Source organism: Vibrio gallicus (assembly GCF_024346875.1).
Lineage (GTDB): Bacteria > Pseudomonadota > Gammaproteobacteria > Enterobacterales > Vibrionaceae > Vibrio > Vibrio gallicus.
This window is the reverse complement of the sequence record NZ_AP024872.1, coordinates 804,886-862,556: the sequence shown is the minus strand read 5'-3', so window position 1 is coordinate 862,556 and position 57,671 is coordinate 804,886. Positions and strand designations below refer to the sequence as shown.

Here is a 57,671-nt window from a genome sequence, read left to right as displayed (position 1 = left end):
CTGTGCTTTTTAATACGGGCGAATAAGTTAGCTGGGGTGGGGCTAGGGTTAGATCTTACCAAACGCGAATGCCAGTCCAAGCTAAAAGCCAAGGGATTACCGTGGGAAAGAGCTAAAGCCTTTGATGGCTCGGCACTTTTTTCAGAGTTTGTAGAATTCGATGACCTCAATGAACTTAGTCTAGAGCTTTATATCAACGGTAAGCTTACCCAACAAGGTGGTGTGTCCTTGATGATGTATCCGCCGTTAACGATACTCAGTGAGCTATCTCAATTTACCAGTTTATGTGATGGAGACATCGTAATGACAGGTACGCCAAAAGGGGTCGGTGTCGTTAATTGTGCTGACCAATTTCTGGGTAAGGTGTTACTTAGAGGGAAGTCGATTGTTGAGGTTAAGTGGTTGGCATCTTAAGTCGAAAATCTAAGGGCAATATGCTGCCCTTAGATTCAGTGTCATTGGCGCTATAGGACTTTAGATAGAAAGTCTTTAGTACGCTCATTTTTAGGATTATCAAATACTTCGCAAGGTTTGCCTTCCTCGATAATCTTACCATCGGCCATGAATACTACGCGGTCACATACTTCACGAGCAAAACCCATTTCGTGGGTAACAACAACCATAGTCATGCCGTGTGCATTGGCAAGATCTTGCATTACTTGCAGTACTTCACCCACCATTTCTGGGTCGAGTGCAGAGGTAGGCTCATCAAATAATAATACGCCAGGGTTCATCGCTAGAGCACGCGCAATTGCAATACGCTGCTTTTGACCACCAGAAAGGCTTTTAGGATAGGCTGAAGCTTTGTCTCTTAGACCTACTTTATCTAGTAAGTCATAAGCTGTTTTTTCAGCTTGCTCTTTGTTCGCTTTCTTTAGCGTCAGCGGCGCGAGGGTAATATTTTCAAGCACAGTAAGGTGTGGGAACAGGTTGAATGATTGGAATACCATTCCTACATGTTCACGGAACTTATTGATATTGAGATCTTTGTCAGCAAGGTCTTCACCATTAATGATGATATGCCCACCATTTAGCTCTTCTAGCCCGTTTAAGCAGCGAAGTAGTGTTGATTTACCAGAGCCTGATGGCCCAATAAGAGAAACCACTTCATTTTCACCAACATTAAAATCGATACCGTTTAAAACAACGTTATCACCATAGCTTTTTACTAATTCAGATACTTTAATCATTGCTTAATCGTGCCTCAATTTGTCTAAAGATAGTGGTTAAAATAAAGATAAGAGAAAAATACAAGATGCCTACCATTGTCCAAACCTCAAACGAACGATAAGTTGAAGATATAATAATCTGACCTGATTGAGTCAATTCGTTTACGCCGATAACGGTAAGAATTGAGGTGTCTTTCAATGAAATAATGAACTGGTTTAGGATCGCTGGGATCATATGGCGAAATGCCTGTGGAAGAACCACTTTGATCATTGATTGAGTGTATGAAAGGCCAAGGCTACGTGCCGCTTCCATTTGACCAACATCAATTGCCTTAATACCACCACGGAATATCTCGGCCATATAAGCGCCGGCGTTAATACTGATTACAATGGTACCTGCAACTTCAGCTGTCATGTGGAAACCAAGGTAACCAGTCATGCCGAAGTATAGGAAAAAGGCCTGAACAATAAGAGGAGTACCACGAACAATATCGATATATACCTTAGCGATAACACGCAAGAAGGTATTGTTGCCAATATTAATTAGGCCAAGCACTAGGCCAATGATAGTTGCTAAGAATAACGAACATACCGTGATGATGAGCGTTATTTGCATCCCATCAAGAAAGGCAGGTAGGCTATCCATAAATAGCTCAAACATATGAGTTTCCTTTTAACACTATACAACCTCAGCTAGAGATAACTCTGACCGTATTTGGAGGGCTATATTGTTGAGGTTACTGAGAAAAAAAAGAAGGAGTCTATTAAATAAACTCCTCCTGAGTGAAATCATACTTAGATTAAAGTATTGATATTATTGGTATTGGCTAAGAATTTTCTCGTAAGTACCGTTTGCTTTGATTTTAGCTAGGCCTTCGTTGAACATCTTAAGAAGCTCTGCGTTCTGACCTTTCTTAACACCAAAGCCAAATTTAGCTGAGTTAAGTTTTTCACCAACAAGTTTTAGAGTTGGTGTTTTGTCTAGAGAAATCTTATAAGCGATTACTGGGTAGTCTTCAAATGCTACATCAGCATTGCCGTTAAGAACTTCTTGGAACATAGAAGCTGAGTCATCGAAGTAACGAACGCTTGAGTTTAGAGCTTTACGGTTTGAGTTAGCCCAATCAGCAGACGTTGTGCCTTTCTTAACTGCAAAGCGCTTGTCTTTTAGATCTGCTTTAGAAGCAATTTTGCTATCTACTTTAACAACTGGGATAACACCAGATTCATAGTAACCATCAGAGAAATCTAAAACTTGAGCGCGTTTCTCAGTGATTGTCATACCCGCAATCGCGCCATCAAGTTGACCTGATACTACGCCAGGGATGATGCCATTGAAGTTCATTGGAGTTAGTTGGTATTCAAAGCCTTCGGTTTTTGCGATAGCGTCAAGTACTTCTACATCGATACCTGTATATGCGCCGTCTTTCTTGAAAGAGAAAGGTGCAAACGCGGCATCGGTTGCGATCTTATATACTTGGCCTTTTGCAAAGGCTACTGAACTAGTTGCGGTTGCTGCAATAAGCATCGCAAACATGATTGAAATCTTTTTCATTTTGCTTGTTTCCTTAAATTTAAGCCTCGGTTAAAAGGCGAAAGCAAGCACCGAAAGTAATGCCTAGTGGATAAAAAATCAAGTGATCTGAGAGATAAGATAAGATTGCATATGTCTCAATGTGCATTGTATCGCTCGATTTTGTAGCGATTAATGGGTGGGCTGCCTCTCTATTAATATTCACCTACACGCATAGCGATGCAGGGTTGCTCTTGAGTGTATGGTCGACCTTTTATCAATGAAAACTGAACGTTATCAAGGGTTGAGGCGTTGAAGGGTTATTGAGCAATCTGAGCTTCCACTATTCATATGACGATTAATTAAGAGGTATGATATTTATCTCGCCGAATTTGTAGGCGTTTCTTGCACTGCAAGTGCGTGTGGTTGAGTATCGCGTAGTGATTTCGAGTAAATAGATGGGGAATGAGATGACGGAATTAGTCGCTATTGAGCAGATCTGTTGGCAACAAACTATAGGGCTTCGCCATCATGTATTGTGGCCTCATAAATCACCAGAGTTTTGTCATGTTCCTGAAGATGAACAAGGGATGCATTTTGGGGTATTTATCGATGCGCGTTTGGTGTGTGTTGCGTCTTTATTTTGGGATGGACGTGCTATTCGATTGCGCAAGTTTGCTACTGACTCCGACTATCAAGGGCAAGGTATCGGCAGCCAATTATTGAACCATATGCTGAAGTTTGCATCCGAAAATGGCGCCAAATCATTTTGGTGTGATGGGAGAGAAAGCGCACTGAGTTTTTATAGCCGATTCGGGTTACAGCCCGAAGGTGAACGATTTTATAAATCTGACGTCGCCTATTTCAAATTGTCGAAACTGCTCTAATTTGGTTCACCTTACCATGAGTTGGTGAGGTATAGGTTGATATTACATCAACACTAATGAACGTCAGAATAAAGAAGCCACTATATATGTTCTCTTTTCGCGTGGTAATGATTTACCTAATCTGCTTGTGTGTGGGTGTATTGTTGGATTCATTACACCTACCTGCTGCAACCCTGCTGGGGCCGATGTTGGCCGCTATATTCTTTAGCTTTAACAAATGGCGTGTTAAAACCCCTAAATCCTCTATTTATCTAGTGCAGTCAGTTATTGGAATAATGGCGGGTAAAGTGCTGAATCTGACGATCCTATTACCCTATCTATCAAAATGGTGGGTGTTTGTGGGAGTGGCACTATTGGTGTTGATAGCATGCCAAGGTATGGGGTATGGCTTAGCTCGACTGCGTATACTGCCTGGTAGCACTGCTATTTGGGGATGCGCTCCAGGAGGCGCATCGGCAATGGTGCTTATGGCCGAATCCTATGGAAACGATCCAAGCCTTGTGGCTTTTATGCAATACCTTAGGGTAGTGATGGTAAGTTTACTGGCAGCAGCAGTTGCGCATTTCTTATCTTTAGCACCGAACATTGATCAAACTACCCACCTTCAACATTGGCTTGATAACTACTCCTTACTGAGTGTAGTGGAAACCTTGTTCGTTATAGGCATAGCCACATTTATTGGTGTAAAATCTCGTCTACCGGCGGGGTGTTTTTTGGTTTCAATATTTGTGAGCGCATTGTGTGTTAACACTGGGTCTCTGGTGCTACAGATCCCAACTTGGTTACTAGATATTTGTTATCTGGTGCTTGGTGTCAGCATAGGCATGAGGTTTGATAAAGTTATCGTTAAGCAAGCCTTATTCGCTCTGCCTAAAATACTATTGTCGATATCAGCCTTAATCGTGTTGTGTGGTGCTGTTGCTGCAATACTCGTGTTTTGGTTTCATGTAACACCCCTTACCGCTTATCTTGCGACAACTCCGGGTGGGCTAAACGTGGTTACGGCAATCGCACTGGCTAGTCGTGGTGAGGTGAATCTAGGGTTTGTGATGAGTATGCAGATCGTTAGATTGCTGTTGGTTGTCATATTAGCACCTCAAATGGCAAGCTTTGCGTCAGATCGTTTTAGTCGTCATCACGAAGCGTAAGATGTGACATAGCATCTACAAATGAGTTGGGTATAATAAGGCCTTACATTGTATTGAGTTAGGAACGTTCAGATGCCAAAGGCAAGTGAAATCAAAAAAAGTGCTGCGATTGAGCACAACGGCAAAGTCTATTTTGTAAAAGAAATTAATAAGCTAACACCAAGTGGTCGTGCTGGAGCAAGTCTATACCGTATGCGTATGTATGATGTAGCAACTGGTGCTAAAGCAGACGAAAGCTTTAAAGCGGATGAGATGATTAGCCTAGCTGATTTCAGTCGTCACCCTTCAATGTTCTCTTATATTGACGGTGATGAGTATGTGTTCATGGATAACGAAGACTACACACCGTACAACTTCAACAAAGAAGCAATTGAAGAAGAGTTGCAGTTCATCAATGAAGATACCCAAGGTCTGTTGGTACTTTGTGTTGACGGAAACCCAGTTGCTCTAGAGCTACCAGCAGTGGTTGAGCTTGAGATAGTAGAGACTGACCCTTCAATCAAAGGTGCTTCTGCAAGTGCGCGCACTAAGCCTGCAACCTTAACCACAGGTCTTACAGTTCAAGTACCAGAATACATTGCTGGTGGCGAGAAAATTCGCATCAACACTACTGATAAGTCTTTCATGGGACGCGCTGACAAGTAATTTTATTACTGTTCGGTATTTTAAAAAATGCACGCTATTTAGCGTGCATTTTTTTTGGGAAGAAGGGGGAATTAAGGCCCTAGGTACTCGGAACTAGAAGCGTTCTTGCCGTCACCCCGGTAGTGTTTTAAGCCGGGGTCTTTAGTTACTCGGAGTTTAAAGATGATGGAGGGGGAATCGGTGAATCGACGGGATAGCACCCAGAACCCAGCACTCAGCCTTTGGTTACATGTTTGTTACAAATAAGCTGGAGAAAACCACTCGATAACAGGTATATTAGGCATAGGTAATGGATTTACCGACTAAACTTATATGATAGTTGTTACGTAAAAGTAATAATTTCATGCGATCAGTTTGCTTTCAAAGGAGTGGGGTATGCCTAGAGCACTGTCCGTAATATCTTGTCTAATAGGCTGTTTAGCCAGTGGTGGCGCTGTGGCTAATTCGGGTGGTAATTCAACCTATATAGTCAATGGTATCAACGTTTCGATTGAAGACTTCCCTTCATTTTCTAGCCTCTATTTTGATCAGCTTGATACCAGTGGCCTGTATCAGAATTATTGTGGTGCTACGATTTTAGATGCTTACCATGTGTTGACTGCGGCCCATTGTGTTGAGGGTGATAGCTATTACTATACCTACACATCTGTCGCCCCTCAGGTACAAAACGAGCGGCAAGTATTACAGGAAGGCGCAGAGCTGGTTCGAGCCAGTGAGTTCTACTATCCGGATGGGTTTGTAGATAGTGAGGCGTTAAGTTGGCCTGATGATATTGCGATTATTAAACTGGAACAGCCATTATCAGTGCCCCCTAGTGCGCATGTTACTTTAGCAACTCCTTCAGATATCATCTCATACAATGTTGCTGGCATTGAGATGTTTACCATTGGACATGGCTTTACTACAGATAGCTCGGATACCACCAATACCTTGCAAGGTGTGATACAGACTCTATTATCCAATAGCAGTTGCCGCTCGGCTGATATCGGGAGTCGTCAATTATGTTTACAAGGTGAAGTCGATTTTCAATCATCATTGCGTAATTCCACCTGTGGTGGTGACTCGGGTGGCCCTTTATATTGGAATCGCGGTGGTGAATATATCCAAGTAGGAATCACCAGCTTTGGACCCTCGTTATGTGGCGACCCTAATGCTGACTATTCATCGGCTTATACTGAAGTCGCTGAATACTCTACTTGGATAAACCGTGTCCTTACCGGTCAAGAACTTCCTAAAATAGTGGTCACTCAAAGCAACCGAGATAACTTTGTCCCAAGTGATGAAGACAATGGGATCTCTGATGACGATACTGGTGGTGCAGTTGGATTGTTTAGCCTATTCGGATTTGGAGTACTGGTGTGGTTGCGCAGACGCAGCACGTGATTTGGGAGTGCATTGAATCCGTGTTACTTTTAGTGGTATAGAAAGGCAGTAATAGATAGAAAAGCGAAAATGACAGGAATTACAATTCGTCGCGTACAAGCAAAAGACGCACAAGGTATTGCGGATATTTTTTCCGGAGAGAATGCCTATTCTGGCACCTTGCAACTTCCAAACCCTCCGCTGGAACTTTGGCAAAAACGTGTTTCTGATATCCCTGATAATTTCTATATTTATGTTGCAGAAATTGATGGTGAAATTGTAGGTAATCTTGGGATGGAGGTGTGCACTAACCCAAGAAGAAGGCATGTCGCTTGGTTTGGAATGGCAGTAAAAGATGCGTTCTTAGGTCAAGGGGTGGGAAGTGCATTACTACGAACCATGATAGACCTTGCGGATAATTGGCTCAATCTGTTGAGATTGGAAATGACGGTGTTTGTAGATAATAAACCTGCGCTAGGTCTGTACAGTAAGTTTGGATTTGAGATTGAAGGCGAATCTGAGGCGTATGCGTTTAGAGATGGTGAGTTTGTGAGTGTTTACCATATGGCAAGGATTAAAACCAATCAGTAGCCGCGCTAATACAAAGGCTACGCTCACCATAGGCGTAGCCTTATATACCAATCTTGTTGCAAGTCACCTAGTGCAAGGGGCTACAACCCCCTTGCATTTATCTCATTTTACCACTGCTATTTGTATGAAACAGATAAAACGAATATGCAGATGGTATCAATACAGAGAATACTAAGAATATAATCACAGCATTAACGCTAGGGTGGATAGCGGTTGCTATTATTAATGTGCCACCCAGAAGTAGGTTTACATTGTTAGCCAATTTATGAGTTGAACGCCAATTATCGGCATCTGCTAGCGTCCACGGTAGTCTGTAGCCAACCATGAAATTAGGACCTATATTCTTCATAGAGTGTCCGATTATCATAATGAACAATGCTAGTGAATAGGAGATGATAGCGAGGTTTGAGCCGCTATTCTCATAGTTAACCAAACGGCAGTAATGAAAAGCTAGCATCAATATACCCGCTGCAATAATGACCTCTTTTATCGCATTAGTACTATTTTTTATTTCAAATTGTTTTGGTGATTTCTTATGGAAAAACAAAGTGATTAGTATTACTACTGCATAAATTGCTGGGTAATATAATACAGCGATATTTTTATTAAGGAATTGATAGCCTATGCCATCCATTGAGTATTGCATCGCTATTGAGTCAGGAATAATGTTGTATGCGTATGCACTTATCGCCAACATAACAACAAGTATAAATAAGCAGCTTATATTTCTAATCATGATATGTCCCTTTATCACATAAGTTATGTGAACAGAAAATCGTAACGGATGATTAATTTTTAAAAAGTACGTTGGCTCTCAAAATTAAATTAATAACCCATGCATTTCATCAAACATACTTTCCATTTTTGGAGGCTATTGTGGTGTTGTTAATATCTAATTTAATTATTCCCCATTACAGTGCGATATATATCCATCGCAGTGCAAAAAAATAATAAATCATACTGTTAACCTAGGTGAATCGCTTATATATGGCGGTTTTAAAGTTGGCATAAGTTTTGCTTTGTACTTTTCATTCAAAAAAAGGAATAAGCAATGAATCAAAAAATAATCACAGGGATCGTATTTTCATCACTTTTAATTTCAGGGTGTAATACTAAAGACAATCCTATCGATGAAACAAAAAATGAGCCTAAAACAAGTGAAGTTTCATCAGATATAAGCACGCCTCAATCATTAACTACTATAGCTAACCTTGTAGGAACAACCTGTAATAATGACCAATATAGCCCCCATTTGCATCCTACTGAAGAGGGGGTATTAGTTCAGGAACCGAGTAATTATTGCGGCAAGCTATATCGTAACTTTGCACAATTTAAAGATCAGCTAGCCGATTATGATGATTCGCAATACCAACTAGATAAACCGTTGATTATTGGGAAAAGCATTCCACAGTTGCAAGAGTTAATGAACAACAAGCAACTGTCCTCTGTAGAGTTGGTGAAGTTTTACCTATATAGAGCAGGTAAGTATGATGTAGATGGCCTCAACTCTATTATTGAGTTTAATCCAGATATTATCTCAGATGCGATTGCCAGTGATAAGCTACGTGCTGAGCAAGGACAGGGGGATTTAAGCTTACTCGGTATACCCGTTGGTCTTAAAGACAATATTGCAACCCATGATAAAATGCATACCGCAACCGGCGCTGCTGCAATGCTTGCATGGCATCCTTCAAGAGATGCGTTTTTGGTACAACGATTGCGAGAAAAAGGTGCCATTGTTCTTGGGAAGTTAAACCAGGGTGAGTGGGCGAACTTTACTGATACACGCGCGGCTAATGGTTTTTCAAATAATGGTGGGCAAACTCATAACCCATACGGCTTATTTACTACTATGGGCTCAAGTGCCGGGTCAGCTGTGGCAACCTCAGCTGACTTAGTTGGCTTTGCTATTGGCTCGGAAACTTCGGGGTCAGTAATTGCACCATCAGAAGTTAATGGCGTGATTGGTTTAAAAACCACACGCGGTTTGATTAGCCGAGACTACGTGATCCCCCTTGATGCAGCGCAAGATTCTATGGGGATTATGACTCATACCATTAATGATCTCGCCACAACCTTAGATGTTATGGCTAAGATAGACCCAACCGACACCTATGCAGATGAAAACCAAGCAGCGATTGGACGTGATTATTTTGATGCGCTAAGTGAGACTTATCGCCATGAGGTCATCGTTGGGGTGGAATCCAGAATGGGCTTAAATAATAACACTCAGTTTGATCCAACATCGGACCAACAAGCGTTATATCAACAATTAAAAGCAGGTGGTGTGCAGGTTAAATATGTCTCTTATCTATCCAATAATCTAAGTGATGATTATGGAACCTGGTCTCGAATAAAAGAACCTTATAACTTTGCAACTGTGCTTACCTGTGGGTTTAGAGATTCAGTTAATGATTTCTTAACCAGCTTAGGCAGCGATGCACCATTTCCTGATTTAGATGCAATTATTGCGTATAACAATGAAAATCCGACCGCAAGGATTGCCTATGGTCAAGATTGGTTGATCAAGTCAGTACATAGCCCGCTATCTCGTAACGAATGTCAAAAAGGCCATCAATATCGTCAAGCGACAGCCCGTAAAAATATGCTCAACTTCTACCATAAAAACAATATTGATGTATTAGCAACTAGCTACGGTTCATATGATGGTGTTTATGCTCCTGCTGGTTACCCAGCATTAACTATTCCATATGGTGAATATAATAGCAGACCAATTAGTATTAAATTTATTGGTTTGCATTTAGCCGAGCCGCAGTTATTAGCGGCGGCAAAATCATTGGAGGTTGGTATTAATCACGATTCAAACTATATACTAGATAAACCAGATTTAGAGCATGCAATGACTTTGTTTAAACCTGATTCGAAGTAATTAAAGGTGAACTAAATCTTATTGGTAGATGTTATACCATAATAAAAACGAGCTAATATTAGCTCGTTTTTTAAATGCATTATCTATAAATAATATCAGCCCAACGCGCTAAGCCTGCGGTTACTGAGCCAAAGTAGTTACCGCTGACAACTTCTATGTTGGGCAGTTCGGATTGTACCGCGCTTCTTAGAACTTGTGAGCGTGCCGAGCCGCCAGTCATAAATATTACATCGGGTTTAATACCCGATTGAGTCACCGCTTCTGCAACTAATTTCTGGATTTTCTCACGTGGCACCTTGATAGCTTGCTCCATATCTTGTTTTGATACCGGAATGGCTAAGGTCTCATCAATAAGGTTGAGTTGCGCTATGTACTGTTGATTGGCTTCTAGATCGATCTTTGCCCGCTCTGCTTGCGCTACGATGCCGTAACCCAGCGCATCTTGATGAAGCTTTATTAAGCGCGAGACCTTCTCTTTCTCGACTGCATCTCTAACGAGTAGCTTAAGTAGTGCTAAGTTCTCTCGAGAGTAGAATTCTCTTTGTGCTGGCACGTTGTTGATCAAAATAGGGTGCCAATATTGGCTTATTGGCATTTCCAGTCCGCTGATTTTGCGGCTACCTTTGCCAAACTCAGTCATAAAGTTTTGAAATGCGATATGAATATCGAGGTCATTGCCACCTATCATCTGTCCACTATGCGCAAGTAGGCTGGCATCTCGCTGCGCACTACCGCGCCATTGGGGCCCCATCTGGATCATCGAGCAATCGGTGGTACCGCCGCCAATATCTACTACCAATACATTCTGGTTGCGAGTGAGGGCATTCTCATACTCAAGACCTGCGGCTACGGGCTCGTATTGAAAGGAAACCTCCTTAAATCCTGCACGGTTGGCAGCACGCTCTAAAATACCTACCGCTTGTTGATTAGAGGTCTCACCACCACGCCCCAAAAAGTTGACGGGACGACCAATTACGGTATGCGTTAGGTCTTGTTGTAAGCTCTGTTCGGCCTTGATTTTGATGTTGGTCATCATGGCACATACAAGGTCTTCAAAATAAGCCAGTTGCATATCACGAAGCCCGCTAGCCCCAAGAAAAGATTTAGGGGACTTAATGTAATAGATATCCTTTGGGTCTTGTAGATAGAGATCCAAGGCAGGCTTGCCGAACAAGACTTCCTCTTCTAATACATTGATGCCTTGCTCATAGTTTTCTGCCATTGCACGCTTAAGAATCGCTTCACCGGCAGAGGTTGTAGGGTGAATACCATGTTTTTTAAACAGGTATTCTGAAATCGTCTCAGATGTGGGCGCGCACAGAGTTGAGGGGATATACTTTTCGCCATCCAATGACACATGCTTTACCACGTCATCAGTAGCTTGTGCCACAGAACAGTTTGCGGTTCCATAATCAAAACCAATAATCATTTCTATCACCTCAATCGATAAAAGGGAGCGCATAATATAGCCCCTGATAACAAAATTCTAGGCTCGATTGCTTTTTTGTGGTGATTTGTTGTTTTTGTTGCAATTATCAGGCTAGTAACTTGAGCTTCTGCAAGTATAACCCTATGATTTTATTTAATTAACAGACTATTGAATTAGACTTTTGTTCTAGTTTTATATAAATCACTGTGGCGGAATACTGATAATGGATCTCAATCTTTTTTCAACCTTTTTAGCTGTCTATCGTTGTCGTTCAATCACAGTGGCAGCTGAACAGCTTGACCTGACGCAGCCTGCGGTAAGCGCGGCCGTAAAGCGATTAGAAGCTAGCCTAAATCAAACCTTATTCGTCCGCGAAGGGAGAGGGATTGCGCCAACGGGTGCCGCTGTCTCTTTGGCGACTCGAATTGAAGACCCATTAGCAACGCTTGAGGTGATATCGGAAAGCCAAAGAGAACTGAAGGTATATTGTAACGAGTCTATGCTGCATATGGTTGCCCAGCTAGATGAAATGGCCTATATCGAGTCTCCCTTAGAAGAGGATAAGCTCTATGATGACCTGATCACACAAAAGGTAGATCTCATCATTGATGTGTTAGAGACCAAGAGGCAGGGGCTGATTGTTGAGCATTTAACCGAGGAGGATGTGGTGTGCTTAACCCACAAGCAGCATCCGCTGGTCGAGGAGTCAATGACTCTTGATAGCTACTTTGCACAGGAACATATAGCACTGAAGATCCGCCGTGGTGAACAAAATACAATCGACTATCTATCGGATAACCCACTACCTAGTCGCCGGGTCAAGATTGAAACCAAGTCAATTTCAAGCATGTTAATGCTTGCCTCTACCACGGATTACGTGGCAAGTTCGAATCGTTCTTTAGCGGAGAAATGGGCTCCACCTTTAGGCCTTGTTATCCACGAATTTCCGTTTCCACTGCGTAATCTTCGCTACAATATGATCTTTCATCGTCGCTATATCAAGGACCCATTCCACAAGAAAAAGCGTGAACAGATTCAGAGAATATTCGCCAACATATAAATTAAATTTATGTTTAAAGCAAAGTTGAGCGTATTTATCCCAACTTAACCTTACTTGATAATCTCCCGTGTCCTGAGCTAAGTGCTCATCACTGTTTCTAAACGGGAGATCATAATGCAAAAACTTAAATATTTAGCGGCTTCAATTGGCATGGTATTCGCAACTACCGCTACGGTGGCAACTGCGGCGCCAGTTGAGGTGTATTTGGAGCAAAATGTCGCCTCTAATGCGGCTGATAATGGCGTATATTCCACCGAGGCGGGCGCTACTATTGAAACCTCTGAAGATGGCTATGTTTATATCGGCTTTGATGATCAAGGCTGGTTGGCGGCAGGTTACGGCTACAACTTTGGTTTATCTGAACAGCTTGAGCTAAATGTTTATGGTGAGTTAGGTAAATGGGAAACCGGTGAAGAGCTACTGGTTGAGGCTATCTTGCAATATAACATCACCGACAATTTTAATATCTTCGGCGGCTATGGCTACAATCGCTCGGGCGATATATTTGAAAACATCACCGATACCGCCATCAATACCAACCAATTTATTGCGGGAACGTCGATGACGTTTGGCATGTTTAGCTTAGATTATACCTATACCCATGAAAATAGTGATGGCTCGAGTGGGTATATTCATCAAGGCAACACGGGTTATTTTGCTCAAGACCGCTATCGCACCAATGAGCATGAAGTCGTGTTGTCGGCTCAGATTGACGACTGGACACCGTATGTGAAGTATACCTACTTCAACACTGGAGAAATGGAGCTATACCAAAACAACGTACCGGTTGAAAACGATAGCATCTGGACTCTAGGTGTCGCCTATCAATTCTAATCTATCGCCGTTGGCGAAAGAATAACCCGTGCAGATGGACTTGCCTATACAACTAAATATCTGACTACTGAGCAGCTGTTTAGATAGGTGAAGCAGTGAGATTGAGTAGAAAACAAGTTTTAATATATTTGGCAATTGTTGTTGGTCTGTTGATGACATCGACTTTGCCAACTGCAATGGCTCAACATGGCGCAATGTATGAGCCACTGCTTGAACAAGATCTGTTAAGGATTCAGAGCTTGATTGAAGAGTAATATGTTTGTTCATTTTGTTGTATTTGCCCAAGCTTTTTAGCTTGGGCTTTTTTTATGTTGTTGAATATTATCTGAATTGTGATTGATGTCAGAGAGGGAATCGTCAAGAATAGGGTTGATGTAGGGCGAAGGCTCACTATCTATGATTCGGGTCGATTTTCAGAGGAAAGCAGGTTATGACATATAGATTAGAGGTAGATTTACATACACATACACTGGCTAGTGACCACGCATACAGCACCATTCATGATTATGTACGCCAAGCGCCAAAACAGGGTATTCGATTATTTGCAAATACCGACCATGGTCCTGATATGGAAGATGCACCCCATGTATGGCATTTTGTAAACAGCTTAACCTTTCCTCGTATGGCTGATGGCGTTGGGATCTTGCGTGGTATTGAGAGTAATATTAAAGATCTTGACGGCAATATTGATATTGAAGAGTCCGTCCGTAGCACCTTAGATATTATCCTTACCGGATTCCATCCCCCTGTATTTGCCCCGCGTGATATCGATGCCAATACCTTAGCAATGAAGAACGTAATCAAAAGTGGCAAGGTGCACGTTGTGACTCACCCTGGCAATGTAAGGTTTCCGATTCATATCGAAGAGATAGTAAAGACTGCCGCTCAAGAAAATGTTGCTCTGGAGATAAACAACAGCTCCTTTTTATTCTCGCGCAAGGGGTGCTATTCGAATTGCTTGAAGATTGCACAGCTTGCTAAGAAATATGATGCGCCACTTAGCATCGGCTCTGATGCACATAATGCTTGGGATCTTGGACGCTTTGATAAAGCCATAGAGCTGATTACTGAGGTTGATTATCCTGCCGAGCGCATTATTAATAATACGGTTGAGTCACTGTTTGCTTATTTGGCAACCAAGGGAATAGATATCGCAGATGAGTTTGATTTTTAAGGGGAGATGAAGCGTATTATGAACTCATTTGTTCGCTTTTTATCAAAAACGTATATCCTTTTTTTGACCGTGGTGGTTGGTTTTTCTCTGTTTGCCGGAGCGGTAGTTGCACCCGTTATCTTTAATTCGGCCCTATTTTTGAGTGAGCCGTTGCTGAGCAGGTTTCAAGAAGGCTTGCTGATGACTGAGGTGTTTGTGCGTCTATCTTACCCCTTGGCACTATTGTGCGTTTTGTCATTGGTGTATGAGGTATACCAATTTGTAACGGTCAAGACCGATTGGTGGGCCTTGTTGAGCATGTTCGTTATGGTTACTACTGGTCTTCTATTCTGTTTTTATTTTGTACCGCAGATCGTTGAGTTGCAGTCGCAAGGCGCGCTAGTGACTCAGAGCGGCGGCTTTGCAACGCTTCATAAAATCTCAGAGGTCAGCTTTAAAATAACGGTATTGTCAGGGATTATCCTGATTTACAGAAGGTTAAAATAACCTGATTACATGAGCGCATCCCAGATATTTGCTTTGCAGGTTCTGGGATGATCAGTGATCTGGATCACGCTAGGTTGAAAACATAGTTTGTTTTGGCTGAGGCGTATCAAAGTGCATACTTACCCTTAATTACTTAACTTTGCGCATGGCGTGGGGTTGGCAGCGTATTTAATTAGGTAGGGAGCGTTTAAATGACTCAAGCAAAGAAAGGGCTAACGCTCGCGGTATTAGTGGCGTTTTCGTTAAGTGGATGTGCTAATGCAGGTGGTAAAAGTGATACACAAGCCCTCACCCCTAGCCAAGAAAAAGCCAGTTTACGTAAATTAGGTTTAGATGAGGCCGATATAAACTATGTGATGGCCCACGCGCCTCAAGATGCAATGGCTGTTGCAACTCATAAACACAACCTTCTTCAAGATACCCACCTTACCTTTGATAGCAGCTCGAAGGAGCTGAAAGCCTCGAAAATCCCAAATATTCAATTAGATAAGTGGAATAAAAAATACAAGCAGCAAGTAGCGAAAATCTGGGGACGGGTTGCGTTTGTGGTTAACTCCCCTCGATTCGTAAAGCAGTTTAATCAAGAGACCGCAGATTTAGATGTTCGAACCTTTAAAGGTGGAATCGATGAGGCGGTAAACGTACCATCCAATTACGACGACTTTGCTAAAGTTGCATTAAATCGTCAAGGTTTGGCGCATAATACCTACAAACTAGAGGCTTTTTCTAACAAGATTGGAGCCGATGGTAAAGAGATGAGTTCGGGTGGCAATGCATGGGGTGAAATGGGGCATCCAGAGGTGTTCTTAAATCCTGGTGAAATAAGCTCCGCGCGCTTGAATAAGAACGCACCATTATTGCTACACGAGCTAACCCACACCTTTGGCTATGCCCACGATAACAACCCGAAAGCCAATAACGGCAAGGCAATACAAGTTGTTTATGTGCCTAACAACGTACCTTATTATGTACAGATGATAACCAGTTCAGGTGGCACTAATGATAAGGATTTCGATAGCTTGCAACAGCTGTCCAAGCAGATCCATAGTAAAAACCCAATGTTGTTACCGGTTAACTCAGGTTTAAATACTGATTTGTTTACTCAGTATTTTGGGCAATAGAATAGGTTAACTGACAAAAAAGCCGACTGTATATTGCAGTCGGCTTGATCTCATTTTTTACTTATTGTTTCTTCTAAGGTGTCGCATAGAGAAACCACTTAGAATTAACATCAGAAGTATCAGGTCTAAACTACCACCTGCAGATTCAGACTCTTGCCCATCTTGGGATTCATTTTCACCCTCATTTCCGTGGTCATTCTCAGGTTCATTCCCATCGACATTTTCATCATCGATATCATTGCTATTGAACTTGAACACGACGATAGCAGGGTCATGATCAGATGAACGATATGGGTCAGTATATTTAGTCAGCTCGCCACTGTATTGAGTCGAATATTCAAACAGAGTTGATTCCACCGCGTTGATTGGCCAAACCTGTGCATCAACGACATATTGAGTTAGGTCTGTATCTACTAGCACGTAGTCCAAGGTTCCAACCGTATCATTGAAAGAGTAGCTATAGGTATGCGGCTTCATTGCTTCAACAATATCTAGATAGCCAAATGATTGTTCAATGATAGCCCCTTCATCGCCATGTAGCAGCGTGCCTGTATCTTGATTTCCGCCAATATAGGTATTGCGAGCCGCCCAGATTTGATAGTCCTGTGGCGCCTGTTCGCGCTCTGTTAGAACCAGCATCGGATCCTCCAATCCATAGCTATTTAGGTCGCCCATCAATACCTTGTAGCCATCAATTTTCTCCAATTCGTTAGCCAGGTGGTATGCAGCGGATACGCGGAAATTCTCACAACTACCCTGCATATTGACATCATTTTGTTGATGGTCTGACTGTTCATCTTCCCAACATGTTGAGCCTTTTGATTTAAAGTGGTTAGTGGAGATCACGAGTTGTTCATCAGCATTTTCGATTTTAAAAGATGCGGTGAAAGCATCACGCTGGTAGGCACTTTTGTAACTGCCAGAATCAAGAGCGACATGCTGTTGAGGCATCTCAATAATATGTATGTCGTTCAGCTCTACAACGCTTGGGCGATAAATGATCTTGTTGGTAATCGCATCTGTACCGACATAACCTTCGCCTTCAATCTGCGCTGGCATTGCGATTTGATACTGGTCTTCGCTTTCTAGATGACGGTTGATTTCCTCAACCAGAGTATAGATCGCAGATTGTTCATCAAAGCCGTTATTTTCAATCTCGATAAGACCATATATATCAGCATTAATTGCGATCAGAGCGGATACTATTTTGTTCAATTGAGTGTTGTAGTCATCAAGACTCTCTGCACCACGATTTTGATTTAGTGGGTTATTTCGTCCACCAAATGGTGAGGTGAAAAAGTTCTCTACGTTAAAGCTAGAGACCACTAACTCGCCTGCTTTTAAGGTAGGGGTAGTTGGGCGAGTGTTTTCAACAAAGGTGGCACTGTTTGCTTCACTAATTACATATAGGCGGTATTCAGAATAAGAATAGCCAAGTAAGCCCGTTAAGCCTTGTTCGTTTAGCTCTGCACCAACGCGGATGTAGTCGTCGGTTGTCCCTGTGCCGTTGTCTTGGGCGAAATCTGGGTACCAAGGAATGACCCCATTGGCAGCTTTTGATGGTGATTCAACAAATAAGCGGCGATCAGCGTTGCTAGCATCTACCTGTTGAGCACCTTGTGATAGGGGAGTGTTGAATTGGTTTGGATGGTAGTTTACAGATTGGTGACTTAGCACCATGTTGTTGCGATATGCGCTGTAATCAAAGCCAAAGGTGCGAGCAACATGCATGTCGGTTGCATTGTTAACCCGCACCAACATTCCTTCATAGCGCTCAAGGGTTTGTTCAAAGCTCTGGTCGCTAGCGATTGGCACGATAGTTGTTGCTGGCAGCACAATCCCTTGAGTGCCGGTTTTTTCAACCCGAGCGGCATTTATCTGTGTCCATGAATAGTGCTCTAGCACTTTACCTGTCACAACTACTTCATCACCGATAGCAAGCCCTAAAGGGCTGCCATTGACAAATATGCCATCAGAAGTTGCTGCGTTATTGTCACCATGCTGGTCTTGAATAAAGAAGCCGGTTAATAGGTCGTTGTCGAGATTGGAGCTCTGGATGTGGGTGACTACTCCAGTGACTTCAAATATTTCTTCTGACTCATATTGACCGTTACTTGGGTCAGTATAGGGTGACCACATGCCTTCACCTTGAAGGTTCATGATAGTTGTGGTTATTCCATCAGGCACTTCAGGGGGAGTAGATGCATCACAGGTCTGTGAGATTGTGCCAAGTGTCTCCCAGCTGTCTTTAGGAAGTGTTATCCAATCAGAGAGATCCCAAACGGGTGACGCCATATAATTACAACGAACAAGGGTGATGTCTTTATTAAAGTCTCCACTTCCCACATTAGGGCCAAACATATCGACTACTTCATCATTTAATAGTAGGCGCAGTGGGTCATCACCATTGAAGTTGGTAATGGTGCTATTTGTGACATCAAATTTGGCTTTGAGCTGTTCATCAACGCTGGAGTTGGCATGGCCGATAACATAGGTTTGAAAAGGAGCAAGAGTGATATCGCCTAATAGATAATCACTTTGCCAATCACCGTTAAAGTTAGTTTCTTTTTGCAGCATATAACCCGCAAGGCTTACTGTCTGATTACCAATGTTGGCTATTTCAATGGCTTTGTTATATCCAGAACCTTCAACAACCTTAGAGATAATAATGTCTGCGCTAACATGACCTGATAGTAATATGCAAGGTAATGTCAAAGCTGCTTTGAACTTATTCATGAGTTTCCTTTGATTAGGTTTGTGTTATTTTCGGTGTGGAGTTTAATTACCAATAATTACAGTTCAACTCTATGATATTACATGACGGATATTCTATATTTTAATTGTCATTAAAATTAAATATTCTCTATTAATCAGTATATTATGTTTATTTTACTGTGATGCAGATCTCGTTTTATAGGGGGTTTATAGGTAGAGTGTAATTATAATTAAATGAAAGGTTAATATCTGAAGCAAATAAAGTTGGCGCTAAGGTTGTGTTTGTTCTGTGATATTAAAAAATAAACATAACTGTAGCATTAGGTTCATTTTTAATGATTAGCATGCGTTTTCATATTGATTCCCTATCGTCGCAATAAAAAATGGAAACCTAAGATGAAAATTAAATTTTTAACAGCAGCTATTGTTGTTGGTTTGGCTGGATGTAATTCTTCTAGTTCAGATAATGCAGCCCAAGAAAGAGAATCCCTTAACCTTCGTATCCTTCATATTAATGACCATCACTCAAAGATTGATGCTACAGGCCCAGTAAGCCTGAATCTAGGTGGTGTGGACACTAAAGTTGAAATTGGCGGCTTTCCGCGCTTAGTCACCAAGTTTAATGAGTTGCAAAATGACAACACTCTTAGGTTACATGCTGGTGATGCGATTACTGGCACTATGTATTACAGCTTGTTCCGTGATGAGTTACCTGATGCATTAATGATGAATCAAGTGTGCTTTGATGCGTTTGCCCTTGGCAACCATGAGTTCGATGATGGAAACGAGCAGTTAGCAAAATTGATAGATGCGATTAAAAACGGTGAAGACGCCTGTGGTACTGAAGTACTAGCGGCCAATATCGAAGTGCCTTCGACCAACCCAATTTACGGTATGTACGAACCGTACCAGATCTTCGATGTTGCAGGTCAACAGGTTGGTGTAATTGGTATCGACATATCGAGTAAGACTCAAGCGTCTTCATCACCATCGGCGGATACCAAGTTTTTGGATGAAGTTGAAACATCACAACGTTATATCGATATCCTGAAAGCAAAAGGGGTCGATAAAGTGGTATTGCTGACCCATTATATGTATAGCAATGATATTGCGATGGCCAAGCAACTAAATGGTGTCGATGTCATTGTAGGTGGAGACAGCCATACCTTACTTGGTGATAACAGCTTGCATACTGAAATTGGATTTGGCACCGCGCAAGGAGAATACCCGACGGTTGTTGAAAATGCAGATGGCAATGATGTTTGTATTGTTCAGGCTTGGGAAAATGCCCTTATCTTAGGAGAGCTCAACGTTAGCTTTGATCCCCTTGGCAACGTAACCCAATGTGCCGGAACGCCACACTTATTGTTAGGAGATGAGTTTATCCACCCTGATTTTGATTCAGACGATACACCTGATGCTGTGCATACTGCCCAAGAGCTTGCCACTATTTCGCAGTATATCGCACAAAAGAATGAATTAAGTTCAGTGATAAAAGATCAATCAACCTCAGATAAACTGGCCTTCTATAGCGACCAAGTAGATGAAAAGATGCAAGAAAACATCGGCCACAGTGACTCTCTACTGTGTAATGAACGCACCCCTGGCTCAAACCATTCATCAGGGGCTTTATGCGTAGAAGGAAGCCCAGAGCGTGAATTTATGAATCAACACGGTAGCATTATGGCAAACGTAGTATCTGAAGCGTTTGTAGATATGTCGATTCGTTCAGATATTGGAATTCAAAATAGTGGTGGTGTACGCACGACTATTGTTCAAGGAGATGTTTCAGTAGGCCATGTATTCAATGTATTGCCGTTTACCAACTTTTTAGTGAATCTTGATATGACTGGGCAAGAGATCATAAATACCGTAGAAGATGCGTTAGATAACGTGGTCGCTAATAATTCTAGTGGTGCTTTTCCTGCTGCGGCTAACTTACGCTTCGATGTTGATATGAACGAAGTAAAAGGGCAGCGCATCTCTAACGTTGAAGCGCGTCGTAAGAATGACGACGGCTCATTTACTGAGTGGCACTCAATTGAACTAGATGGCACATATGTCGTCGTTACCAATGACTTTATTGCTCAAGGTGGCGACCATTATGATTCATTTGTTCCTGTATATGAAGATCAAACTCGTCGCGAAGATACTGGACTTCTTTATACCGATTCACTCATTAATTATGTGAAGAAGCTAGAGGCTCGCGGTGAAAGTTTAGATACCCCAGACGTCACTGAAATGGCAGTTCAAAGCTTCACTCCCCTGCACTAATCCTCCTATAGCACCAAGCCATAGATGACAAATCAAGCTGACCTAAATGGTCAGCTTTTTTGATCAATAAATGTCCGAAAGTGATTGAATTTTAACTTATATGGATCTACTTCCTACTGTTTCAATTCTCGTTGCGCCATTAAAGGCATGATTTTTAGTAGGCACCTTGTGTCGGACTGTCCTATTATCGTTTCAAACATGGAAATTTGGTTTCTTACTATTGCTTACGCAATCGTTTAGCTGTATGTTTCTGCCCCTAAATTTCCCCATCATTTTGATGTGATTTAGCGTCCATAAGTACCATTGTGACGTGACTTTTTATTATTTTGTCGTCAAATACCGTGTAGGTGTGTCGATAAATGTACATTTTACTCAGTGGTCTTTACCAAATTAGATAAAGGAACAAACATGTCCGACAATACCTCAACTCAGCCAAGTGGCTGGTTAGATAAATACTTTATGATTTCAGAGCGTGGCAGTAATGTTCGCCGTGAGATTATTGCCGGCTTAACTACCTTCTTAGCTATGGTTTATTCCGTAATCGTTGTTCCAAGCATGTTGGGAACAGCAGGCTTTGATCAGGGTGCAATCTTTATCTCAACCTGTTTGGTGGCCGCGTTTGGTTCGCTACTTATGGGCTTTTGGGCTAAATTGCCAATGGCAATTGGTTGTGCGATTTCATTAACCGCATTTACTGCATTCAGTCTTGTTCTTGGTCAAGGTGTATCGATTCCGGTAGCGTTAGGTGCTGTATTCCTTATGGGTGTGGTGTTCACCGCGATTACAGTTACTGGTGTTCGCCAATGGATTTTAACCAACCTGCCTTCAGGCATTGCGCATGGTACTGGTATTGGTATTGGTCTATTCCTATTGCTTATTGCAGCAAGTGGTGTCGGTCTGGTTATTAAAAACCCAGTGGCAGGCCTTCCTGTTACCCTTGGTGAATTCACTTCATTCCCTGTGTTGATGTCAGTTCTTGGCCTTGCTGCAATCTTCGGATTAGAAAAGCGTGGCGTACCAGGCGGCATTCTGCTGGTTATTGTTGCTATCTCTATCTTTGGTTTGATCTTTGATCCTAGCGTGACCTATCAAGGTGTGTTTGCATTACCGAGCTTTGGTGGTGAGCATTCACTTATCGGTGCAATGGATGTGATGGGGGCATTAAACCCAATCGTATTGCCGAGTGTGCTTGCGTTAGTTATGACTGCGATTTTTGATGCAACCGGTACTATCCGTGCGGTAGCGGGTCAAGCAAACCTTCTGGATAAAAAGGGTAATATCATCGATGGTGGTAAGGCTTTAACTTCAGATTCAATCAGTAGCATCGTTTCGGGTGCTGTTGGTGGCGCGCCAGCGGCGGTTTATATTGAATCAGCTGCCGGTACTGCGGCAGGTGGTAAAACTGGTTTAACAGCGGCGGTTGTGGGTTTCTTATTCCTACTACTATTGTTCGTAGCACCTATTAGCTACCTTGTTCCTGCTTACGCAACCGCTCCTGCGCTTATGTATGTTGGTCTGCTGATGCTTGGTAATGTTCGCAAACTCGACTTTGATGATTCTATCGATGCACTATCTGGTCTTGTATGTGCGGTATTTATTGTACTGACGGGTAACATAGTGACTGGCATCATGCTTGGTTTCATGTGCCTACTGGTTGGCCGCATTGTTGCTGGCGAGTGGAAGAAACTTAACACTGGTGTGATACTGATTACTATCGCATTAGTTGCTTTCTATGCTGGTGGTTGGGCTATCTAACCCAAAGAACGACACCGCAAACATTAAATACCCAGCCAATTGGCTGGGTATTTTTTTGGTTTAGTCTTTGCCTAGCATTCGAGTTAGAGTGTTATCTTTATCGATTAGGTGATGCTTTAGCACCGCGAGTAAATGCAGCGCTAGAATTGCGTATATTAGATACGGTGCGTTGACATGTAGGCTATGTGCAACGCTCTGTAGGCCTTCCATTTTATCACCCTTAGCAATCAGATTAACGCTGAAAAAATCCAATCCACGACCACCGGCAACGCTCATTACTGCGCCTGATATTGGCATGGCAATAGTCGCAAGTAGCAATAATCCATGTACGGCACTCGCGGCTTTTTGTTGTAATGCTGAGAGCGTCGAGGCTGGTTTTAATTTGCCTTCTTTAAGTCGCCAAACAATACGCAGTAAAGCCACCACTAGCACCAGTACCCCCATGGATTTGTGTAATCCGATAAGCTCAAATTTCTCTGGCCCCCTTGGTAAATCAACCAGATATACGCCAACAAAAAATGTGAATAAAAATGAAACGGCGACCGCCCAATGCAACAATATGGTTGGCTTTGATAGGCTCGAAATGGGATGTTCTGCTGGTGGGTTCTGGGTAAGCTCGAGAGACATGTTTTCCTCAATGATTGCTATTCTCAATGCCGCACATTTTCTCATAAAACAATTAAGTTATTGTTTCAAAAAGTGTAAATTTACGTAAATGTATAAAAACAATAGCTTTTTTAATGCAAGGCTTGTCACAAATTCTCTGCTAATCTGAATAAGTCACTAATATTTGAGAGTCAATTATGAGCAGAAAAAAACCTAGCCCTAAGCGCGTTACGGTTGTAAGCAGCGAACGCGTCTCTCCTAACATGCAGCGTATCTTACTTAAAGGTGAGGCGTTAGCCGCTTTTCCTAGTGATTGTGAAGGCAGTTATATTAAGCTTCTGTTCGATTCTGCGGGTAATACTATTGAGGAAATGACCGAAGGGGAGCGCCCAGTCATGCGTACCTATACGGTGCGTCGCTTTTTGGCAGAGCAAGCCAGTATTGAGGTGGATTTTGTTCGTCATGTTAGTGAAGAGCAGCACTGCGGCTATGCTACTCGCTGGGCTGATAATGCCAAGGTGGGTGATAGCATCAGTATTGTTGGTCCTGGAGCGATCGCCGAGATAGATACAACTGCGGATTGGTTCTTCATGGTTGCCGATATGACAGCTTTGCCGGCTCTGTCAGCCAAGATACGCACTCTACCTGCTGATGCTAACGGTTATGCGGTTATTAAGGTAGCAAGTGCTGATGATATTCAAACGCTTAGCGCGCCGTTGGGGGTTAAGATTTACTGGCTTGTCGAAGATGAGCCTTTATTAGATAAAGTGGAGTCTTTGACTTGGTTAGATGGGACTCCGTTTGTGTGGGTGGCTAGTGAGTTTGATGCTATGCGAGCCCTGCGTGGTTATTTTAGAAACGACAGAGGGGTTAACAAACAACACATTTATATTAGTAGCTACTGGAAACAAGGCGTATCGGAAGATGGACATAAGGCTATCAAGCAGCAAGATGCCCAAAACAGTGGCTATTAGGCACCCTAGTGTGGGCTAGATGTTCAGGGTATCGAGAAGTTGAAACTATTTAGCGGTACCTCTTTGTTTTAGAATCTAACCCATTTAACAAAAATAATATGTGTTAATCTAACCGAAAATCAAGCAAGGGATACCTAGCAACATGAGAATTTTCAGTAACTTTGAGAGCGGTAATATACAGGTTGTTTCAGCGGACTCACCCCAAGATATTCAATTGACTATTCCTGCGGATAATCAAACCAATATCTCGCAATGGTTTCATTTTCGAATGGAGAGTGAAGCGCAGCAAGCACACCATTTTACCATTGAAGAGTTAGCAACGTCGGCTTACCCTGAAGGCTGGAAGGACTACGATGTTGTGGCGTCTTACGACCGAGAAGAGTGGTTTCGTATTCCCGCACAGTTTGATGGTGATAAGCTGGTGTTCGATATTATCCCTGAACACGATTCGATGTACTTTGCGTATTTTGCCCCTTATTCATACGATCGCCATCAAGACCTATTACACAGCGCGCAAACCCATCCGGCATGCAAATTAGAAACACTCGGTCATACCCTTGATAACAATGATATCAGCCTGTTGACGATTGGTGAGCCAAGCGATAACAAGAAAAATATCTGGGTTATTGGACGTCAGCACCCCGGTGAAACAATGGCGGAATGGTTTATTGAAGGCCTACTGCAACGCCTACTTGATGAAACCGACACCGTAGGGCGCTCACTGCTCGATAGCGTAGTGATTCGAGTAGTACCGAACATGAATCCAGATGGCAGTATTCGTGGTCATCTGCGTCACAATGCGATAGGGGTTAACCTGAATCGTGAATGGCAAACGCCCTCGATGGAGCGCAGCCCTGAGGTGTTTTTGGTCAGAGAGCGCATGCTGCAAACAGGGGTGGATATGTTTCTAGATATCCACGGTGATGAGGCTATTCCATATAACTTTGTTGCGGGCAGCGAAGGTATACCTTCGTATAATAAGCGAATTGCTGATTTGGAAGCTCACTTTAAGCAAGCGTTACTAACCATTACCCCAGAGTTTCAAGATGCCATTGGTTACGATAAAGACCAAGCGGGTCAAGCAAACCTTACCGTAGGGTCAAACTGGGTGGCTGAGCAGTTCAAGTGTTTATCCTATACGCTGGAGATGCCGTTTAAAGACCATATTAGCCACGCCGATGAGCTTTATGGTTGGTCTCCCGATCGCAGCGCCGCCTTCGGTCACGATACCTTAGCCGCTGTGTGGGCTACAGTTGATAAACTCTAAGTTATTTAGCTGAAAATCATTAATGATTATGGGGATCTATAGTAAGATCCCTTTTTTACGCGTTTATTTTGTACGGTTCAAATATTGGATGTTATTGCAGGATGAATGTGATGATTGTATTGCATGGTTTTTAAAGTAGTGATTATGAAAAAGTTATTTATATTATTGGCTTGTGTTGCGTCTTTTAGCGCGATGTCTAAACAAGAGACCAAATTACACGTCAGTAATTATGGATTTACCCAAGGCAGTGTCGATGTTCTTGATCTCAAGCTAAAGTTGATTGATCTTCTGTATCTGCGCGGTTGGGAGCAAACGGAACAGACCAAAAATTCACTGTCGGTTCAATTAAGTAAGTGCCAAGTAAAACTTGAAATAAACAACGATAATGTCGCCGTGAGTTACCCACAAATCATTACCAGTCGTTACAGTTCAAATACACGTAAACCAAAGCAGCCGTGTGGCAGAAATTGGATGCACAATATAGAAAAAGATGTGGATGTGGCATTGCGTACAGCGGTTAGCAAACAACAAGCGATTCTTCTTTCTAAGCAATAAATATCCGTTAACAGCAATATCTATAGAATGGTTACTGGCGGTATAATATCGATAAATATTGGTAAATATTGGTAAATATTGGTAAATGTGGCCAGACCCCTTAGAATGCCGATTCAATTTAATAGCTAATTAGAGCGATTTATTATGCTGCGTGATTACACCTTTGATTGCCTTGTTACTATGCCTCGCCATGAACTGGAAGAGTTTGCGGCGCGCATGATCAGTAAAATGGTGCCACAAGACGCGATGAGCGAACTGTTTACCTTTGATCATGAAGAGGTAGATAGCGAAGAGAGAATGATGTCGGCTCGCCTTGATGCGACCCTGCGTATGACCGCAATCGCACTTAGCGAAATTCAACAAGCCTTTGATGATTCTGAACATGCCACACAAAATAGTCAAAGAATGACACGCTTGGTGTTGTGGCATTTTTACGCTATCTCTTTCAATCTAGAGCAGGCGATAACCCTAGAAACCCATTGTGAGCAGGTTGAGAAGATCGTGCTAAATTCGCCTAAGGATGCCTTTGGTTGGGTGAAAACCTTAACTGAGTTACTGCACACCTATGCTGCCATTAATGCGGAGCAAAACCCTCAATCTTAGGCTCTTTGCTTAAGAAATGGCGTCTGCTTTATTAGCAAATATCTAAAAATTAAGCCCTATTAGGTTGTCTAATAGGGCTTTTAACTATTTATAAATAGTTACTCTATAAATAGTTACTTTCCTGAAAAGTAGACCACTACCGCATCGTCATCTAGGGTGCGTGAGAAGGCATAGCCTTTTGCTTGCGGTATATCGGTATGTACACCGCCACCAATCGCTGGATGGCGTTGACGGAATTGCCCTAGTACCTGCCAGTGATTCAATAACGCCTTGCGCTCGGCGTCCAGTTTCCACAGCATATCTGAGCGCGTACCTTGGTGGAAATCATCCGCATATGGGCCAATATCTCGCGCTACTTCATCACCATAATAGATCTGTATTGCTCCCGGAGAGAGTAACAGCGCATTAGCAGCATCGCGTTGCATCTCAAATGACTTAAAGCGAGAGAAAAATAGCTCTGTATCGTGAGAGGACATATAACTTACCGGAGTGTATCCTGCGTTATTTTGGATCTCAGTACTGTAATTGGTGTAGGTTTTTTCCATTTGCGAGAAGCAAGCGGCTCCGCGGTCTAGCTGCTTTTGCATATCAAAATTGATGAGCGCATCAAAGCCTTCATCTGCATACGGAGAACGATACGCCGAGTGACCCCAAACTTCGCCCATCATCCAAAATGGCTGCTGCGGGCGGTTGTTTTGTGTTTGCCATTCACTCAGGCGCTTAGATGCAGTCTGTTTTAGGTCTAGCCACACTTCACCCTCAACGTGCTTAACTGTATCGACGCGAAAGGCATCGATTCCAAAGCGTTTTACCCAATCGGCTTGCCACTCAACCAGATAATCTGCAACTCGATAATCCGACTTTGCCACTACGTGAGTACCTGGGTTATCTAATAACCATTGCGGCGGGCTGACAAATTTGGATGATTCCGTTTTAAAGTCGGGTAATCCGGCAAGGGTTAAGGTTTTATCGCTGCTACCTGGTTTATCGTACCCCGGAAGGCCACTGCGAACCCAATCTGAGCCCCACCATTGTGCCCAGCCGTTACTGCTGTAATCGATGAGGTCATGCGAGCTGTGCCAGTTCTTTCCAGATTTTGGTTGCCACTTGGTCAGGTCTTGACCGTCAGCTTGCGCGGCGAGTACCGGAATATTGTCAAATTGGATATCGGCTAAGGTAGCATAACCTGGGTGGTTGACGACTGCATCGAGCATCACCTTGATACCGCGCTTATGCGCCTCAGAAACCAGTGTTTTCAGGTCCTCGTCATTACCGAAATTTTGGTCAATCTTGGTAAAGTCTCGTGCCCAGTAGCCGTGGTAGGCATAGAAAGGAAATGAGCCTTTATCTCCACCGCCAACAAAACCATGAACTTGTTCAACGATAGGAGACAACCAGATAGCATCTGTTCCGAGTGAATGGATGTAATCTAGCTTATCGATAATGCCTTTCAGGTCACCGCCATGAAAGGTGCCAATCTCTTGTTTGCCGTCTTTTTGACGCCCATAGCTATTATCGTTACTCATATCTCCATTTTTGAATCTATCTACCATCACGAAATAGATATTGGCATTGCGCCAATCTAGGGCTTTGTCGATATCGTGGGTTGAATTGGCACGTTCCAGCAATAAGATACCGCCATTGTCGCGACTCGGGTTGATAGTAATGGCACCATTGTTAACCACCGCAGTTTGGCCACTAAAGGATTCAATAAGCTTAGTGCCGTCTTTGAAGGTACTTGCAACGTCAATTGTAACTGGCATATCGGTAAAGGTTTCACATGCCACCTTTGGAATAGGACGAACAAACTCTTGTTTGGCGCTTTTTTTAGGCTCACGCTTTACGGATATGGTGTGCGCCACTTGGTCATAGGTAATTGCATAGTCACCGCTAAAACGAATATTAAAAGGAAGTTCGGTGTCTTGGTTGCAATTAAGTGCCAATGGGCGATTGAAGCGGATTTTCTGTGAATCAGGCGCGCTACAGTCGCCCTCAATACCAGTAACTTTGAATAGGTATTGATCTTTGCTGAGGCTGACAACCAAGGGTTGGGTGGCCGATATTGGAAAGTCACGGCTGGTGGTAGTGGTTGAAATCGATAAATTTGGGCTTGCGAATACCGAGGTACTTGAGGCTATTGCCGCCGCCAATAAGGTGATTTTTGAATAGTGCATAAGTTTCTTCTACGTTATATTTTTGGTCTCGATAGATCATGTATAACAGATTGAATTTGCTCAAATATCAGCGAGTGATTTTGGAATGATGATCATTAACTGTAGAGGTGGAAATTGATTTTTTTGACTCTAAATCATCTTACGCGACGGCCACATTTACACCTAAATGGCGAGAATGTTTTATAAAGTGAGGCCATGTCTCATTTTGAGGGATGTTTAATTTTGTGAATCCGGCGCTACTAATCTAGGTTGTAACCTTGTACTTTTGCCAAACCTGTTTTTACGAGAGCCATGCATGTTACGACGTCTAATTATTGTCTTTAGTGTGTGTTGTTTTAGCGCCCCTAGCATGGCTTCGTTGAATCCCGATTGGCTTTACTCATATACCTCGGTCGGGTTTAAGCCGTGGTCAGAGAGTGATTTTTTTGCAAGTGCAGATTGGTATGAATGCAGTGAAGACGCTGCAAAGCCAATGTATTGCAGTGATGAGGTGACTGTTTATCAAAGCAAGGTGTTTGGTGAGTGGTTGGTATGGGGTAAAAGCCTGACCATTTATACCTCGTTTAGTTTAAGTGCATTTAATCAGATGCAACTGGGATTAAGGCGTGACGGCTTTGTATTAGATAACATTGAACTGGCTGGTAAGCAGATCAATGTGCAGCAACAGCTATTGTATCACTCACCTGAAGAGGTTGATAAACAAGTCATAGCCTTGATTGCTAAGCACAGCGCACTCACCCCAAGAATATTGATTTGGGTAAATCAGAGTGCAAACACACAAGCCAGTTGGCACAGTGATAAAAATATAATTCAAATAAAATTTTCAAATAATAAGTAGGGTAAACATGGTTAAGCAAGTCACAATGGCGCCAAATGGACCTCAGTTTTCAGAACTGGTACAAGGGTATTGGCGCTTAGTCGATTGGGGAATGACACCTCAGCAGCGACTTACGTTCTTAAAGCAACACATTGAATTGGGCATTACTACAGTTGACCATGCAGATATCTATGGCAACTATGAATGTGACCGTTTGTTTGGTGAAGCGATTGCACTAGAGAAGAGCATCACAGATCAGATTCAGATCGTGACTAAGTGCAACATTATGCTGTGTGGAGATAAAACCCCCGAGCGTAAGGTCAATCATTACAATTCAAGTAAGCAACATATTATAGCATCGGCGGAGAACTCGTTACGTAATCTTCAAGTAGATAACATTGATGTGTTGTTACTGCATCGCGCAGACGTTTTGATGAATGCTGATGAGGTAGCTGAAGCATTTATGCAGCTTAAGGCTCAAGGAAAGGTAAATCACTTTGGCGTATCAAACTTTACACCACGTGGTTTTGAATTACTGCAATCGCGCCTTGATTCACCCCTTGTAACCAATCAAGTAGAGATCAACCCCCTTAACTTTGACGCTGCCCATGATGGCACGTTAGACCTCATGCAAACCGTACGTACCCGTCCGATGGCGTGGTCATGTTTAGGTGGCGGAGCGATTTTCTCAGCCAATGACCAACAATCACAACGAGTACGTGATGAATTAGAGCTAATTAAACACGAGATTGGCGCCGCGAGTATTGACCAGGTTATCTACGCTTGGGTACGTAAACTACCTTCAAACCCACTACCGATTATTGGCTCAGGTAAAATCGAACGCGTGCAGGCTGCTATTTCGGCCTTAGAGCTCGAACTGACTAATGAGCAATGGTATCGCGTTTGGTGTGCATCAAAAGGTCATGGTGTGCCATAGACCCTGAACAAAGGCAGTAGTTATTTGGTTAATAGCTATTTGGTTAATAGTTATTGCGTGTTGTGAGCATCATTCCACTCTTTGTATATACTTTGAATACAAGGTTTTAGGGAGTGGCTATGGTGCTTTCATCGCGTTTAATATTAATAGTGGTTGCGTGTATCACGCTCAGTGCCTGTACTGCAAAATTGGTGTATCGCAATCTAGACTGGATTGTTGTCGATTATGTAGAAGAGTATGTCAGCTTAAATAGCGAACAAGAGGCGTTATTAGACGAGCAGTTGAAAGGCTTTGCCAGTTGGCATAAGCGCAGTGAGTTACCCAAATATCAACAACAGCTTCAAACCCTGTTTGATGCTGATCTATCAAGCATAGATTCTTCCTTTATTTCCCAGCAGCAACAACTCTTTCGAATCCATATTAAGGCGCTTGCCAAGCACCTGACTCCTGACCTTTATTTATTGTCTCGCAGCCTTACCGATGAGCAGCGTTCTGAATTTATTGAGAATCTTGAGGCGCAACATCAACAATACATGGAAAAATATTCGTCGATGAACGAGTCAGATATTCGTGATCTATATAAACAACGAATTGATAAAAACCTGCGCCGATGGCTGGGGGATATCTCCACTGAACAACATCAAATCGCGCAGCGTTGGGCTGATAATATTGAAATAACCCACCACGATTGGGCAAGTTACCGGCTGGCGACGCGAGATAGGATTAAGACCTTGTTTGCGCGCAAGGATGACCCGTTTTTCTATCAACAGCAATTTACAAAATTACTTAATGATCCAGAAAAAGATTATTCAGATCAATTGCTTGGAAAATTGGAGCGCAATCGAGAAACCGCCAATCAGAATATTTTAGCGATATTATCGACGGTATCACAAACTCAGGAAGCACACTTTAAGCAAGAGATAGGTGATTGGTTAGAGTTGGTGCAAGACCTGCAAAAATAGCGAGTGTAAGCCTTCGGAAAAGCGTTGTTGCAACACAGGCGAAATTGATGATTTATTGCCTTGATTAGGGTTAATTTATTTGGATTTTTGTTTTTTTTGTTTGGCTTACTTTCCTTATCTATGAGTTATTACATTTAGTAACACTTTGCTAGTTAAGGTAACGGAATAACCTGCATAAACTGCCACTCTTATTGTGAATGAATTCGGGCGCATTGCGATTGATTGTATTGCGGTGCTCGAACATGAAAGCGGGTAGTTAAATGAACAAGATGTTACTGGCAGCTGGCTTAGCTAGCACGATGTTATTAGTTGGATGTGGCGAGCCTACTGCGCAAAAGAGTGGTGGTATGGTTCCTAAGGTAGTGTTTGAGCCAGTAACGATTATTGATTATCAGCCAAGTAAGGCTTATGTAGGAAGGGTGTCTGCGCTAGAAGACGCTGATATTACCGCACAAGTAACCGGTTATTTGAAGCAGCGCCACTTTAACGAGGGGCAATTGGTCGAAAAGGGGCAATTGCTATATACCATAGAGCCATCTTCATTTGAGGCTCAAGTAGCGAGTGCCAAGGCCGCTTTAGCCCAAGCTAAAGCTAACCTTAAACGAGCAGATAGTGAGTTTCAACGGGCCAAAACATTATTACCTAAAGGTAGTATCTCTAAATCTGAATACGATACTCGCCATGCAGAACAGCTTGGGGCTACAGCCCAAGTTGCCGCTTCACAAGCACAGCTACAACTAGCTGAGGTTAACCTGTCACACACTCAAATTAGCGCACCTTTTTCGGGGCGTATCTCGGATAGCAAGGTGAGTATCGGTGACCTATTGTCACCTTCTTCGGGGACATTGACGACCTTGGTTAGTCTAGATCCGGTTCATGCAACCTTCCAGCTTAGTGAGCGTGAGCGGCTAGAGATGGGGGCGGAGAATTTTCAAGGTGATGGTAAATCAAGTCGCAATGCAGTTCAGGTTAACCTATTGTTGGAAAACGATAAACGCCACTCTCATACTGGTCAGTTGGACTTTGTAGGCAATCGAATTGACTTGCAAACTGGCACGATTTCAGTGCGCGCATCAGTGCCTAATCCTCAGTATACTTTACTTCCTGGGCAACATATTAAGGTTGAAATCTCCGCTGTTGCAACTCAACCAGCAATTGTCGTGCCGCGCCGCGCAGTACAGACCGATATTGCGGGTGATTTTGTGATGCTGGTTACGGAAGGTAACGTGGCTGAGCGTCGTAATATTGACCTTGGGGTGCAAACCGAAGACGGGGTGATTATTAGCACAGGTCTTGGGGAAAACGATAAGGTGATCGTGAGTGGTTTGCAACGGGTTCGAAATGGAATAACCGTCCAGTCTCATACACCTGACGCGGCGGAGTAACCGATATGTTAAGTCGTTTCTTTATCCAGCGTCCTAAGTTTGCGCTGGTTATCTCTATTATTTTGTCCCTTGCAGGCGCAATTGCGTTGGCCGTTTTACCGGTATCTGAATATCCAACGATCAGCCCGCCATCGGTCAGTGTGACCGCTGTTTATACCGGTGCAAGCGCTGAAACCGTTGAACAAGCGATAGCCGACCCTATTGAAACCTCGGTCAACGGGGTAGAAGGCATGATCTACATGTCTTCTAAGAGTGCTAATGACGGGTCGTACAATCTTAATGTTACCTTTGAAGTTGGCACCGATCCGGATATGGCTCAGGTCAATGTTCAGAACCGAGTTACTCAGATTGAGTCAAAGCTACCACCGGAAGTGCGGGCTGTTGGGGTTACAGTAAAGAAGCGCTCGCCTGACCTATTAATGGTATTGAACTTCTATGCGCCAGACGGTCGCTATGATGACCAGTTCTTGATTAACTACATCAACCTCAACGTTAAAGACCAACTAGCAAGAGCCAAAGGCATCAGTGAAGTTAGTGTCATCGGGGGTGGTGAGTTTGCGATGCGGGTATGGCTTGATCCCGAAAAGCTTGCCAATCTTGGTTTAACTACCTCCGATGTATACGCTGCACTGGCGGAACAAAATATTCAGGTTGCTGCGGGCAAAGTAGGCGCTCCGCCGTATGATGAAGCGACGGACGTGACCTTTAACTTAGTAACCAAGGGGCGCTTATCAAGCGTTGAAGAGTTTGAAAATGTCATGTTACGTGCAGACAACGACGGCTCTGCGGTGTATCTGCGCGACGTTGCTCGAGTTGAGCTAGGTAAAAAGTTTTATGACGGCAATGGTAAGTTCCGTGGTCAAGATGCCTCAATTGTCACCCTGTCTTTGCAATCGGGTGCCAATGCACTAGAGAGCGGACAAGCGGTGATGGACATACTTGACCGCCTCAGTGTGAACTTCCCTGATGGCATGAAATATGAGACCAGCTACGATACGACTATTTTCGTTGAGGAATCTATAAAAGGGGTAGTTAAGACCCTTATTGAAGCGATTCTATTAGTTATAGCAGTGACCTATCTGTTTTTGGGTAGTACTCGCGCAACCTTGATCCCTGTGGTGGCGATTCCGGTATCCTTGATTGGTACTTTTGCCATCATGCAGACGACCGGCTTTACCATTAACACCGTTACCTTGTTTGGACTGATCCTTGCTATCGGAATCGTGGTTGATGATGCGATATTGGTGATTGAGAACGTCGATACCATAATGCGCAACAATCCACAGCTTACTCCGCGTCAGGCAACGTTGCAGGCTATGAAGGAGGTCACAGGGCCTATCATCACCTCGACCTTGGTTTTGCTGGCGGTGTTTATTCCAGTGGCGATGTTACCCGGGATTACCGGAATCATGTATCGACAGTTTGCACTGACTATCTGTATGTCTGTAGTGATCTCGTCGATAAATGCTCTGACCTTATCTCCAGCACTGTGTTCTTTAGTTTTAAAGCAAGGCGGAGGCAATACCGCCAGTTGGTTTAAAGCCTTTAATCGCGGCTTAGACCGTGTCACTTCAGGCTATGGTAAAGCGGCGGGTTTATTGGTTAAAAAATCAATTATTTTGCTGGGCTTTTTCGCCGTCGCGCTGGCCGCAGTGACCTATTTTGGTAACACAACCTCGACCGCGTTTGTTCCTCAAGAGGATAAAGGCATCTTATTGGTTAATGTGCAGTTGCCCGATTCTGCATCGCTACAACGCACCGAAGATGTCGCCGAGCGCTTGGTGGGTATTATTGAAAACGAACCAGGCGTGGATGGGGTTACCCTAGCCAGTGGCTATTCATTTATGACGGGTGCCGCCGCGTCAAATGGTGCATCGTTGTTTATTAAGCTCAAATCTTGGGATGATAGGGCCGCATTGGAGGGGGAGCATTCTTCGTTTGCCATTTCGCAGCGCATTAACGCATTTGCCGCGGCGCAATTGCCTGATGCGGTGGTATTTGCCCTTGGTCCGCCAGCGGTACCAGGAATGGGAGCGGCTTCTGGTTTTGAGTTTGTCCTTGAAGATACTTTGGGGCGCAGTCGTACAGACCTGGCGCAGTTGATGAATGACTTCATTGTTGAAGCCAATAAACAACCCGAAATTTCACATACGTTCAGTACATTTCGAGCCAATGTTCCCCATTATTATGTGGATATTGACCGAGAAAAAGCCAAACAATTAGGGATTTCTCTGACCGAGATATTTACTACGTTACAAGGCAATCTTGGTTCGATATACGTCAACGACTTCACTATGCTTGGCAAAAATTTCCGCGTTACTATGCAAGCTGATAGTGAGTATCGCTCGTCTATCGACGATTTGACGCGCTTTTTTGTGCGTAGTCAAAGTGGCGCTATGGTGCCTTTGAGTACGTTAGTGAGCTACGAGCAGGTATTTGAGCCTGACGTAGCATGGCGCTATAACATGTATCGTTCTGCGGTCATTCAGGGGCAACCTGCGCCGGGTTACTCAAGTGGGGATGCTATCGCTGCAATGGAGCGAGTGGCGGCTGAAATGCTACCTCAAGGCTATCAATATGAATGGACTGGAATGGCCTATCAGGAAAAGCTGGCGGGTAATCAGGCTATCTTTGCTTTCGCTTTGGCTCTGGTATTTATCTATCTGTTTATGGTCGCTCAGTATGAGAGTTGGACGGTGCCCATTGCCATAATATTGGTGGTGCCAGTTGCAACCCTTGGTTCATTCTTAGCCTTGAACTTGGCCGGAATACCGCTCAACTTATATGCTCAAATAGGCTTAGTTCTGCTGATAGCCTTGGCCGCAAAAAATGCAATTTTGATTGTTGAATTTGCTAAAAATGAACGGGAACAAAATGAACTGCCAATTGATGAGGCTTCAGTGAAAGGCGGTAAACTGCGTTTTCGCGCGGTAAACATGACGTCATGGTCGTTTATCTTGGGTATTTTACCGCTGGTTTTTGCTAGTGGTGCGGGGCATATTAGTCAGAACTCGTTGGGCATATCTTTGATCGGTGGTTTGCTGTGCGTATTGCTCGCGGGGACACTGTTCATTCCTGGTTTCTACTCGATCATCCAGAAATTACGTGAAAAGGTATATGGCGGTAGCACTAAGCTCAAAGAGCTAGAAGATTAACCGTATACCAGGTTAAAGGGCTCTTCAGTGATGTTGAGCCCTTTTATTGAATGTGTAAATTGACCGGATTTAGGAATGCTCACACAATAGATTGAATAGTGACTTGCATATTGTTAGGGCTTGTTGAACTGTTGAGTAAAGTTCAATCACCAAAGGTCAATCGGCTCAAGATAAGGACATCGTTAATGACCCACACCATTCCTGCGCAGATCCCGTTTTGTTCGGGGCGAAGCCTTCCTACTCTGTCAGTGCCTGAAGGTGCATGTGATAGCCACCATCATATCTTTGATCCGGTAAGCTTTGAGTATCGTAAGCGCGACACCACTAATATTCCTCCAGCGCCAGTCTCGGCATATAAATTACTGAAAAAGCGACTTGGTTTTGAGCGCAGTGTCATTGTAACCCCGTCGGCATATGGTTTTGATAATTGTTGTACTTTAGACGCCTTGGCGCACCTGGGTGATAAGGCCCGCGCAGTGATTGCCATTGAGCGCCTTCCACCTAGAGAGGAGTTGTTAGGTCTACATCGTTTGGGGGTGCGTGGCATTCGATTTGCGATAAATACTGCAGATGATTTTGACGCGGTTTTTATTAAGAAATGCGCCAGAGAGCTATCGGTTTTAGGCTGGCATATCTGCTTTTGGATGAGTGCGGATCTTATTGTTGAAAACCAGTCGCTATTTGGCCAGCTTGAGTGCCAATTGGTGTTTGATCATCGAGGACAGCTTCCTGCGGATCAAGGGGTTAACCATCCCGCTTTTACGGTGTTAACTGAGCTTATGCAAGCAGGTCGGGCGTGGGTTAAGATCTCTTCGGCTTATCAAAACTCGATAGTTGGGGCGCCTAGCTACAGTGACAATATAGCCATCGGGCGCGCCTTTGTTGAAGCGTGCAGTGAAAGGGTATTGTGGGGATCAGATTGGCCGCACCCTAGTGAATATATAAATAAACGAGATATGCCCAATGATGTGGCAGTATTGGATTTATTAGCTGAACAAGCGCCAACACCACAACTGGTTAAGCAGGTATTGGTAGATAACCCGGCTAAACTCTATGATTTTTAAGTATTGAGTGTCAGAGAAAACACCCCAGCTACAACCTAGCTGGGGTAAGTGTTGATGGGGAATTAATCGACTTTTTGCGCTATGAATACGCCATAACTAACGAATTGCTTATATTTGTTATACAGTGCGATTTCTTGTTCATTTTCGTCGATCAGGCGTTGAATTGCCGGTAAGCGGTGTGGATAATCCGCTTTTATCGACTGATATCGAGCCTGTAATGGAGCGTAATATTGCTCTATCCAGCTGGCCTCATCTAACGGGAAATAACCGAGAAGTTTATAGCCATGTTGCTCTAGTAAGCGTATTTTTTCACCTGCGGTTGCAACCTCTGGGTACTCACGATTCCAGTGTTCATTAATTTCATCAGGGCGTTCATCGGTGAGCCAAGTGAGCTCAGAGACAATGAGTTTCCCGTATGGTTTTAGATACTTTTTCCAGTCTCGAATGCCAGTTTCAAAGCCAATGTTATACACCGCACCCTCTGACCAGATCACGTCAAAGCTATCATTCTCAAACGGCAACTCAGCCATATCTGCAACTAAAGGTGTGATCTTATGATTAACACCAGCATGATTTGCACGGCTTTTAAGCTGCTGTATAAACTCTGGCAGAAAATCTACTGAGGTGATGTCACAGTTTAGATTGCTAGCCAGATCTATGCTGGCGGCGCCTGTTCCGCAACCGATGTCAGCGATTTTAAGCGCAGTATTAGCACCTAGATTGGCCAGTTGCGCGGCAAGTAGGGTGTCTTGCTGACTCCCTGGGCCTTGGCGAGTTTGAGTAATGTGTAGTTGAATCAGTAAATCTAAATCTTTCATTGTTTTTTATCCTAGTCCCACGTACTCGTTACGTGGTTGATTAATTTGAATTTTTATAGTTCAGATAAATAATCAGCAATTAGGATAGGGGGCTGACTAATGTGATTAGCGCGTCTTTCGCCCTTTTTCCCAAGTGCTTTGCAATACAATCATCTTATCCTCCAGTGTTCGGGGTTATGAGCGGGCGATGCTAATGCTGGCGGATGTTTGGTTCAACAATCATGTGGTAAAAGTGAGATCACAACTGGGTTATTTACAGGTAGGAGTAACTGAGTTCTGTTCGCTGATTAAAAAGAAACCCAACCTTAATCAAGGTTGGGTTTCATTGAGGATGCACTCATTTAGGTACATTTAACGCTTTATTTTCTCTATTTCGCTGCTTTTTCTTGCTGAGCATCATGTACTGAGAACGCTCCCGCCTGTTCATTGATTAATAGAGTAGCGGCTAAATCTGGCGCTTGGTGTTGACGTGATACCATGGATTTTCTGCCCAGTTCAATGGCTCTTGCAATCGCTAATGTTTTGCCATCATCAAAGCGGGCTGCCATAACATGAGCAGATACAGGTGCTCCTATAGCTGATTCGACGCCTTCGAAATACTCTATCCATGGGCAGGCAATCGAGCGGTCTTGAGTTTCGTAACCAAATGGAACTGAAACCGATGGTACTCCAGCTGGAGCGTAGATGTAAGATAGGGTGTTTTCGGTTACTAGCACATCAAAATTGTGGTCATTAAAATAATCACTTACTGCATCTTGCCACGCTTTTCGTTTTTGCTCTGCTTGTTCTAGGCACTTAGTGGCTAAAACTGGCGATTCAGCAGCGCTTTGGATAAGGTCTTGTCCCCATACAGCGCGGCTAAGTGGTGCTTTGCTGTTAAATTCAACCAACTCTGCAACGCTTGCGACAGGTAGTTTTTGCGCAGTGGCGAGTTGTGCAAATTGATGCTTAAATTCAGCATTAAGATCCAGCTCTGGCGCATCTTCAGTTGTTGGCAACGTGGTGACAATCTCGTATGCAATACCTGATTGTTCTAATGCTGTTTTAATGTCAGCTAGCCATGTTGTGTGGTGTAGGCTGCTTTCTTGTTGGTAGATGCCAACTTTAATGCCTTGATAATATTCTGGATTTAGGCAGTCCGTATAATCTAAAGTAGGTAGATCTTTGACCTCAGTATAGAGCGGGTCTCTACGGTCTGCGTCTACCAAAACATTACAGGTAATCGCGGCATCTATAACGGATTTCGCCATTGGGCCTGCGCAATCTTGCGACATTCCCAATGGAATAATATTGTCACGTGAAACCAGCCCAATGCTTGGTTTAAAGCCAACCACTGACGACATTTCAGCAGGTGCATTGATCGAGCCTTGGGTCTCGGTGCCAATGGTAATTGCGGCAAATTCAGCACCAGCAGCAACAGCAGAACCAGAGCTTGAGCCTAATACGCTGTAGAATCCATAAGGGTTACGAGTTTGTCCGCCAAGGTTGCTAAACCCATTTGGGTGATCTGATGTGAAGTAGTTTGCGTTCTCAGATAGGTTTGCTTTACCTAATATTACCGCTCCAGCCTCACGCAAGCGAGTCACAATATGTGCATCGTGGTCAGGTTGCCAATCAAGAAGTGCGGCCATTCCACCTGTGGTATGCATCTCATCATCGGTAGCAATGTTGTCTTTGAGTAACACTGGGATACCAAGTAGAGCGGGAATAGAGCTTTGTTGTTTACGCTGTTCATCGGCGGCATGAGCCAAGAATAGGGCGTTAGGATTAAGCGCCATCACTGAGTTCAGTTTATCAATATCGTAGTGTCCGATACGCCACAGGTAGAATTTAGTTAGGGTAACGGATGTGAGTTGACCATCATTCATCGCAGCTTGTAACTCAGGTATTGTGGCGCCGAGAATAAGCCCTTTGAAAGGTTCAGGGTCGAAATCCATTAAGGCGTCATTGAATTGTCCGAAATTACGGTCAATCTTTCCGTAGTAAGCGGTAGGTTCTAATACCACTTTGCCAAATCCGTCCCATCCGTCTTGGCGGTCGGTTTGGACTTGGTTGTCGATGCCTGTCCAACCTTCGATGTCGCTGATAAATTTGTAGGTAGTGCGTTGTTGTTTATTTGAGGGTATTTCAGATGACATCGAGGCTCCTTGATATGCAATATCGGCGATTTTTACTGTCAATAGTATCAAGATGCAGCGAGGATTAATGCAGCGAAAACATATACTCCTTTTTCGAGGGTTATATATGAATCAAAAGCACACACTTGCTATGCAGTGAGTCATATGCATCAAGATCTTAATAATACTTAATTAAATCATTGGCTTGAATAAGTGATGAGAGCAGGAGTATGCTGAATGAAATTAGGGATTGAATCGCCTTAGTCTAAGCTAAAGGCACATATTATTAAGGAAGCATTGTGATAGTTATTTATGGGATTAAACAGAACCTAAACCCAATTAAAGCGAAGATGTCAGATCTCATTCATCGCTCTATGAAAGAGGCATTAGGCTTGCCCGATGACAAGCGTGCTCATCGTTTTATTCCGTTAGATAAAGAAGATTTCTATTACCCTGATGGTCGCTCTGATGCCTATACAGTTATTGAAGTTAATATGATGCAGGGGCGTAATGAAAACACCAAAAAGCGTCTGATCAAGAGTTTATTTCTAAACCTAGAGCAGCAACTTGGCATTAGGCCTATCGATGTTGAGATTACCATAAAAGAGCAAGCCGCCCATTGCTGGGGGTTTCGAGGCATGACCGGAGATGAAGCTCAAGATCTGAAATACAAAGTTGAGGTCTAAAGCCAATATTATAAATTTATAAAAAGGCCACACATGATTAGTTTCAATGTGTGGCCTTTTTTATTGGGCTTAAATATCCCCTTTATTTCGAAGATTAAGCGAGTAATGCAGCGGCATTCTTGATTGCATCTTTGGTAGAGCACTCAACCTGCTCTAGGCTTGCAAAGCGCTCGGATTCCTTTACTTGAATATCGTGTGCCAAAATAACTTTCTTAGCATTTCTGATATCTTCAGCTGTGATGCGGTTCTGAATACCATCTTGACCTTGGGTTTCAACTTTAATATTGATGCCCGCGGCTTTTGCCGCTTTTTCAAGAGCAGCGGCGGCCATAAAGGTGTGGGCAACACCTGATGGGCAACAAGATACTGCGACAATTTCAGGGTGGGTAGAGTTTGTAGCAACCAGTGGCTTATCTTTAACCGTAGCAGGTTGTTGAACATCTTCATCTTCTTCAGTTACTAGCGGTTTCCATAGGCCAACAATCAATGCGGTGGTTAATGAGCCAGCAATAATACCTATGATATACGAGATTCGTCCTTCTACAACAGGCAGTACAATTAGTCCACCCCATGGTGCGTGACATAGTACGTTTGCCATAAAGCCAATTACGTTACCTACAACACCACCAGCAACAATTGCCGGAAGCACGCGTAGTGGATCGTTTGCCGCAAATGGGATAGCACCTTCGGAGATACCGATTGAACCCATGATTACAGCTGCTTTTCCTGCTTCTTTTTCAGCGGTGTTGAATTTTTTAGGAAATAAGAATGTAGCAAGCGCCATACCAAGTGGTGGAGTACAGATGGCAATTGCAACGCCACCCATCAACCAAGGTTGGGTGTTTACTTGAGTTTGTGCAAACAGGGTTGCTACTTTGTTTACTGGACCACCCATATCAAATGCAGTCATACCACCTAAAAGAGCACCAAGTGCTATTTTACCAGTGCCGGCCATGCTTGCTAAGCCTGTATTCATAGCGCCCATTGCAAGTTTGATTGGCTCACCAATACCCCAAAGTACGATACCAGCAGTGATTAATGTGCCACCAAGAGGATATAGGAAAAAGCCACCTAGCGCTTTCATATTCGCCGGGATTGGGATTTTTTTGAGTTGTCTAACTACATAGCCTGCAATGAAACCAGTTACGATACAGCCTAAAAATCCACCACCGATATCAGACATGATACCAGAAGCTATCATAGCGGGTGCCAGCGCAGGTTTGTCTGCAAGTGAGTAAGCGATATAGCCACCGAGAATGATAGGGAATAAGACTAATCCCTTTATCCCGATAGTAGAAATATCAGCTAAAATACCGGTGTCTGGAACTGCGCCTCTGCCCGATAACATTACAGCGATAGATAATAATACCCCTCCAGCTACGATGAATGGAAGCATATGAGAGGTGCCAAATAATAAGTGTCCTTTGAGACGAGATAAGGTTTGTGTGCTCACGATATTAATCCTTTTTTATTATATTTAATGCATCTTGCTCAGAGTGTGCGTTGCACAAACTAGCAATGAATTCAGGCTCAAATTTGACAAATAGAGCTTTTAATATTTCGATGTGATAATCGCTGTCCGCAGGAGAGGCGATCATAAAAAAAACTTTCGGTTTAGGCTCATCATCATCTTGACCATATTCAATACCACTTGGAACAACACCCACAGAGATAGCAGGAGTGATTACTGTGTCACTTTTACAGTGCGGGTAGGCAATGCCTTCTGTTGCTGTGGTGCATTGTGACTCTCGATCGTTGATACCTTGTAAGAATACGTCTAGGTCTTTTATTTTATTTCCAATGAACAATGGTTTAGCTAGTTCTTCAAATAGATCTCTTTTATTTGTCGATTTTATATTTATATTGATGAGGTCTAAGTTAATTAACTTACTTAGCATGGAAGTGTCCTTACTGTTTTTAATAGGGGTGATATAAGGTTTGTATATAAACTATGGCAAAAACCAATATAAAACCGATGCATAAATCACAGAAATTAACGCATTCTTATTGCTAAAAATGGAATGTAATGTTTCCTGTAATTAAATGAGGACTGAGAGTTAAGTCACTAAAAATTTGAGGTTTTTTAAATAACGTAAATGAAAGTTAGTCTGTTTTATTTCACGTTTGTTGATTCTACATATAGAAAAGATATGCACTTGTATTATTTAAGTGCATGTTTTTGTATTGAGAAATGGAAATAGTGACTAAGTATAACTAATCAAATGGCTAATAATAAAATGAAGATCGGCCATTTGTATTATTTTATATTAAATCCCCTTACAAAAAAATAAAAGGAAGTTTACATGAAACATAATTTCAACTTGCTATCATTTTCTATATTAATTGCCGTTGGTGGGTTAACGGCATGTAATGATAATGGTGGCGGGCATGCTACCAGAACGGCTTCAACCCCCGATGCTATACAAGTCACCCCAACTCTCAATCAACCCTCAAAAGTCGACACGATTACCGCTCAAACTCAAGGTTCAGCCCTATTGCAGACTAAAGATCTGACTCAATATGTTGATCCATTTATAGGTACTGCAAAAACTGGGCATACGCATCCCGGAGCAATCGCACCGAATGGTATGGTGCAGATGACCCCTATCACTGATGATGAAGGACAAGACTGGTGGGCGGTGTGTTCCGGTTATCACAACAATTATACCGCTTTAGTGGGGTTTGGACATACCGCGCTTAGCGGCACAGGTATTGGCGGTTTAAATAACTTCCAAATGCTCCCTTTTACCAGTGAAAGCATGCCAGAGGGGACACATATAGCGACTTATCGGCCTCATATGGATAAATCTACCGAGGAGGCTTCTCCTGGTTATTATCACGTTAAGATCCAAGAGGGTGATATCGACGTTAAGCTCACCGCGACGGAACGGGTTGGCTATCATCAATATACCTTTCCAGATGGAGAAAATAAAAAAGTTAGCCTTGTGCTAAATAGCTTTAATAAAAGTAGCTCTTCCCACCAAATTGATGTTGTCGATAGTCGTACTGTTAGGGTGCAACAGACTATACGTTCGTTTGGAACACGCGATCAAACAACCTATTTCTATGTGAAATTCGACCATGATTTTAAAGATGCTCCTAAGTTTGAAAAAGGAGGAAGTAGTTGGAGACATCCTGATGATGGTGCTTTAGTCCTTGATTTTAATACCAATTCAGATTCGGTTAATCAGCATGTTATTAATGCTAAAGTTGGGATCTCTTATGCAAGTCCTGAAGGCGCAGAGCACAACTTTGATACTGATGGCACACGAACCTTTGATGAAGCGCTTGCGTATGTAAAAGATGAATGGAATCAGAAATTAAATGAAATCAAGGTTGCCGGTGGTACCAAAGATGAATTAGTCACTTTCTATACTGCGTTATACCATACCAACGTCGCCCCGCATATATTCCAAGATTCTGATGGCCAATACCGTACTATGCGTCGCGGTGATTTTTCAGAGGTCAAAGACGGTAGCTTGAACTCTCCGGTGTTTAGTGTGTATTCGCTATGGGATACTTTCCGTGCATTGCACCCGCTTAAAACAATTATCGAGCCTAAGCATGCGGTTGATCTAGCGAAAGATCTAATAAGAAAATATCAAGAAGGAGGGATCTTACCTAAGTGGGAATTACATGGTGACTATACCGGAACCATGGTTGGTTACCCTGCGGTCGCAGTTATTGCGGATGCCTTGACTAAGTTCCCAGAACAGTTTAGTGAAGAGGAAAAAGCGAGTGCATTAGAAGCGGCTCTGCGTTCATCAAATTATGTTAGCTTCGATGATGTTAGTAAGATTGACTCTGGTTGGAATCAAAGCACTTATGACAAGGTACATAATAAACAAGTCAAATATGTCGACGGCTCACAGCTAGTCGACGGTACGCCTGCTACGGAAGAGTGTGATCCATTAGCGTCGGCTAAGGATTCTATGTGCGGCTTTGTACCAGCTGTTGGTCGAGCGGATGGAAATACTGAATCAGTATCATTTGGCCTAGAAATGGCTAACTTTGACCATGCGATTGCAAATATCGCTAAGGTTGTACATGACGATGACGTGGTCAAAACCTACCAGCGACGCGCTCAATACTGGCATAAATATTGGAATGCCTCTAATCCAGATAATCCAGCTGAAAACTGGGAAGAAAAATACAATATGACTGGCTTTATGCGTCCAATATGGTCTGATGGAGAATGGTCTAAAAGTACCAGTGATGATACTTTCCACCCTTATAAAACCGTGCACCAGACCGGAGATTATACCGAAGGGACGGCATGGCAGTGGACATGGTTTGTGCCAGAAGATGTTGAAGGACTGAAACAGGTTATGGGAGGCAATGACGGTTTCTTAAGTAACCTTAAGGAAGTGTTCTCGAATGAATGCCAAAGTGAGAACCCGAATGAGTGTTCTAAAACAGGCGATATGACCGGTATGATTGGACAGGTAGTGTTTGGTAATGAGCCTTCGCACCATATCCCATTCTTATACAACTGGACCAGTGAACCATGGCATACACAAGAAGTTGTCGATCAAATTCAAAATACGCTTTATGGGACAGATCGTGGGGATATTAGTGGTAACGAAGATGTTGGCCAGATGTCCGCATGGTACGTTATGTCTGCAATGGGTCTTTATCAAGTTAGCGGCTCAGACCCTGTTCTAACTATAGCAAGGCCTATCTTTGATAAGGTGCAAATCCCAATGGGAGATGGTGAATTTACCATTACTGCTGATAACAATAGTGTAGATAATAAGTATATTCGCTCAGTCACAATCAATGGTAAACAACTCAATAAAAACTTTACCTTTGACTTCTCTGAGTTCAAAGCTGGAGGAACGTTGCATTTCGTAATGACCAATGACATCACTCAAGCAATGACCCCAGCTCAACTCAAAGGATAATATGGTTTTGGCTTAGCCTTGGCCTGTTGTAGGCTAAGCCAATTTTCTACCTATCTATTGACTTTTTAGCCCCTAGAGATGAAGTTTGTATTAGGTCTTCATTCAGGTTTCTAATAATGTCTATCACCAATCAACTGCTGTTATTTAAAGACGTGGTTCAGCAAGGTTCATTTAGCAAGGCCGCCGCGTTGCATGATATGGATAATTCGTCTCTTTCAAAGCATATTAAAAAGCTCGAAACGAGTCTTGGAGTGCAACTTCTTAATCGTTCAACGCGTTCGTTTTCTTTGACCTCTGCAGGTGAAGAAATCCTGTCCCAGACTCATATCTTGGTTGATACGCTGCATCAAATTCACAGTATCGCTGATTCATACCACTTGGAGCCTAAAGGCCAATTGCGGATAACTGCGCCAATATTTATCGGGCAGGAGTACCTACGCCCTGTGGTTAGCAAGTTTATTGCGGCTTATCCAAATGTGCAGGTGACCTTGTCCTTAGATGACAAACGCGCTGATATTATTGCTGACCACTTTGATGTGGCGTTTCGGGTGGGGAAGTTAAGTGAATCTAATTTAATCGCTAAGAAGATAGCTAATACCAATTTTGCGGTGGTAGCGAGCCGGAGTTTTGTTGAGAAATATGGTCATCCGCAGACTATCACACAGCTGGTTTCCCTTCCGGCGGTAGTTTATAGCAATGGAGACGTAACCTTAGATCAGATCCGCACTAGTGAGGAGCCCCATGGCGAGGAATTAAAGACCTTTAAGATGCGTGGAAACTATAAGGTCAGTGATGTGCGAACCATGATGGGAGCGATTGAGGATGGTTTAGGGTATGCGCTAATTGACTTGTTTAACCTTGATCGCCCTATTGATGAGACCGGGTTGGTACCACTATTAACCGATTATCGGCTGTCGACTATGGATACAGGGATATATGCGGTTTATCCGCATCGAAAGCAGACATTGCTGGTGAGTGAGTTTATCCGCTATGTTCAGGAATATATAGGTACGCCCGCCTTTTGGGAAAGCCATATCCCCAACTATCATCAGTTATACCGCTAGTTTTAGGCATTTGATAAACAAGAAATTGGTGTTTTTAGATAGGTAGTCGTATCTCTCTCCAAATACCTGTTGCTGCTGCTGTTTTGCTTGCCCCTCAGAGATTTTCGCGACCACTAATCCACTTTCGCTAATTGCATCAAAGATAGCTTGTAGCGGTCGGCGATAGAAGCGCACTGCGACAGGTTGGCCTATGGTGTTCCATTGCTGTTCAATTAGCTCAGTATCAAAGTAGTTATGGGTTTTAGTCGACTCGAAATCTGCAAAAGGGTGGTGAGTTGAAAAAACAAATTTGCCACCCGGCTTTAATACCCGCGCAATATCTTTAAACAGAGGGTGTAAGTCTTTTATATAATGAATAACTAGAGGGCAGATCACGGCATCGAAGCTATGTTGTTGTTCTTTGGGTAAGCCGATAGAAAGGTCTTGTTGGTATGCTGTGATGCGCTGACCAAACTTAGTGCTGACAAGCTCGACCATTTCGCTGGCATAGTCGATACAGGTGATAGCCTTGGCACCTTTATCGATAAGATACTTTGTATATGCGCCCGGGCCACAGCCTAAATCCAAAACATTGAGCTGGGTAACATCACCAAGTAATGATTGTGAGATAGGGCGTTCAAAATGCGCATTGTAGAGGTTATCTGCGGTTGCTTGGTCATATTCATGAGCAAATTTAGAGTACATATCGGATTTCATTGCGCGCCTCATTGGATGTTAGTTGCGTGGGGTATAATCTGGAAAATATGGACTAATCGACCAATTCAATACCCATACTTTCTAGTAGGCTAAACGCTTCCCAGCGTGAAAACTTTGCGCCTTTAAGGTTGTTTTCAAAAGGATTAATTGCGTAGTTTCTTGATTCAGTAAAATCACTTTGCTGCAGATTAGTTCGCATGAATTGTGCGTGGGTCAGATCACAATAGGTGATAGTGAGATGACTAAAATCGCCTTCTCTAAAGTCCATATCATGGGCCTTACAATCAACGAGATTCAAGCTATGCAATGTTAGACCAAATAATGAGTTGTCGTTGAGGACACATTGTTTGAAGTTCAATTCAAAATCTAGGTGATAGCTAGGCCAATCGGCTAGTGTCCAATCCACTCCAACCAATTTACATTGCTGAAAATGAATGTCGGTCAGTCGGCTATTAGTGAGTCTTAGTAGGCTCAGATTACACCCATTAAATTCACAACTGATAAAACGGCAATTTTTAAAGGTCGTTTCAGAAAAGTTACAATCGGTGAATGTACACTCTTCAAATTCAGTAGATTGAAGCTGCTCGCCAACCAATTCCTGATTCTTAAATACTTGATTATAGTACTGTTGGTTACTCGCAACAGGCATATGGGTACCCTTGACTTCATTTGATTCGACGAAGAGTAACGCGTTTTTGGGGGAGGTTAAAGGGGTTACTAAGGTAAAGGGCAGGGAAACAAAAAACGGAGCAAGTCGCTCCGTTTTATAGATAGGTGTCGAGACTATTTTTTGCTATGAGCTTGCTTGTCTACTTCGGTAAGATCGCGGATTTTACGGCTGATATCACGACGAGTTTTCGATATTTCAGCACATTTAATCATGTGGTCATCTACACGGTCTTCATAATCTGCTTTCATGTTTTTGATGATCATAATGATTTCATCATGGGTCATGTCAGCCTTGATGTAGTCAACTAGGTTTTCTAGTAAGTCAACACGCTTGTTGTTATCACGGATTTTCTTTTCATTATCAGTGATTTCACGCTTTAACTTATTTTTACGTCGAGCTAGGTTCACGATTTCATAAACGTTGTTCATTTTAATTCCTTTAACAACTTAATTTAACTAAATAAATTAAACCACAAGCTCGTGCAAACGAACAGGGTAAAATTCAAGCATTACCCACTTAGCGCACCTTTTTAATAGATGATTGCACAAAAGCGCGACGATCAGCCTGATTTCTTGAGCTGTGGTATCGCAACCAAGCCGATAGTTGCATACAATTTTGACATTATTATGAAAATGGAAATTCACTATGCTAGTTGAACTATCTGCACTTGAAGCCAGAATTGTAGGCTGCCTGATTGAGAAAGAGATCACGACTCCAGATTATTATCCGTTAAGCCTGAATAGCTTAACTACCGCATGTAATCAGAAAAGTAACCGCGATCCGGTTATGGAGTTGAGCGATGCAGAGGTATTGGATGTGGTAAACGCTTTGATTGAGAGACACCTTGCAAGCGATGAAAGTGCCTTTAATAGTCGCACAGCTAAATATAAGCACCGCTTCTGCAACACAGAATTTGGTGACTTACAATTGTCTACCGAGCAGCGAGCTATTGTGTGTGTCATGCTATTGCGCGGCGCCCAAACTCCCGGTGAGTTGCGTACTCGAACTAATCGCTTAGCTAGCTTTGCTGATGTAAAAGAGGTAGAAGCAACGTTAGAGAAAATGGCCGAGTCTGGCTTAGTGGTCAAATTGCCACGGGAGCCGGGAAAACGAGAGTCTCGTTATCAGCACCTATTTTGTGGCGCGGTGGATGTTACAGCCGCCACCGAACATCACAGCGTATCTACACCCAAAACCGCAACAACCGAGCGAATTGAGGCGTTAGAGTCGCAAGTTGCGCAGCTAACCCAAGAGTTGGCTGAGATTAAAGCCTTACTTCAATAAAGAACAACGTTAATGACGCAAAAGTTGCACAGTGAATGGAGCGTTTACTTAATTCGAACTAAGCTTAACGCTCTATATTGTGGTTGTACTAATGATGTAGACCGCCGCTTTGCTCAGCATCAAAGCGGCAAGGGAGCCAAGGCATTACGTGGCAAAGGCCCACTTGTTCTTGAGTGGTTTGAGTCAGGGTTTGACAAATCTACAGCGATGAAATTGGAGTATTTCATTAAACAACAACCGAAAAAATTCAAAGAGCTATTAATTCAGGGGCTAGTTAGCCTCCCCGAGGATGCTGCATGAAATGGCGAGCAATACTACTGCTTATTGTCGGTTGTGTTGTCTCGCTACCGATGTGCGCCAAACAGAGCCTTAATTTTCGTGATTACTGGGATTATCAAGCGTATCTAACTGCACACCCAACTCAAGCCAAACTCACTGCGCAAATGGCAGAGCGGGTTTATACTACGGCTGTCCCTATCCAAACCTCACCTAATAAGCCAATTCGAATCGATGTTGTTTATCCTGGTACGCAATTATCCGATTATTGGTGGCGTAATATCAAAGCCCTGAAATTGCGTTTACAAGAACTTGGGATTGCCTATGAGATCAATCAGTATTCAACGCGCCCAAACCTAGATCACAAACAGCAGAGCCGTAGCCTTTTGCAGGTATTAAAGAATGAATCGGATTATCTGATTTTTACCCTAGATACCAGTGAGCATCGAAAATTTGCTTATCGGGTGTTAAATGAGCAAAAGACCAAGCTTATTTTGTTGAATATCACTACGCCAATAAAATCATGGCAAGAGCATCGCCCCCTAATGTATGTCGGTTTTGACCATGTACTGGGTAGCCAAATGTTGGCACAGCACTATCAATTCTTATTCCCAAATTCAGCTAACTATGGCTTGGTTTATTTCTCTCCTGGTTATATTAGTGAAGCGCGGGGAGATACCTTCATCAAGCAGATGCAACAGGCAGACAAATACACACTCAAGCGGGCGTATTACACGCAAGCAAACAAGGCGTCGGCCTACACGGCAACCCAATCTATGTTTAAACAACAGCCTGAATTGGATTTTGTGTATGCAAGTTCAACCGATGTAGCGTTTGGTGTAGTAGACGCTTTAGGTGATCTACACAGATCGGGTGTTGTTGTAAATGGCTGGGGCGGCGGGGCATCTGAATTAAAGGCAATAAAGCAGGGCAGGCTTGATTTTACGGTTATGCGAATGACCGATGATACGGGGATTGCGATGGCTGAGGCAATCAAGCTAGATTTAGAGGGACAGCCTGTACCGCAGGTGTATTCAGGGGATTACAGGTTGATATCTAAACAGAATTCTTCTGCGTATATAACCGGTCTTGAACGTCGCGCCTTTCGTTATTCAAATCAATAATTTATGAATCATAAAGCCAAAAAGTTATCACTTACTACACAAATAATCCGTATTGCTTGGGTTATATGGGCCGCCGTGATTGGTGTCTTTTTTGTCTATAACTATCATCTCAACACCACCACCTTTAGCACTGAGGTTGAACGTAATTTTGACCAAACCTCACAGATAGTAAAGCAGCTGATGGAGAATCATTTGCAATCTGTGCAAGTGAGCCAAGATATTACCTCTAAATCACGCACCTTGATTGATAGCTTTCAAGCCTTGAACCTGCGGGCAATTGATAGCTTTATGCGTGAGGTTGAGGAATTCGCTCCTAACAATTCGCCTGATTTACGCTTTCTATATCAATATGGAAAGTTGACTTGGGAAGATGGCAAGAATGAATTCTTTGGTATCTCAAGTACCCAGCTATTGGCTTTGGCTAAGCAGGTTCATTTCAATAATAAATGGTACTTTTTGAATGTGACTTCCAAGCTTGGTTTAAAGCACTTGATGCTGAGGCGAGTGGTAGTCGTTGATTCCTACACCGGTGAGGTTGTTGGTTATTATTTTATTGGTTTGGTGCTCGATAATAACGTTTCGTTTCTTCAGCAATTGAGTAGTGATGCCAACATCAAACAGATAATGCTTGAGGAAGATGGGGTTGTTATTGCGCAATCGGGTCAAGCACTTCCAACCAAACCGCAACCACAAGGCTTAGTGTTGCCCAGTATCAACTCAACCCAACACAATATTGTTCGCGAAATAACCCTGCAAATAGATGGTGTAGATACTCCGATTACGGCTCTTTTTATTCAAGATACCCTGCAACTTGAGGGAGTGGAGTACCGTATGGCGACATCTCTGATTGTATTACTGTTGACGATGTCGTTACTTGCCATCTGGTTTACGCGCTCTGTAAATCGACGTATAGAAAAAGAGATCACCGGAGTAATGCATCTGGCAGATAGCTTTGATAGTACAAAGAAAAATATTCAATTTATCGGTTCAAACTTTATCGAGTTCGACCGATTGGGCCAAACTTTAGAGGCCAGTATTCGTAGAGAAAAAGAGAAGGACCACTCCCTTCGCAATCTGTTCGAGTTCTCTTTGTTACCAACCATCTTAGTGGATGAACATCTAGATATCGTATCGGCAAATCCAGCGGCGAAGCACGCCTTTGATGATGACTTGACCTCACTTCGAGCCGCTTTGCTGAAAATCTGTAAACAGGCGTTTAGTGAAAAGGCACAAGCCAAGACGGATACCTCAATAGATGGCGTGATTTATAGTTGGAGCGTATCACCGATTTTGGTAGAAAATACTAAGCCGGTACTCGTTGTTCAAGGGCAGAATATTACCCAATATATTGAAGCGGAACGTCAGAGCGAGTTAGCCAGAAAAGAGGCGGAGCGCAATGCATTAGCACGCGCTGAATTTATAGCCAAGGTCAGCCATGAGATCCGGACTCCCCTTAATGGTATCCTCGGTATGGCGCAACTACTCAAGCAGCAGGTCACAACTCAAGCTGAAAAACAGCAAACAGAAGTTCTACTTCAAAGCAGTCAACATCTGTTGGAGTTATTGAACGACATCCTTGATTTCTCGCGGATAGATAAAGGCGCAATGGTACTAGAACGGGTTGAGTTTTCACTGCATTCGATAGTAGAGAATATTAGCGCTTTTGCCAAACCTAGCTGTGGTCAAAAGGATCTGATATTTACTCTGCATGAAGAGTTTGAGCGGGATGTGGTAGTAAAGAGTGATCCGCTACGCTTAACTCAAATATTGCTAAATCTGGTTAGCAACGCGATTAAGTTCACCCCGCAAGGTGAAGTTAACGTCACTATAAGGTTAAGCGATGATGGTGTGAATCGTGGTCAACTGTATATGCAAGTCAAGGATACCGGGATAGGGATCTCCAAGCCACATCAAAAGGCGGTTTTTTATTCTTTTACCCAAGCCGATAGCAATATTAGTCGCAAGTTCGGTGGTAGTGGTCTTGGGCTTAGTATTGTGGATAGTCTGGTAAAACAGTTCAGTGGCACGATTCAGCTGAATAGTGAACCGGATAAAGGCAGTGAATTTACTGTCCAGATCCCTATAGAGCGGATAGTGAAAAAATCACAAGTTGCGCCGCCTGAGTTGCCTGACTTTGCATGCTATAACGGGCTAAATGTATTATTGGTTGAAGACAATAAAACCAACGCCTTTGTGATTCAATCTATGTGTCATAAGAAAGGAATGCACATTGAGTGGGTAATGGATGGATTACAAGCTGTTGAGATCTTAAAAGCCAAAACCTTTGATCTGATTTTGATGGATAACCAAATGCCAAATCTAGATGGTGTCGATGCCACTCAGATTATTCGGCAGCATCTTGGATTGTCTGTTCCAATAATTGCTTGTACGGCTGATGGCTTTGATGAAACTGCACATGCCTTCCGACAAGCCGGTGCAAATCAAGTGTTGGTTAAGCCGATTTTAGAACAGGCGCTGTTTGAGGCGATAACTGAGGTTGTTGAATTAAATAACAATCAGCGGCTGTGATGTGGTGTAGCCATTAACAGTCGAAATTTAACGTGATAGTCTGCTTGAGAATTTTTCCATTGAACACTCAAATATGTTGAATTACGCCTCTATCGATATCCCTTTTAATCTTCGCCATTGCTGCTGGTTTTGTGGTGAGCCTAGCTATCGAGAATTAAATTTCCCGATACATGACGCTGATTACACAACCCATATTCCGCTTGCTATCCCAGCGTGCGATGAATGTCATAAGTTGGCAGGTGGCAGTGCCACCGATTCCATTTGGAATTTGCGCTTGCAGCTGAAGAACGCACTCATGAAGCGTTACGCTAAACATCTTGGGATTGGGGTTAATTGGACTAAACAAGAGCTGCAACAAACCCAGCTTGAAGGAACCGCATTTAAAGGGTTTACCGAGAGTGCGTGGGCTATGTATGAAATTGCTAAGCAACGTATTGAGTTTGAGGGCTGGCCGCTCAGCGCCAATGGAATTCCTCTAGAGATCGTTGATGATAGTTATGCCTATGAATTTGAAGGAAAAAAATTCTTAAACTTCGATGCGGCCATAGAATTTTTTCAGCGTGCAGAATCGTTAAATAAGTCCCTATTTGAGGGCTTAGTGGCAATTTTAGGACAGGCTCGCTTTGACTATGCATTAAAGATTGCGCGCATTTATACCTCAGTCACTCGTTCCCAAGTGAATGAGATTTTAGAAGAGATTGAACAGCAAGAAACTGAGCGACGCATCATCTTCAAAGAGCAGCAACGCCCCCTTAGCAAGATAAATTCCGAAGCGGTACATACCGTCAAGATTAACAAGGTTGTGGTATCGGGCCAAACCATCGGCTGGGCAATGGCGCGCGGAATTGATAACCTAACCAAACTTGAACAGAGCGAAGATGCGTTTTTTGAGCAACACCAACATCTAGGTGGCATTGCTGCGTTTCAAGCATTTGATGGACTGCAGGTGTATTTGAATGCACGTGTAGATGCTAAGTGGGTTCAGTCACAAGACCCTAATCAGCGGTTGTGGGCAGAATTATTAGATGCTAACTAACGTATTGAACTTATTTGATTTTATTTTTAAGAGGCGATGATGAAGTTACGAGCCGATATAGCAGTGATGGATATTTTAGGGCACATGATTTTGTGGATTTTTGCGACCATTATTACCTTTGGGATTGCGCTGTTATTTTTCCCTTATTCATTTGCAAAGTTTGTGATTAATCGTACTTATGTGGTGAATGCCGATGGTACAGAGCAAAAAATGGTGTGTGATATTGACCTGTTTGGTAATCTAGGCCATGTGATTCTGTGGTTTTTCATCACTATATTGACCTTTGGTATCGGTTATTTCTTCTATTTTTATCGTATTTGTAATTACGCATTAAATAATACGCGACTGGGATAACCGCCAAGGCGGTAAAGATTCGAATAAAAAGCGCAGCATATCTGAGATATGCTGCGCTTTTTTGTGACGACGACGGTTTAGTGCCCAGCGGGCGGAGTCGCGGATGCTGTTTTGGGGATATTGACCAAGAATAGCAATGGAATGATCAATAGAAACAACATCGTAATAAATGAGAAAGTATGCACAAATGCCAGTATTTCTGACTGCTTGTGTACCTGCTCTTGCAGTAGGGTTTGGGTTGTCGGATCGCCTAGGGTCCGACCTGTATCTGACAACCATTGCTGCAGATTAGGGTTATATGGCGTTACCGATTGACTCATCGCATTCCATTGCTGTTGGGAATCACGGAACTGGAAGGTAGTTGCGATTGAGATACCAAATGAGCTACCAATGGTTCTAAACAGGTTGAAAATACTCGCCCCCGCTACACCTTGCTCTGGGGCTAAGGTGGTGTATGCAATGGAAGATAATCCACTAAATACCAAGCCCATACCACAACCTTGGATAAGACTAGGCACCACAATCCAGAAGAAATCGATGTTCTCCGAGTACTGTGACATCATAAGCCCAGCGATGCCGCATAAAACCGCACCAAGCCCCACAGAACCCTTGAGCCTAGAGTTATTCATAAACTTAGCGGTAATGATCAAGGTTATCGCCGCTGCAATTCCCCGTGGTGCCATCAAAAAACCTGTGGTATCTACTGGGTAGTTTAGAACGCCCTCAAGCATCATAGGTAGTTGCGCCGTTAACCCAAATAACGCACTAACAAACACTGCCATCATGGTGGATCCGAGAGCAAGGTTGCGGTTACTGATCATCCATATGGGGGCAACGGGGCTTTTGGTCTTAAAGCTCCGATAAACAAAATAGGCTATCCCGCTCAAGGCAATAATCAGGCTTGCTTGGATCATGCGTGACTCAAACCAGTCTTTCTGGTTACCTTGGTCAAGCACCAATTGCAGTAAACCGATACCTACCGCCATAGATATAATGGTTGGCCAATCTATCTTTGCAACTTGGCGGTTGGATATATGAACAAAAAAGTAGATCATTAACAGACAAAAAATGCCCACCGGAACGTTGACGTAGAAAACCCAACGCCAATCCATATTTTGGGTGATCATTCCTCCAACCGTTGGACCGAGTATTGGACCAAGCAAGATACCAATACTAAATATTGACATTGCCTTAGCGCGCTCGTTAGGGGGGAATACCGCAATAAGTAGTGACTGTGATAGTGGGATGACCACCGCACCAAACGCCCCTTGTACTACGCGGAAAAACACCATAGCTTCGATAGATTGGGCTTGACCACATAGGGTAGACGCGATGATAAAGCCTGTCACGGCGACGAGTAGCAGTTTACGCTCGCCTAATTTACCGGCAAAGAAACTGGTTAACGGTATGAATACCGCTTCGGCCATCGTATAAGAGGTTAATACCCAAGTAATGGTGTCCGACGTTGCCCCTAGAGAACCACGCATCTGGGGTAGGGCAACGTTGGCAATGGTCATATCCAACAGTACCATAATGGCAGATGTCATGACCGCGATGACGATCATCCATCTTTTAAATGGAGTGATTTCGTGCACCATTATTCTCCAGCAGTAGTGTCAACAGTAACTTGAGTACTGGCACCAATACGAAGTTGTGGCTTAGTCGATAGGTCGTCGGTGATCTCTATCTTAATCGGGAAGCGTTGCCCTATTTTTACCCAGTTGCCAGTCGCATTTTCTGGAGGAAGTAGCGAGAAGGCACTACCGCTGGCCGGAGAAATCTTGGCTAATTTACCGTGCCACACTTCATCAGGGTACATGTCGATTCGAATCTCAACGCTTTGGCCTTCACGCAGGCGAGGCATTTGAGATTCTTTAAAGTTTGCTTGAACCCACTGGCTGTATTGTTTCACTAAAGGAAATAGCGGCTGACCAGTTGCGGTAAAGGTGCCTAAATGTATTTTTACATCGCCCACATAACCATCAAATGGTGCACTGATTTCGGTATAACTCAGGTTAAGCTCAGCTTGAGCCAGTCTTGCTGCAGCTTGTTGAACCATGGCTGATTCATCACCTTTGCCGCCTTGGGCGTCAATGGCTTGTTGAAGATTAGCTTGTGCGGCATGCAGACGTGCTTGAGCATCGGCAAGTTGGGTACGATCGGTGTCTGCTTGTTTAATTGGTACCAGTTTTTTCGCTACCAAGGTTTGAGTGCGCTGGTAGTTCTTTTGGGCGTTGATAAGGTTTGCTTTGGCTTCGTTGAGAGAAGCAATAGCTGCGTTTACCCCCGACTCTTGTGATTTATTCGTTTGTAGAGCCGCTTGATATGCAGCTTGAGCCTCTTTTACTGCTAGCTGATATGGGGCAGGGTCTATGGTTACCAAGTGGTCGCCCATATGTACAAACTGATAGTCATCGACTGAGATTTTGGTGACGCGACCATTAACCAGTGGTGCGACAGAAACGACATTACCGTGAACATAAGCGTTTTCGGTAGAAGGGTGTAAATCACTGTAATGCCAGTAGTAAGCTAGACCGCTAGCAACTCCTAAAATTATAAGA

Annotated in this window: 51 protein-coding genes (2 of these 51 only partly in view); 34 read left to right on the top strand and 17 right to left on the bottom strand. The window is 43.2% G+C overall.

The genetic code is table 11. The annotated features are described in order from the left end of the window. On the top strand, window positions 1-414 hold the 3' portion of the coding sequence (locus tag OCU28_RS15605; protein ID WP_261817810.1) for a fumarylacetoacetate hydrolase family protein. The gene continues 195 nt to the left of window position 1, outside the view; 414 of the gene's 609 nt are visible here — the last part of the coding sequence; its start codon lies off the left edge, out of view; its stop codon occupies window positions 412-414. Window positions 415-464: 50 nt separating this feature from the next. Here the strand turns inward: OCU28_RS15605 and OCU28_RS15600 are convergent, their stop codons facing one another. From OCU28_RS15600 to OCU28_RS15590, 3 genes are all read right to left on the bottom strand, one after another. After that, a complete protein-coding gene (locus OCU28_RS15600; RefSeq protein ID WP_261817809.1) occupies window positions 465-1,190 on the bottom strand; it encodes an amino acid ABC transporter ATP-binding protein in 726 nt (241 codons plus the stop codon). Then, entirely contained in the window at window positions 1,183-1,830 is a 648-nt protein-coding gene (locus tag OCU28_RS15595; protein WP_261817808.1) for an amino acid ABC transporter permease, read from the bottom strand. Before OCU28_RS15595 ends, OCU28_RS15600 begins: the two co-directional genes overlap by 8 nt. Window positions 1,831-1,983: 153 nt before the next feature. After that, a complete protein-coding gene (locus OCU28_RS15590) occupies window positions 1,984-2,724 on the bottom strand; it encodes a transporter substrate-binding domain-containing protein (RefSeq protein ID WP_261817807.1) in 741 nt (246 codons plus the stop codon). Between the two features lie 428 nt (window positions 2,725-3,152). Between OCU28_RS15590 and OCU28_RS15585 the strand changes: the two genes are divergently transcribed. From OCU28_RS15585 to OCU28_RS15565, 5 genes are all read left to right on the top strand, one after another. Further along, on the top strand, window positions 3,153-3,569 hold the full coding sequence (locus OCU28_RS15585; RefSeq protein WP_261817806.1) for a GNAT family N-acetyltransferase: 417 nt from the start codon (window positions 3,153-3,155) through the stop codon (window positions 3,567-3,569). Between the two features lie 86 nt (window positions 3,570-3,655). Further along, entirely contained in the window at window positions 3,656-4,717 is a 1,062-nt protein-coding gene (locus OCU28_RS15580) for an AbrB family transcriptional regulator (RefSeq protein WP_261817805.1), read from the top strand. Window positions 4,718-4,789: 72 nt separating this feature from the next. Next, window positions 4,790-5,362 (top strand): elongation factor P-like protein EfpL, encoded by a 573-nt coding sequence (efpL, locus tag OCU28_RS15575; RefSeq protein WP_261817804.1) that lies wholly within the window; start codon window positions 4,790-4,792, stop codon window positions 5,360-5,362. A gap of 375 nt (window positions 5,363-5,737) precedes the next feature. After that, window positions 5,738-6,745 carry a trypsin-like serine protease gene (locus OCU28_RS15570; protein ID WP_261817803.1) on the top strand — a complete coding sequence of 336 codons (1,008 nt, stop codon included), beginning with the start codon at window positions 5,738-5,740 and terminating at the stop codon, window positions 6,743-6,745. A gap of 69 nt (window positions 6,746-6,814) precedes the next feature. Further along, window positions 6,815-7,315, top strand: a complete 501-nt coding sequence (locus OCU28_RS15565) for a GNAT family N-acetyltransferase (protein WP_261817802.1) — start codon at window positions 6,815-6,817, stop codon at window positions 7,313-7,315. Window positions 7,316-7,412: 97 nt separating this feature from the next. On the opposite strand, the gene OCU28_RS15560 is transcribed toward OCU28_RS15565, so the two are convergent. After that, window positions 7,413-8,051 carry an SdpI family protein gene (locus OCU28_RS15560; protein ID WP_261817801.1) on the bottom strand — a complete coding sequence of 213 codons (639 nt, stop codon included), beginning with the start codon at window positions 8,049-8,051 and terminating at the stop codon, window positions 7,413-7,415. A 315-nt stretch (window positions 8,052-8,366) separates the two neighbouring features. Here OCU28_RS15560 and OCU28_RS15555 point away from each other — a divergent pair, with 315 nt between their 5' ends. After that, window positions 8,367-10,205 (top strand): amidase family protein, encoded by a 1,839-nt coding sequence (locus OCU28_RS15555; protein WP_261817800.1) that lies wholly within the window; start codon window positions 8,367-8,369, stop codon window positions 10,203-10,205. A 79-nt stretch (window positions 10,206-10,284) separates the two neighbouring features. Here the strand turns inward: OCU28_RS15555 and yegD are convergent, their stop codons facing one another. Then, the gene (yegD, locus tag OCU28_RS15550) at window positions 10,285-11,634 is read right to left on the bottom strand and encodes a molecular chaperone (RefSeq protein ID WP_261818289.1); all 1,350 of its coding nucleotides are present in this window, start codon (window positions 11,632-11,634) and stop codon (window positions 10,285-10,287) included. A gap of 223 nt (window positions 11,635-11,857) precedes the next feature. Here yegD and OCU28_RS15545 point away from each other — a divergent pair, with 223 nt between their 5' ends. The 6 genes from OCU28_RS15545 (at window position 11,858) to OCU28_RS15520 (ending at window position 16,309) form a co-directional block, all read left to right on the top strand. After that, entirely contained in the window at window positions 11,858-12,694 is an 837-nt protein-coding gene (locus OCU28_RS15545) for a LysR family transcriptional regulator (protein ID WP_261817799.1), read from the top strand. A 114-nt stretch (window positions 12,695-12,808) separates the two neighbouring features. Next, on the top strand, window positions 12,809-13,528 hold the full coding sequence (locus OCU28_RS15540; RefSeq protein WP_261817798.1) for a hypothetical protein: 720 nt from the start codon (window positions 12,809-12,811) through the stop codon (window positions 13,526-13,528). Between the two features lie 101 nt (window positions 13,529-13,629). After that, window positions 13,630-13,782, top strand: coding sequence for a hypothetical protein (locus tag OCU28_RS15535; protein WP_261817797.1), 153 nt, complete (start codon window positions 13,630-13,632; stop codon window positions 13,780-13,782). Between the two features lie 176 nt (window positions 13,783-13,958). After that, window positions 13,959-14,702 (top strand): phosphatase, encoded by a 744-nt coding sequence (locus tag OCU28_RS15530; RefSeq protein ID WP_261817796.1) that lies wholly within the window; start codon window positions 13,959-13,961, stop codon window positions 14,700-14,702. Window positions 14,703-14,720: 18 nt separating this feature from the next. Continuing rightward, window positions 14,721-15,188: a DUF4149 domain-containing protein gene (locus OCU28_RS15525; RefSeq protein WP_261817795.1), complete on the top strand. Its 468-nt coding sequence runs from the start codon at window positions 14,721-14,723 to the stop codon at window positions 15,186-15,188. 191 nt (window positions 15,189-15,379) lie between these two features. Continuing rightward, complete coding sequence (locus OCU28_RS15520) at window positions 15,380-16,309, top strand: hypothetical protein (RefSeq protein WP_261817794.1); 930 nt, start codon at window positions 15,380-15,382, stop codon at window positions 16,307-16,309. 57 nt (window positions 16,310-16,366) lie between these two features. Here the strand turns inward: OCU28_RS15520 and OCU28_RS15515 are convergent, their stop codons facing one another. Further along, window positions 16,367-19,045 carry an ExeM/NucH family extracellular endonuclease gene (locus tag OCU28_RS15515; RefSeq protein WP_261817793.1) on the bottom strand — a complete coding sequence of 893 codons (2,679 nt, stop codon included), beginning with the start codon at window positions 19,043-19,045 and terminating at the stop codon, window positions 16,367-16,369. Between the two features lie 375 nt (window positions 19,046-19,420). On the opposite strand from OCU28_RS15515, the gene OCU28_RS15510 reads away from it, so the two are divergent. Further along, the gene (locus OCU28_RS15510; RefSeq protein ID WP_261817792.1) at window positions 19,421-21,298 is read left to right on the top strand and encodes a bifunctional metallophosphatase/5'-nucleotidase; all 1,878 of its coding nucleotides are present in this window, start codon (window positions 19,421-19,423) and stop codon (window positions 21,296-21,298) included. A 408-nt stretch (window positions 21,299-21,706) separates the two neighbouring features. Next, a complete protein-coding gene (locus OCU28_RS15505; protein WP_261817791.1) occupies window positions 21,707-23,053 on the top strand; it encodes an NCS2 family permease in 1,347 nt (448 codons plus the stop codon). A 60-nt stretch (window positions 23,054-23,113) separates the two neighbouring features. Here the strand turns inward: OCU28_RS15505 and OCU28_RS15500 are convergent, their stop codons facing one another. Then, window positions 23,114-23,680: a cytochrome b gene (locus OCU28_RS15500; protein ID WP_261817790.1), complete on the bottom strand. Its 567-nt coding sequence runs from the start codon at window positions 23,678-23,680 to the stop codon at window positions 23,114-23,116. Window positions 23,681-23,856: 176 nt separating this feature from the next. Between OCU28_RS15500 and OCU28_RS15495 the strand changes: the two genes are divergently transcribed. The 4 genes from OCU28_RS15495 to OCU28_RS15480 all read left to right on the top strand — a co-directional run bounded on the left by OCU28_RS15495 (window position 23,857) and on the right by OCU28_RS15480 (window position 27,058). Continuing rightward, window positions 23,857-24,633, top strand: a complete 777-nt coding sequence (locus tag OCU28_RS15495; RefSeq protein WP_261817789.1) for a siderophore-interacting protein — start codon at window positions 23,857-23,859, stop codon at window positions 24,631-24,633. Between the two features lie 142 nt (window positions 24,634-24,775). Then, window positions 24,776-25,900: a M14 family metallopeptidase gene (locus OCU28_RS15490; RefSeq protein ID WP_261817788.1), complete on the top strand. Its 1,125-nt coding sequence runs from the start codon at window positions 24,776-24,778 to the stop codon at window positions 25,898-25,900. Between the two features lie 144 nt (window positions 25,901-26,044). Then, window positions 26,045-26,455: a hypothetical protein gene (locus OCU28_RS15485; RefSeq protein WP_261817787.1), complete on the top strand. Its 411-nt coding sequence runs from the start codon at window positions 26,045-26,047 to the stop codon at window positions 26,453-26,455. A gap of 144 nt (window positions 26,456-26,599) precedes the next feature. Beyond that, window positions 26,600-27,058, top strand: coding sequence for an exoribonuclease R (locus tag OCU28_RS15480; RefSeq protein ID WP_261817786.1), 459 nt, complete (start codon window positions 26,600-26,602; stop codon window positions 27,056-27,058). Between the two features lie 113 nt (window positions 27,059-27,171). Here the strand turns inward: OCU28_RS15480 and OCU28_RS15475 are convergent, their stop codons facing one another. After that, on the bottom strand, window positions 27,172-29,232 hold the full coding sequence (locus tag OCU28_RS15475) for an alpha-amylase (RefSeq protein ID WP_261817785.1): 2,061 nt from the start codon (window positions 29,230-29,232) through the stop codon (window positions 27,172-27,174). A 295-nt stretch (window positions 29,233-29,527) separates the two neighbouring features. Between OCU28_RS15475 and OCU28_RS15470 the strand changes: the two genes are divergently transcribed. The 6 genes from OCU28_RS15470 to OCU28_RS15445 all read left to right on the top strand — a co-directional run bounded on the left by OCU28_RS15470 (window position 29,528) and on the right by OCU28_RS15445 (window position 37,552). Beyond that, complete coding sequence (locus OCU28_RS15470) at window positions 29,528-30,070, top strand: hypothetical protein (RefSeq protein WP_261817784.1); 543 nt, start codon at window positions 29,528-29,530, stop codon at window positions 30,068-30,070. 7 nt (window positions 30,071-30,077) lie between these two features. Next, complete coding sequence (locus tag OCU28_RS15465; protein ID WP_261817783.1) at window positions 30,078-30,986, top strand: aldo/keto reductase; 909 nt, start codon at window positions 30,078-30,080, stop codon at window positions 30,984-30,986. A gap of 119 nt (window positions 30,987-31,105) precedes the next feature. Next, window positions 31,106-31,948 (top strand): DUF6279 family lipoprotein, encoded by an 843-nt coding sequence (locus tag OCU28_RS15460; RefSeq protein WP_261817782.1) that lies wholly within the window; start codon window positions 31,106-31,108, stop codon window positions 31,946-31,948. A gap of 260 nt (window positions 31,949-32,208) precedes the next feature. Beyond that, a complete protein-coding gene (locus tag OCU28_RS15455) occupies window positions 32,209-33,333 on the top strand; it encodes an efflux RND transporter periplasmic adaptor subunit (RefSeq protein WP_261817781.1) in 1,125 nt (374 codons plus the stop codon). A gap of 5 nt (window positions 33,334-33,338) precedes the next feature. Further along, the gene (locus tag OCU28_RS15450) at window positions 33,339-36,488 is read left to right on the top strand and encodes an efflux RND transporter permease subunit (protein WP_261817780.1); all 3,150 of its coding nucleotides are present in this window, start codon (window positions 33,339-33,341) and stop codon (window positions 36,486-36,488) included. A gap of 185 nt (window positions 36,489-36,673) precedes the next feature. Further along, window positions 36,674-37,552 carry an amidohydrolase family protein gene (locus OCU28_RS15445; protein ID WP_261817779.1) on the top strand — a complete coding sequence of 293 codons (879 nt, stop codon included), beginning with the start codon at window positions 36,674-36,676 and terminating at the stop codon, window positions 37,550-37,552. Between the two features lie 62 nt (window positions 37,553-37,614). On the opposite strand, the gene OCU28_RS15440 is transcribed toward OCU28_RS15445, so the two are convergent. Then, window positions 37,615-38,370, bottom strand: a complete 756-nt coding sequence (locus OCU28_RS15440; RefSeq protein WP_261817778.1) for a class I SAM-dependent methyltransferase — start codon at window positions 38,368-38,370, stop codon at window positions 37,615-37,617. 368 nt (window positions 38,371-38,738) lie between these two features. Then, window positions 38,739-40,508 (bottom strand): amidase family protein, encoded by a 1,770-nt coding sequence (locus tag OCU28_RS15435; protein ID WP_261817777.1) that lies wholly within the window; start codon window positions 40,506-40,508, stop codon window positions 38,739-38,741. Between the two features lie 278 nt (window positions 40,509-40,786). Between OCU28_RS15435 and OCU28_RS15430 the strand changes: the two genes are divergently transcribed. Further along, entirely contained in the window at window positions 40,787-41,173 is a 387-nt protein-coding gene (locus OCU28_RS15430; RefSeq protein WP_261817776.1) for a tautomerase family protein, read from the top strand. A gap of 94 nt (window positions 41,174-41,267) precedes the next feature. On the opposite strand, the gene OCU28_RS15425 is transcribed toward OCU28_RS15430, so the two are convergent. Next, window positions 41,268-42,626, bottom strand: coding sequence for a fructose-specific PTS transporter subunit EIIC (locus OCU28_RS15425; protein WP_261817775.1), 1,359 nt, complete (start codon window positions 42,624-42,626; stop codon window positions 41,268-41,270). 4 nt (window positions 42,627-42,630) lie between these two features. Then, on the bottom strand, window positions 42,631-43,071 hold the full coding sequence (locus tag OCU28_RS15420; RefSeq protein WP_261817774.1) for a PTS sugar transporter subunit IIA: 441 nt from the start codon (window positions 43,069-43,071) through the stop codon (window positions 42,631-42,633). A gap of 405 nt (window positions 43,072-43,476) precedes the next feature. Between OCU28_RS15420 and OCU28_RS15415 the strand changes: the two genes are divergently transcribed. After that, complete coding sequence (locus OCU28_RS15415; RefSeq protein WP_261817773.1) at window positions 43,477-46,077, top strand: GH92 family glycosyl hydrolase; 2,601 nt, start codon at window positions 43,477-43,479, stop codon at window positions 46,075-46,077. A 116-nt stretch (window positions 46,078-46,193) separates the two neighbouring features. Next, on the top strand, window positions 46,194-47,141 hold the full coding sequence (locus OCU28_RS15410) for a LysR family transcriptional regulator (protein WP_261817772.1): 948 nt from the start codon (window positions 46,194-46,196) through the stop codon (window positions 47,139-47,141). Here the strand turns inward: OCU28_RS15410 and OCU28_RS15405 are convergent. The 3 genes from OCU28_RS15405 to OCU28_RS15395 form a co-directional block, all read right to left on the bottom strand. Then, window positions 47,130-47,837, bottom strand: a complete 708-nt coding sequence (locus tag OCU28_RS15405; protein WP_261817771.1) for a class I SAM-dependent DNA methyltransferase — start codon at window positions 47,835-47,837, stop codon at window positions 47,130-47,132. The genes OCU28_RS15410 and OCU28_RS15405 overlap by 12 nt on opposite strands. A gap of 52 nt (window positions 47,838-47,889) precedes the next feature. Continuing rightward, window positions 47,890-48,486, bottom strand: coding sequence for a pentapeptide repeat-containing protein (locus OCU28_RS15400; protein ID WP_261817770.1), 597 nt, complete (start codon window positions 48,484-48,486; stop codon window positions 47,890-47,892). Between the two features lie 134 nt (window positions 48,487-48,620). After that, window positions 48,621-48,935: a DUF496 family protein gene (locus OCU28_RS15395; protein ID WP_261817769.1), complete on the bottom strand. Its 315-nt coding sequence runs from the start codon at window positions 48,933-48,935 to the stop codon at window positions 48,621-48,623. A 217-nt stretch (window positions 48,936-49,152) separates the two neighbouring features. Here OCU28_RS15395 and OCU28_RS15390 point away from each other — a divergent pair, with 217 nt between their 5' ends. The 6 genes from OCU28_RS15390 (at window position 49,153) to OCU28_RS15365 (ending at window position 55,110) form a co-directional block, all read left to right on the top strand. Next, window positions 49,153-49,791: a YceH family protein gene (locus tag OCU28_RS15390; protein ID WP_261817768.1), complete on the top strand. Its 639-nt coding sequence runs from the start codon at window positions 49,153-49,155 to the stop codon at window positions 49,789-49,791. 12 nt (window positions 49,792-49,803) lie between these two features. Continuing rightward, window positions 49,804-50,091 carry a GIY-YIG nuclease family protein gene (locus OCU28_RS15385; protein WP_261817767.1) on the top strand — a complete coding sequence of 96 codons (288 nt, stop codon included), beginning with the start codon at window positions 49,804-49,806 and terminating at the stop codon, window positions 50,089-50,091. After that, complete coding sequence (locus OCU28_RS15380; protein WP_261817766.1) at window positions 50,088-51,191, top strand: substrate-binding domain-containing protein; 1,104 nt, start codon at window positions 50,088-50,090, stop codon at window positions 51,189-51,191. The genes OCU28_RS15385 and OCU28_RS15380 overlap by 4 nt, the downstream gene beginning before the upstream one ends. A gap of 3 nt (window positions 51,192-51,194) precedes the next feature. Further along, on the top strand, window positions 51,195-53,720 hold the full coding sequence (locus OCU28_RS15375) for a LuxQ periplasmic sensor domain-containing protein (protein ID WP_261817765.1): 2,526 nt from the start codon (window positions 51,195-51,197) through the stop codon (window positions 53,718-53,720). Between the two features lie 73 nt (window positions 53,721-53,793). Then, the gene (locus tag OCU28_RS15370) at window positions 53,794-54,756 is read left to right on the top strand and encodes a hypothetical protein (RefSeq protein ID WP_261817764.1); all 963 of its coding nucleotides are present in this window, start codon (window positions 53,794-53,796) and stop codon (window positions 54,754-54,756) included. A gap of 36 nt (window positions 54,757-54,792) precedes the next feature. Further along, window positions 54,793-55,110 carry a DUF6693 family protein gene (locus tag OCU28_RS15365; protein ID WP_261817763.1) on the top strand — a complete coding sequence of 106 codons (318 nt, stop codon included), beginning with the start codon at window positions 54,793-54,795 and terminating at the stop codon, window positions 55,108-55,110. Between the two features lie 77 nt (window positions 55,111-55,187). On the opposite strand, the gene OCU28_RS15360 is transcribed toward OCU28_RS15365, so the two are convergent. Together OCU28_RS15360 and OCU28_RS15355 are read right to left on the bottom strand one after the other, a co-directional pair. Beyond that, window positions 55,188-56,708 carry a DHA2 family efflux MFS transporter permease subunit gene (locus tag OCU28_RS15360; protein ID WP_261817762.1) on the bottom strand — a complete coding sequence of 507 codons (1,521 nt, stop codon included), beginning with the start codon at window positions 56,706-56,708 and terminating at the stop codon, window positions 55,188-55,190. Further along, window positions 56,708-57,671: the 3' portion of an HlyD family secretion protein gene (locus OCU28_RS15355; RefSeq protein WP_261817761.1), read on the bottom strand. Its footprint extends 32 nt past the window's final position; the window shows 964 of its 996 coding nt (coding positions 33-996); the start codon falls outside the window, past its right edge; its stop codon occupies window positions 56,708-56,710. The genes OCU28_RS15360 and OCU28_RS15355 overlap by 1 nt, the downstream gene beginning before the upstream one ends.

Coding starts and splice junctions, on each gene's coding strand:
- OCU28_RS15410 (WP_261817772.1), top strand. CDS start 46,194: ATGTCTATCACCAATCAACTGCTGTTATTTAAAGACGTGGTTCAGCAA.
- OCU28_RS15560 (WP_261817801.1), bottom strand. CDS start 8,051: ATGATTAGAAATATAAGCTGCTTATTTATACTTGTTGTTATGTTGGCG.
- OCU28_RS15600 (WP_261817809.1), bottom strand. CDS start 1,190: ATGATTAAAGTATCTGAATTAGTAAAAAGCTATGGTGATAACGTTGTT.
- OCU28_RS15465 (WP_261817783.1), top strand. CDS start 30,078: ATGGTTAAGCAAGTCACAATGGCGCCAAATGGACCTCAGTTTTCAGAA.
- OCU28_RS15385 (WP_261817767.1), top strand. CDS start 49,804: ATGACGCAAAAGTTGCACAGTGAATGGAGCGTTTACTTAATTCGAACT.
- OCU28_RS15595 (WP_261817808.1), bottom strand. CDS start 1,830: ATGTTTGAGCTATTTATGGATAGCCTACCTGCCTTTCTTGATGGGATG.
- OCU28_RS15445 (WP_261817779.1), top strand. CDS start 36,674: ATGACCCACACCATTCCTGCGCAGATCCCGTTTTGTTCGGGGCGAAGC.
- OCU28_RS15470 (WP_261817784.1), top strand. CDS start 29,528: ATGTTACGACGTCTAATTATTGTCTTTAGTGTGTGTTGTTTTAGCGCC.
- OCU28_RS15515 (WP_261817793.1), bottom strand. CDS start 19,045: ATGAATAAGTTCAAAGCAGCTTTGACATTACCTTGCATATTACTATCA.
- OCU28_RS15405 (WP_261817771.1), bottom strand. CDS start 47,837: ATGAAATCCGATATGTACTCTAAATTTGCTCATGAATATGACCAAGCA.
- OCU28_RS15540 (WP_261817798.1), top strand. CDS start 12,809: ATGCAAAAACTTAAATATTTAGCGGCTTCAATTGGCATGGTATTCGCA.
- OCU28_RS15505 (WP_261817791.1), top strand. CDS start 21,707: ATGTCCGACAATACCTCAACTCAGCCAAGTGGCTGGTTAGATAAATAC.
- OCU28_RS15365 (WP_261817763.1), top strand. CDS start 54,793: ATGATGAAGTTACGAGCCGATATAGCAGTGATGGATATTTTAGGGCAC.
- OCU28_RS15555 (WP_261817800.1), top strand. CDS start 8,367: ATGAATCAAAAAATAATCACAGGGATCGTATTTTCATCACTTTTAATT.
- OCU28_RS15390 (WP_261817768.1), top strand. CDS start 49,153: ATGCTAGTTGAACTATCTGCACTTGAAGCCAGAATTGTAGGCTGCCTG.
- OCU28_RS15530 (WP_261817796.1), top strand. CDS start 13,959: ATGACATATAGATTAGAGGTAGATTTACATACACATACACTGGCTAGT.
- OCU28_RS15490 (WP_261817788.1), top strand. CDS start 24,776: ATGAGAATTTTCAGTAACTTTGAGAGCGGTAATATACAGGTTGTTTCA.
- OCU28_RS15510 (WP_261817792.1), top strand. CDS start 19,421: ATGAAAATTAAATTTTTAACAGCAGCTATTGTTGTTGGTTTGGCTGGA.
- OCU28_RS15440 (WP_261817778.1), bottom strand. CDS start 38,370: ATGAAAGATTTAGATTTACTGATTCAACTACACATTACTCAAACTCGC.
- OCU28_RS15370 (WP_261817764.1), top strand. CDS start 53,794: ATGTTGAATTACGCCTCTATCGATATCCCTTTTAATCTTCGCCATTGC.
- OCU28_RS15520 (WP_261817794.1), top strand. CDS start 15,380: ATGACTCAAGCAAAGAAAGGGCTAACGCTCGCGGTATTAGTGGCGTTT.
- OCU28_RS15360 (WP_261817762.1), bottom strand. CDS start 56,708: ATGGTGCACGAAATCACTCCATTTAAAAGATGGATGATCGTCATCGCG.
- OCU28_RS15500 (WP_261817790.1), bottom strand. CDS start 23,680: ATGTCTCTCGAGCTTACCCAGAACCCACCAGCAGAACATCCCATTTCG.
- OCU28_RS15395 (WP_261817769.1), bottom strand. CDS start 48,935: ATGAACAACGTTTATGAAATCGTGAACCTAGCTCGACGTAAAAATAAG.
- efpL (WP_261817804.1), top strand. CDS start 4,790: ATGCCAAAGGCAAGTGAAATCAAAAAAAGTGCTGCGATTGAGCACAAC.
- OCU28_RS15480 (WP_261817786.1), top strand. CDS start 26,600: ATGCTGCGTGATTACACCTTTGATTGCCTTGTTACTATGCCTCGCCAT.
- OCU28_RS15580 (WP_261817805.1), top strand. CDS start 3,656: ATGTTCTCTTTTCGCGTGGTAATGATTTACCTAATCTGCTTGTGTGTG.
- OCU28_RS15585 (WP_261817806.1), top strand. CDS start 3,153: ATGACGGAATTAGTCGCTATTGAGCAGATCTGTTGGCAACAAACTATA.
- OCU28_RS15495 (WP_261817789.1), top strand. CDS start 23,857: ATGAGCAGAAAAAAACCTAGCCCTAAGCGCGTTACGGTTGTAAGCAGC.
- OCU28_RS15545 (WP_261817799.1), top strand. CDS start 11,858: ATGGATCTCAATCTTTTTTCAACCTTTTTAGCTGTCTATCGTTGTCGT.
- OCU28_RS15450 (WP_261817780.1), top strand. CDS start 33,339: ATGTTAAGTCGTTTCTTTATCCAGCGTCCTAAGTTTGCGCTGGTTATC.
- yegD (WP_261818289.1), bottom strand. CDS start 11,634: ATGATTATTGGTTTTGATTATGGAACCGCAAACTGTTCTGTGGCACAA.
- OCU28_RS15420 (WP_261817774.1), bottom strand. CDS start 43,071: ATGCTAAGTAAGTTAATTAACTTAGACCTCATCAATATAAATATAAAA.
- OCU28_RS15590 (WP_261817807.1), bottom strand. CDS start 2,724: ATGAAAAAGATTTCAATCATGTTTGCGATGCTTATTGCAGCAACCGCA.
- OCU28_RS15570 (WP_261817803.1), top strand. CDS start 5,738: ATGCCTAGAGCACTGTCCGTAATATCTTGTCTAATAGGCTGTTTAGCC.
- OCU28_RS15565 (WP_261817802.1), top strand. CDS start 6,815: ATGACAGGAATTACAATTCGTCGCGTACAAGCAAAAGACGCACAAGGT.
- OCU28_RS15475 (WP_261817785.1), bottom strand. CDS start 29,232: ATGCACTATTCAAAAATCACCTTATTGGCGGCGGCAATAGCCTCAAGT.
- OCU28_RS15380 (WP_261817766.1), top strand. CDS start 50,088: ATGAAATGGCGAGCAATACTACTGCTTATTGTCGGTTGTGTTGTCTCG.
- OCU28_RS15485 (WP_261817787.1), top strand. CDS start 26,045: ATGAAAAAGTTATTTATATTATTGGCTTGTGTTGCGTCTTTTAGCGCG.
- OCU28_RS15455 (WP_261817781.1), top strand. CDS start 32,209: ATGAACAAGATGTTACTGGCAGCTGGCTTAGCTAGCACGATGTTATTA.
- OCU28_RS15460 (WP_261817782.1), top strand. CDS start 31,106: ATGGTGCTTTCATCGCGTTTAATATTAATAGTGGTTGCGTGTATCACG.
- OCU28_RS15435 (WP_261817777.1), bottom strand. CDS start 40,508: ATGTCATCTGAAATACCCTCAAATAAACAACAACGCACTACCTACAAA.
- OCU28_RS15415 (WP_261817773.1), top strand. CDS start 43,477: ATGAAACATAATTTCAACTTGCTATCATTTTCTATATTAATTGCCGTT.
- OCU28_RS15400 (WP_261817770.1), bottom strand. CDS start 48,486: ATGCCTGTTGCGAGTAACCAACAGTACTATAATCAAGTATTTAAGAAT.
- OCU28_RS15525 (WP_261817795.1), top strand. CDS start 14,721: ATGAACTCATTTGTTCGCTTTTTATCAAAAACGTATATCCTTTTTTTG.
- OCU28_RS15375 (WP_261817765.1), top strand. CDS start 51,195: ATGAATCATAAAGCCAAAAAGTTATCACTTACTACACAAATAATCCGT.